Genomic DNA, 54610 nt, shown 5'->3' with positions numbered 1-54610 from the left:
CGCGTACAGCATCGCGGGGGTGCCTCGTAGTGGGATGGAAGAAAGTGCGGTTGCTTGGGAAACCGGCGCGCAGTGTAGCTGCACCGGCCTGTATCGGGTGTGGCGGCGGATCAGCCCGGTGAACCGGTACGGATCACCACGTACTGCTTGCGGAATTCCAGCCCGGCCTGCGGCCAGCTGGCCGCGTAGGCGCGCAGCAGGGGAAGGGCGCCGGCGAAGTCGTGGCCGTTGACCCGGCAATCGGCCTCGCACAGGCCATCGGCATCGCGCGAGGCGAACAGGCGGATGGCAAGGAACTGGCGCGCCTTCAGCAGGTCGTCGAAGGCGTCCATGCTCTTGGTGAACAGACAGCAGGGGCAGGAACCGTGGTCGTCCTCGCTGCAGGTGGAGGCATCCACCTCCTGCGCGCGGTAGTGCGCCAACGGCCCCAGCACCACGGTGCGTTCGTGTTCCTCGCCGTCGTCGCTGGCCGGATAGGTCAGGCCCAGCATCGGCAGGCCCTGTGCATCTTCGGCGCCGATCGCGGTCTGCAGGGTCGCCAGGTCCACCCGCACCCAGGTCTGGAAGCCGGACAGCAGCGACGCCTGCTCATCGGCACCGTTGGCGTGCTGGTACTCGAACAGGCCATCGGCGAACAGCACGGGGTGCTCGATCTCGATGACCGTGGAGGTCTGCCAGCCGCCGTTGTCGCGCGCGTGTGCCGCCATCGCATGCGGTGTCAGGCGCAGGCCGCTGTCCAGCAGCAGCGCGCCGCCGTCGACGCGACTGGCGATGCCGGCGTCCTGCAGGACCTGCTGCAGCAGCGGGAGGAGGGCGGCGGAGGTCGTGGTCATGTCAGGCCTGTGGGTGGATGGGGTGAAACATCCAGGCAGGGCCTGGGGATCTAGCGGTCGAGCGCGTCGAGTTCGGCGCGATATCGCAGCGCGTCGGGCTGCTGTTGCGGATCGTTGCCGTGGTCGCGCAGCCAGGTTTCCAGCTCGCGGCGATAGTCCGCGCGGAAACCGGCATTGCCCGGGCTGAAGTGCAGCTTGCGTGCCGCCACCTCCACGCGCTCGCGCGCAGTGGCACGGGCCTGGGCGATGCCGTGCGGGGATTCGTTGGTGAGGATGACGAAGTTGCGCGGGAAACCCGGCGTGTACTTCACCACGAATGGCTGGTCGGGCGCCGGGATGCGGATCGCGTTCTCCAGCGGCCACAGCGAGGCGGTGTTGGTGTGGAACACCACTTCCACATCGCGGCCTTCGGCAGTGCGCAGTACCGCTTCGTAGCGCCAGATGTACTGCTCGTTCATCGTCGAGCTGGTCCGCTCGGACTTCACGATCACCGCTTCACCGCGCTCGCCCACCACGTTGAGGAAGGCGGCGTTGAGAAAGTGGCCGAGGAAGATGTTGAGCATCGCCAGCGGGAACACCACGATGGCGTAGCCCGGAAAGCGCCGCCACCACGAGACCAGCCCGGCCAGCACCATCGCCGAAAAGAACGTCAGCAGCGGATGCTGCGAGATGAACCAGAGCAGGGCGGAAAGGGCGGTGATCATCGTAGGGTTCGTGCGGGCGCCTTCCCGGCGCCCGCGCAGGTCCTCAGGCCGACCAGGTGTCGCGCAGGGTCACGCTGCGGTTGAACACCGGCTTGGCCTCGGTGTGGTCGCGGCGGTCGGCCACGAAGTAGCCGGTACGCTCGAACTGGAACGACTGCTCCGGCGCGGCGCTGGCCGCGGCCGGCTCGACATAGCCGGTGACGGTGCGGCGCGATTCCGGGTTGAGGTAGTCGCGGTAGGTCTTGCCTTCCGATTCGTCGTCCGGATTGGCCACCGAGAACAGGCGGTCATACAGGCGGATCTCGGCCGGTACGCCGTGCACGGCGCTGACCCAGTGGATGGTGCCCTTGACCTTGCGGTTGGCGCCTTCCATGCCCGGACGCGATTCGGGATCCAGCCAGCCGCGCAGCTCGGTGATGGCGCCGTCGGCATCCTTGATCACTTCATCGCAGCGGATGATGCCGGCGCCGCGCAGGCGCACTTCGCCACCCGGGACCAGGCGCTTCCAGCCCTTCGGCGGTACTTCGGCGAAGTCCTCGCGGTCGATCCACACTTCGCGTGCGAACGGTACTTCGCGGCTGCCGAAGCTCTCGTCCTTCGGGTGGTTGCTGAAGGTCAGCTGTTCTTCGTGGCCTTCCGGCAGGTTGGTCAGCACCAGCTTGACCGGATCGATCACCGCCATGCGGCGCGGCGCGGCACTGTCCAGGTCTTCGCGCAGCGCGCCTTCCAGCACGCTGAAGTCGATCAGCGAGTTCTGCTTGCTGATGCCCACGCGTTCGGCGAACAGGCGCATCGCCGCAGGGGTATAGCCACGGCGACGCAGGCCCTGCAGGGTCGGCATGCGCGGGTCTTCCCAGCCGTCCACCAGCTGTTCGGTGACCAGCGCCATCAGCTTGCGCTTGCTCATCACCGTGTAGTTGATGTTCAGGCGCGAGAACTCGATCTGGCGCGGCTTGGCCGCTTCGCGCGGCAGGCCGGCGTCGACCAGCGGCTGGGTCAGCGCATCGTCATGGGCGAAATCGACGTTGTCCACGCACCAGTCGTACAGCGGGCGGTGGTCTTCGAATTCCAGCGTGCACAACGAGTGGGTGATGCCCTCGATCGAATCACCCAGCGCATGGGCGAAGTCGTACATCGGGTAGATCGGCCACGCGTTGCCGGTGTTCTGGTGCTCGACGTGCTTGATGCGGTACAGCGCCGGATCGCGCAGGTTGATGTTGCCGCTGGCCATGTCGATCTTGGCGCGCAGGGTACGCGCGCCATCCGGGAATTCACCGGCCCGCATGCGGCGGAACAGGTCGAGGTTTTCCTCGACGCTGCGGTCGCGCCACGGCGACGGGCGGCCCGGCTCGGTCAGGGTGCCGCGGTAGGCGCGCACTTCCTCGGCCGACAGGTCGCAGACATAGGCCTTGCCCTGTTCGATCAGCTTCTCGGCGGCCAGGTAATAAGTCTGGAAGTAGTCCGAGGCGTGGCGCAGCTCGTTCCAGCTGAAGCCCAGCCAGCGCACGTCGTCCTGGATCGCGGCCACGTATTCCGGATCTTCCTTGGCCGGGTTGGTGTCGTCGAAACGCAGGTTGCAGACGCCGCTGAATTCACCGGCGATGCCGAAGTTCAGGCAGATCGACTTGGCGTGGCCGATGTGCAGGTAGCCGTTCGGCTCCGGCGGGAAGCGGGTCTTGATCGCCTGGTGCTTTCCGCTGGCCAGGTCCTCGCGCACGATCTGGCGGATGAAATCGCGCTTTTCGTGGCTGTCGGCGGGGGTCTCGGGGCTGGCGGGGGTGTGCTCGGACATGAGTCGGCGAAAAGAAAGGCAGAAAGACCAACAGTCTAGCGCGTACGGGGCAGGGCTGCCCGGTAGGGCTGGCCGGCGGAATGGTCACGCGCCGTCACCACCACCATTCAGCCCCCGGGCGTATGCTGGACCCATGTCCCATGGAGCCGCCGCATGCACATCGTGTACAAGGCCGACAACCTGTTCGACGCCCACCTGGTCAAGCACGCGCTGGAAGATGCCGGCATCCCGGCCTTCGTGTTCGGCGAGTCGCTGCTGGGTGGCATGGGCGAGCTGCCGCTGTTCGGCGTGCTGCGGGTGGGCATCCCCGACGCGGCGCGGCCGCAGGCCGAGGACATCGTGGCGGCGCTGGACTTGGGCCACGCGCCGGACGCCCCCATCTCAGATGCAGACGACATAGCCGGACTTCCGGCGTAGGAGCGCATCATGTTGGGAATTGGCCAGGGCATCCTCGGCATCGGCGCCTTCAAGCAGCGCCTGCCGCGCCCGGAAGAAGCACTACCGGGGCGTGACCAACCGCTGCCGCTGCACAGCAACCAGCACTTCGTGAACAGCCATCCGCTGAAGGACCGTTTCGCCGGCCTGCAGCAGATCCGTTTCGCGCTGGGCTGCTTCTGGGGCGCTGAGCGCAAGTTCTGGACCGAACCGGGCGTGTACAGCACCTCGGTCGGCTATGCCGGCGGCATTACCCCGAACCCGACCTATGAAGAGGTCTGCTCGGGCCTGACCGGCCACACCGAAGTGGTGCAGGTGGTGTTCGACCCGGCGGTGGTGAGCCTGGAGCGGCTGCTTCAGCTGTTCTGGGAGAGCCACGACCCGACCCAGGGCATGCGCCAGGGCAACGACACCGGCACCCAGTACCGCTCGGCGATCCACGCCACCGACGAGGCGCAGTACAAGGCAGCGCTGGCCAGCCGCGAGGCCTACCAGGCGCAGCTGGACGCCGCCGGTTATGGCCCGATCACCACCGAGATCGTGTATCCGGCGCCTGAGTATTACTACGCCGAGGATTACCACCAGCAGTACCTGGCGAAGAACCCGAACGGTTACTGCGGTATCGGCGGCACCGGCGTGAGCTGCCCGATCGGGTTGGATGTGGAGGTGCCGCGCTGACGCGCGGTGGTCCGCCTGCGGCGGGCAACGTCAACGGCTGAAAGCCAAAGCCAAAGCCAAAGCGGCTCTGGGTTGCTGCTTGTTGGGTGGGGCGGTGTGGGTTGGCAGGACACGCCGTAAACCCGTCCTTGGGGGCTCGATGGCGCCATCCATGGCGCCAACGGTCCTGCCAACCCACACCGCCCCACCCCCGACAGTTTCCCGGTGACGGTGGGAAAGAGCATTGGGTTACTGACGAACTGATGGAAAGCAAAAAGGACGCGGCGTTCGCCGCGTCCTTTTTGTTTGGTTCTGCATTGCCCTTGTAGAGCCGAGCCATGCTCGGCTCCGAGCAAGCGAAGCGCGCGACCCGCTGTTGCTCTTCTTTCCTTCTTCCGTGGCGGGCGGCCGCAGGAAACTGTCGAAGGCAGGGCGGGTGGGTCGTGCAGGGGCGTGAGCCGCATGGATGCGGCGACCGAGCTTACATGGACGTACTTGCAGCGTCCCCTGCATGGCCCACCCGCCCTGCCAATCCCACGATCTGCCTTGCGCGACCCGCCACGAGGGGCTCAGCCGTTGGCCGGAACCCTCACAGTGCCTCGCGGATCCGCTGACGCAGTGCTTCCAGATCCTTGGCAAACGCCTCGATACCGGTTGCCAGCTTCTCGGTCGCCATCGGATCGGCCGCCAGATCCGCCGCGAACTTCGCCGCATCGATCGGGGTCACCGCCACGCCGTCGGCGGCACCGGCCACCAGCTTGCGCGGCAGCTCGCCGTGGTCGGCGTCCAGCTTCTCCAGCAGGTCCGGCGAAATCGTCAGGCGGTCGCAGCCGGCCAGTGCTTCGATCTGCGCGGTCGAACGGAACGAGGCACCCATCACCACCGTCGACGAACCGCGACGCTTGAATTCGGCATACACGCCACGCACGAACTTCACGCCCGGGTCTTCGTCGATGCTGGCCGGGGTCTGGCCGTTGGCCACGTACCAATCGAGGATGCGGCCGACGAACGGCGAGATCAGGAACGCGCCGGCTTCGCTGCAGGCCAGCGCCTGGGTCGGGTTGAAGATCAGGGTCAGGTTGCAGTCGATACCCTCGGCCTGCAGGATGCGCGCGGCTTCCACGCCTTCCCAGGTCGCGGCGATCTTGATCAGGATCTTCTCGCGCGGCACGCCTGCATCAGCGTACATCTGGATGAACTGGCGGGCCTTGGCCACGGTGGCGGCGGTGTCGTAAGCCTGGTCGGCATCCACTTCGGTGGACACGCGGCCCGGTACCAGCGTGCTCAGCAGCGCGCCGACGCCGATGGTCAGGCGGTCGGCCACGGCATGCACCACGGCTTCGCGGTCGCCACTCTGCTGGCGGCCCCAGGCCAGTTCGCGTTCGATCAGCTCGGCGTAGACCGGCAGGTCCAGCGCCTTCTTCACCAGGGTCGGGTTGGTGGTGCAGTCCACCGGCTGCAGGCGCTTGATGGCGTCGTAGTCACCGGTATCGGCAACGACCACGGACAGTTCGCGCAGCTGGGACAGTTTGGACGGGGTACTCATTACGGCTCCTGGTGCAGGGGGATCGAATCGCGCGCGGTGCGCAGCGGTAATCAGGGGCGGACGTTGTGAACCGCGGTCACGCGCAGGCGCAGCTTGCGGCCGCCGGGCGCGTTCCAGTCGATGCTCTGGCCGATCGAAAGGCCGAGCAGGGCACTGCCGACCGGGGCCAGCACGGAAACCTTGCCTTCATCGACGTTGGCTTCGCGGGGGAAGACCAGGGTCAGGACGTGCTTCTCGCCCGAGACTTCATCTTCGCACTCCACGCGCGAATGCATCATGACGATGCCTTCGGGAATCTGGTCCGGTGCCAGCACGGTGGCACGGTTGAGTTCTTCAGCAAGCGCGAGCGCGGCAGGCGTCTGGCTCAGCGCAGGGGATTCGAGCATGGCGTCCAGGCGGTCCATGTCGAAGGTGGAAACGGTGATCGACGGCGGCAGGCCGCTGGCGGTACTCATGGTGAAGCTCCTTGGTTGAAAGCCATGCAAAAGGCGGCACCTGCTGGCGCCGCCTGTCTGTATTGTGGGGACAAATGCGGCCGGAATCGACTCCTGCCGATTCCAGGCCGGTACTGCGGGGGCTCAGCCGTTCAGCGCGGGGCCGGGCAGGGCGGCAGTGTCGCCGGCGGTGTTGACCGCCTCCAGGGTGAACAGCGCCTGCGGCAGGCGCTTGAACTGGTCGGCCAGCTCCATCAGGAAGTCGTTCATGGCCGAGCTGCGGCGCCAGATCATGGCGATGCGGCGGCTGGGACGGCCTTCGCCGGTGAAATCGAGCAGGCGGATGTTGTTCGAGCGCGGGACCGGCGGTTGCACCGACAGGCTCGGCAGCAGGGTGATGCCGACGTCGGCGGCAACCATCTGCCGCAGCGTCTCCAGGCTGGTGGCGCGGAACTCGGACTTCTCGTTGGCGCCGAACAGGCGGCAGACTTCCAGCGCCTGGTCGCGCAGGCAATGCCCGTCTTCCAGCAGCAGCAGCTTCTGCGTGGCCAGTTCCTGCACGTCCAGGTGCTCGCGGCGGGCCAGCGGGTGGCGCCCGGAAACAGCCAGCAGGAACGGTTCTTCGAACAGGAACTCGGCGTGCAGCTGGTCGTCGATCACCGGCAGGGCAAGCAGCGCAGCATCGAGTTTGCCTTCGCGCAGGCGGTCGAGCAGCACATCGCTCTTTTCCTCGACCAGCAGCAGTTCCAGCTCCGGGAAGCGATCGCGGATGCGCGGGATCACATGCGGCAGCAGGTACGGGCCCAGGGTCGGGAAGATCCCCAGGCGCACCGTACCGGCTTCCGGGTCGCGGCTGCGTCGCGCCGCTTCCTTCAGCTGTTCCACTTCGGACACGATCACCCGCGCCCGCGCGGCAGCCTCCTGGCCGGCCGGGGTCAGCATCACCTTGCGCGGTGCGCGTTCCACCAGCGGCAGGCCCAGCTCTTCTTCCAGCTTGCGGATCTGCGTGGACAGCGTGGGCTGGCTGACGAAGCAGGAGGCGGCAGCCCGGCCGAAATGCTTGTGGTCGGCCAGGGCTACCAGGTACTTCAGATCACGTAGGTTCATCCTTACACCCCAGGGGTAACGGACCGGCTGACGGCGTGGTTACCCGACAGGCAGACAATGTTCCCGGTGATCTGGGAACGGTGGATCAGGCAGCTTCAGCAACGGCACCGCTGCTGCTGCTCACCGACGAGCGGATCAGGTGGTCGAACGCGCTCAGTGCGGCGGTCGAACCGGCGCCCATGGCGATGATGATCTGCTTGTAGGGTACCGTCGTGCAATCGCCAGCAGCGAACACACCCGGCAGGTTGGTCTGGCCGCGGTCGTCGATGACGACCTCGCCACGCGGCGACAGCGCCACGGTGTCCTTCAGCCACTCGGTGTTGGGCAGCAGGCCGATCTGCACGAAGATGCCTTCCAGCTCGACGCGGTGGGCGTCGCCGCCGACGCGGTCCTTGTAGACCAGGCCGGTGACACGGCTGCCGTCGCCCAGCACCTCGGTGGTCTGCGCGCTGGTCAGCACGGTGACGTTGGCCAGGCTGCGCAGCTTCTTCTGCAGTACTTCATCGGCGCGCAGGCTGGAATCGAATTCCAGCAGGGTCACATGCGACACGATGCCGGCCAGGTCGATGGCCGCTTCCACGCCGGAGTTGCCGCCGCCGATCACCGCCACGCGCTTGCCCTTGAACAGCGGACCATCGCAGTGCGGGCAGTAGGCCACGCCCTTGTTGCGGTACTGGTCCTCGCCCGGCACGTTCATCTGCCGCCAGCGTGCGCCGGTGGACAGGATCACCGAGCGCGACTTCAGCACCGCGCCGTTCTCCAGCTGCACCTGCACCAGGCCGTCATCACCGGCCGGCACCAGCGCGCTGGCGCGCTGCAGGTTCATGATGTCCACCTCGTACTCGCGCACGTGCTGTTCCAGCGCCGTGGCCAGCTTCGGGCCTTCGGTCTCCTTCACCGAAATGAAGTTCTCGATCGCCATGGTGTCCAGCACCTGGCCACCGAAACGCTCGGCGGCGATGCCGGTGCGGATGCCCTTGCGTGCGGCGTAGATCGCTGCTGCCGCACCAGCCGGGCCACCGCCCACCACCAGCACGTCGAAGGCGTCCTTGGCGGCGATCTTCTCGGCATCGCGCTTGCTGGCGTTGGTGTCCAGCTTGGCCACGATCTGCTCGAGGGTCATGCGGCCCTGGTCGAACACTTCACCGTTGAGGTAAACGGTCGGCACCGACATGATCTCGCGCTTCTCGACTTCGTCCTGGAACAGGGCACCGTCGATGGCCACGTGCTGGATGCGCGGGTTGAGCACCGCCGCCAGGTTCAGCGCCTGCACCACGTCCGGGCAGTTCTGGCAGGACAGCGAGAAGTAGGTTTCGAACCGGTACTCGCCTTCCAGGTTCTGCACCTGCTCGATCAGCTCGGCGGTGGCCTTGGACGGGTGGCCGCCCACCTGCAGCAGGGCCAGCACCAGCGAGGTGAACTCGTGGCCCATCGGCAGGCCGGCGAAGGTCAGGTGGATATCCTGGCCCGGCGTGCCCAGGTCGAACGAGGGCACTCGGCCCTGGCCGTCACGCAGCACCTGCAGCGAGATCTTGTCCGACAGGCTTTCCAGGGTCTGCAGCAGTTCCAGCATTTCCTGCGACTTGGCGCCGTCGTCGGCGTGCGCGGTGATCTGGATCGGGCGGGTCACGCGCTCCAGATAGGTCTTCAGCTGCGACTGCAGGTTGGCGTCCAACATCGGGTCATCTCCTGGCTTCAGGCAAACAGGGGGCGTGGCACCGCTGTAGAAGGTAGCGGACCAGCAGGGGGTAGGGGTGAACCCAAGACAGCGACCGTGGAAGGGGCTGGCTGGCCAAGGCTGGCGCGCGTTGGCTGTCTTGGGTTCACCCCCACGCCGGCGGGGGGACCGGCACGGGGATGAAAGGCGCGCCGTGGCGTGGGGCCACGGCAGGCCGGTACTGCGTTAGATCTTGCCGACCAGGTCCAGCGACGGGGTCAGGGTCTTCTCGCCTTCCTTCCACTTGGCCGGGCAGACCTGGTTCGGGTTGGCGGCGGTGAACTGGGCAGCCTTCAGCTTGCGCAGGGTCTCGGAGACGTCACGGGCGATCTCGTTGGAGTGGATCTCCAGGGTCTTGATCACGCCTTCCGGGTTGATGATGAAGGTGCCGCGCAGGGCCAGGCCTTCTTCCGGAATGTGCACGCCGAAGGCATTGGTGAGCTGGTGGGTCGGGTCGCCGACCAGCGGGAACTGGGCCTTGCCGACGGCCGGCGAGGTTTCGTGCCACACCTTGTGCGAGAAGTGGGTATCGGTGGTGACGATGTAGACCTCGGCGCCGGCCTTCTTGAACTCGGCGTAATGGTCAGCCGCGTCCTCGATCTCGGTCGGGCAGTTGAAGGTGAAGGCGGCCGGCATGAAGATCAGGACGGACCACTGGCCCTTCAGGCTGGCGTCGGAAACCTTGATGAACTCGCCATTGTGGTAAGCGTTGGCTTCGAACGGCTGGATCTGGGTGTTGATCAGGGACATCGTTTTTCCTCTGGTGAAGGGGAGTGGGTGAATCGACAGGAGCTAGGTTACCGATTCGCTCGCGATAAGAACAATCCATTGATTGCATCTATTTGATAGATGGAGTCTATCAAAGTGCCATGAGCCAGCACTGAACCATGCCGCTCCCATCCTGCAACTGCTTGTGTGACAAGGAAAATCGCCCGGGATGTGTGGAGAGGGCTGATAGCCCCTCCTTATGTCCTCTGGCGAAACCTGAACGGATTCCAGCTTTTTGTAGCGTCGAGCCATGCTCGACGGTGGACCTGTAGAGCCGAGCCTACGCTCGGCTGTTCCAGAAGTAGCCGAGCATGGGCTCGGCTCTACAATTGAGGCATGTCTTCCCAAACCGAACCCACCCTGCGCCAGATCGTGGCCGAGGCCAGCGCCCGCCTGGGCGGCATCGACGCCCGCCACGAGGCCGAACTGCTGCTGCTGCACGTACTGGAGCGCCCGCGTAGCTGGCTGTTCGCCCATGCCACCGATCCGCTGGCCGCTGCCGAACAGGCCACCTTCGAAGCACTGCTGGCCCGCCGCGTGGCCGGTGAGCCGGTGGCCTACCTGACCGGCCGCCGCGGTTTCTGGACGCTGGACCTGGAGGTCGACCCGGCCACGCTGATTCCGCGCCCGGAAACCGAGCTGCTGGTGGAACTGGCGCTCGAGCGCCTGCCGGCCAATCGCGACCTGCAGGTGGCCGACCTCGGCACCGGCAGCGGTGCGATCGCCTTGGCGCTGGCCAGCGAGCGGCCGCAGGCGCAGGTGCTGGCCACCGATGCCAGCCCGGGCGCGCTGGCCGTGGCCAAGCGCAACGCCGCGCGCCATGAACTGCGCAACGTGCGCTTCGCCGAGGGCGGGCACGACTGGTATGCGCCGCTGCAGGGCGCGCGTTTCGACCTGATTGCCAGCAACCCACCGTACATCGCCAGCGACGACCCGCACCTGGAACAGGGTGACCTGCGCTTCGAACCGGCCACCGCGCTGGCCTCGGGTCCGGATGGCCTGGATGACATCCGCCGCATCGTCGACGGTGGCCAGGCCCACCTGCTGCCTGATGGTTGGCTGCTGATCGAGCACGGTTGGGACCAGGGCGAGGCGATCCGCGCGCTGTTCGACGCGGCGGGTTTTACCGAGGTGCAGACCGTGCAGGACCTGGAGCAGCGCGACCGCATCACCCTGGGCCGGCGTCCGGCCTAGAATGGAGGTTCTCCTGCCCCGGCAGGGCATCACCCTGGAGCTGCAAGCATGCGTACGCTGTACCCCGCCATCACCCCCTACGACGTCGGCACCCTGAAGGTCGACGATCGCCACACCCTGTACTTCGAACAGTGCGGCAACCCGGATGGCAAGCCGGTGGTGATGCTGCACGGTGGCCCGGGCGGCGGCTGCAGCGACAAGATGCGCCAGTTCCACGACCCGTCCAAGTACCGCATCATCCTGTTCGACCAGCGCGGTGCCGGCCGTTCCACCCCGCACGCGGACCTGGTGGACAACACCACCTGGGACCTCGTTGCCGATATCGAGAAGCTGCGCGAACACCTCAAGGTCGATCGCTGGCAGGTGTTCGGTGGCAGCTGGGGTTCGACCCTGGCCCTGGCCTATGCCGAGACCCATCCGCAGCGCGTGACCGAACTGGTCCTGCGCGGCATCTTCATGCTGCGTCGCTGGGAACTGGAGTGGTTCTACCAGGAAGGCGCCAACCGCCTGTTCCCGGATGCGTGGGAGCATTACCTCAAGCCGATTCCGCCGGTGGAACGTCATGACCTGATCTCGGCCTTCCACCGCCGCCTGACCAGCGAAAACGAAACCACCCGCCTGGAAGCGGCCAAGGCGTGGGCGGTGTGGGAAGGCGCGACCAGTTTCCTGCACGTCGATGACGACTTCATCAACAGCCATGAAGACCCGCATTTCGCGCTGGCGTTTGCCCGCATCGAGAACCACTACTTCGTCAACGGCGGCTTCTTCGAGGTGGAAGACCAGCTGCTGCGCGACGCACACCGCATTGCCGATATTCCGGGCGTGATCGTGCACGGCCGCTACGACGTGGTCTGCCCGCTGGCCAACGCCTGGGACCTGACCAAGGTATGGCCGAAGGCGAAGCTGGACATCACCCCGGCCTCGGGTCATTCGGCGTTCGAAGCCGAGAACGTGGATGCGCTGGTACGCGCCACCGATAGCTTTGCCTGATCGGTAGTGCCGGCCGCTGGCCGGCAACCGGGAAAGGGTTGGATCGCGCAGACGCCGGCCAGCGGCCGGCGCTACCAGTCCCCGGCCAGCAACGCGTCGGCCAGCACCTGCAGCTTCGGCGAATGCTGGCGCGACGGCGGGTAGATCAACGACAGTTCGCGGCTGCGGCCCTCGAAGGGCTGCAGCACGCGCTGCAGGCGGCCGTCGGCCAACGCATCGGCCACCGCGAAATCCATCACCTGCACGATGCCGATACCGGCGATGGCCGCTTCCACCAGCGGATCGCCGCTGTCGAACACCATCCGCGTCGGTGGTGTGACCTCACGCAGTTGCCCGTCCTGCAGAAACTGCCAGTCCACCAGCCGGCCACTGCGCAGGTTGCGCACCGCCAGGCAGGCGTGATCCTGCAGCGAGGCTACATCGCCCGGTGCGCCACAGCGGGCCAGATAGGCGGGGCTGGCCACTGTCACCCAGCGCAGCGGCCGCAAGGGCCGCGCGACGATGCGCTGGTCGGCGATGACGCCGGTGCGCAGCGCGGCATCGAAACCTTCTTCAACCAGATCGACCAGGCGGTCGCTGAGCACGGCTTCCACCTGCAGCTGCGGATGCTGTTGCAGCAACGGCGCCAGCATCGGCACCAGCACCTTGCGCCCGAACATCGACGGCGCACTGATCTTCAACGTGCCCGAGGGCGTGCACGGGCGGTCGGCCAGTTGCCGCTCGGCATCGTCCAGGCCGGCCAGCAGGGGGGCCACCTGTTCCACGAACTGGCGGCCATCCGGGGTCAGCGCCACGTTGCGGGTATTCCGCTGCAGCAGCTTCACCCCCAGCGTGGCCTCCAGCCGGCCGATCGCGCGGGACAGGCCGGACTGGCTCAGGCCGAGCTGGCCGGCGGCCACCGTGAAGCTGCGTGCTTCGGCGACCTGCACCAGCATGCGCACCGCATTGAGGTCCATCGAGGCTGCATTCATGCTGAAAATCATGACAGATATGGGCGGCAGGGGGTTTATTGAGTTGTCCGCATCAATGAGACTGCGCTCCCCCCACCGCTCCAACCCGCCGATGCCTCCCCTCAAATACCCGCGCTGGGCGCTGACCCTGCTGGCCACCGCGCAGCTGATCATCGCCCTGGACGCCACCATCATCTTCGTCGCCCTGCACGACATGGGCCGCGCGCTGCAGATCAATGCGCAGCAGCTGCAATGGGTGGTCAGTGCCTACACCGTCGCCTTCGGCGGCAGCCTGCTGCTGGGGGGCCGTGCCGCCGACCTGGTCGGCCGCCGCCGTTTCTACCGGCTGGGCATGCTGCTGTTCGCACTGGCCTCGCTGCTTGGTGCGCTGGCGCCGAATGCGACCCTGCTGATCATCGCGCGTGCCGCACAGGGCGTCGGTGCGGCGCTGCTGTTCCCGGCTACGCTGGCATTGATCAACACGCTGTACGCCGAAGGTCCGGTGCGCAACCGCGCGCTGGCGATCTGGAGCATGGCCAGCGCTGTCGGCCTGGCGCTGGGCACGCTGCTCGGCGGCGTGCTGACCCAGGCGTTCGGCTGGCCGGCGGTGCTGGCGGTGATCGTGCCGTTGGCTACCGCATGTGCGGTCGCTGCCGGCGCGTGGTTGCCGGCCGATGGCCCACGGGTGCAGGGGCGCTCCTTCGACCTGGCCGGCTGCCTCACCGTCACCGCTGGCGGCAGCCTGCTGGTCACCACCCTGGTGCAAGGGCCGGAGTGGGGCTGGACGGCGCCGGCCACGCTCATCTGCCTGCTGCTTTCAGCCGTACTGTTGACGGTGTTCGTACAGATCGAAAAGCGCAGCCGTGACCCGCTGATGCAGTTTTCGCTGCTGCGCCTGCCCGGCCTGCGCGCAGCACTCGGCCTGACCTTTGCCTTCATGAGCAGCTATGGCGTGCAGTACTACTTCCTGGCGCTGTACTTCCAGGATGGCTATGGCTGGAGCCCGCTGCAGGCTGGCATGGCGTTCCTGCTGCCGACGCTGGTGTGCACCTTCGGCATCCGTATTGCCGAACGCATGCTGCGGCGCCGTTCGCCACGGCAGGTGCTGGCCTGGGGCTTCGCCGCCGGTGCCATCGGCATCGCCGCGGTGGCGCTGGCAATGCCGCATGGCGCCGGCTACTGGCCGCTGCTGCCGGGCATCGTGGTGCTCAGCATCGGCCAGGGCATGAGCTGGACGGCGATGTGGATCGTGGCCGGGCAGGGCGTGCCGGGACCGCAGCAAGGTGTTGCGTCCGGCATGGCGGCCACCGCCCAGCAGATCGGCGGCGCCTTGGGATTGGCGGTACTGGTGATGATCGCCAACGCCGCGCGCGGCACGCAGGCGGCAACCAGCCCCGATGCCCTGCAGGGCATGGTCAATGCACAGTACGGCGCCGCGCTGTTCGCCGCGCTCGGCGTGGTGATCGCGCTGGGCCTGCGCCCGGCGCCGGTAGACTCGGCAGCGACCGCCTGCCTGAGCACCGACGCATGATCGAACTGCTGGACCTGCAACAGACCCTGCATGCCTTCGCCGCCTGCAACGATGATGATGAGGTGTACGGTTCCTTCGGTTGGGTGCACGCCACCGAGGGCGATCTGCTGCAGGCGCGCTTCTGGTTGCCACCCGATGAGGATGCCGCCTTCGATGAGGACAGCGAGGTCCCGGCTGAAGCGCGCGCGCTGGGCCTGGGCACGTTTCTGGAACCTGCGACGTTTGCGGATGTGCTCGACGTGCAGAAGCGGCAACGCCCGCTGTCGTCGCTGCGGGACTACGCGCAGGCGCTGGCGTACTACGCCGAGTACGACGCGTTCCAGCAGGTCGAGGGTATCGACGAGGCCCTGGCCGAAGCGGAAGCTGCGGAACAGGTGGCTGCGCGCGCGGCGGGTGTGGGCACAGGCATCTTCGCGTCCTTCGATATGGCATTGAACGCGTGCCCGGAGGCACAGATCAAAGCGGCGGCGCAGCGCGTGGCGCGCCTTCTGGAGATTCCGGTGGGCGATGCATTGGCGCGTTGCCGCGCGTTGCCGCTACTGCTGGGTGAAGCGCTGGATCGGCGTCGTGCGCAGGCGATCAAGGATGACTTCGCCGACATCGGCGCGACGCTGCAGGTGCGTGGCTACAAGCCGTTCCCGTGGATGGACGCGCCTACGCTGCGGTAGCGCCGGGCCATGCCCGGCGGCATTCCGTTGCGCCGCCGCGATGCGGCTCGCCGGGCGTGGCCCGGCGCTACCGAGCTTCGGTCGGGTGGATGACGTTCAATCGAACGCCAGCAACTGCGGCTGCAACGCGTTGAAGATCCGCGCCAGCCGCTCCGCCCACGCCTGCTGCCCGGCCACATCGGCAATCAGGTCCTGGCGGATTTCCAGTTCCACGTGTACCAGCCCACGGCCTTCGCCATGCACCGGCACCGCGTAGTCGCTGGTACTGCTGACCGAATACGGTTCGTTGTCACCCACCACCAGGTCGCCTTCGTCGCGTAGTGCCTGCAGCAGGGCATGGGCAAAGCGCGTGTCCTGGTGGTACAGCACGCCAGCATGCCACGGCCGCTGCGCGCCGTTCATCGCCGGGGTGAAGCTGTGCATCATCACCAGCAGCGTGGGGCGGCCGGCATCACGGCGTGCATCAAGCTCGGCGTCGATGCGCGCATGGTAGGGCGCATGGATCGCATCGATGCGTTGTTGCCGCTGCGCCGCCGACAACCCGGCATTGCCCGGCACCACGGTGTGGTCGCTCACTTCCGGAATCAGCGTCGGCGAGGCCAGCGGACGGTTGCAGTCGATCAGCAGGCGCGAATAGGTCTGTTCGATCGCCCAGGCGTCCAGCCGTTCGGCCAGTGCGCGGGTGGTGCCGGCAATGCCGATGTCCCAGCCGATATGGCGGTCCAGCTCGGCCTGCGCCAGGCCAAGGCCTTCCAATGCTCGCGGCACCCGCTGGCCGGCGTGGTCGGCCAGCAGCAGGAACGGGGAGGCGCCCTGCGGCCGGTGGATCGTGTGGATCGCCGGGTCGTCTGCGCCGAGCAGGGCCGGCAGTGCGTGCAGGTCGGCGTCAGCCACGCGGGCGTCCGTCCAGATGGTGCTCGATCATCCACAGCCCGGCCCAGAGCTTGGCATCCAGCTCGTAGCCTTCGCCCATTTTCTCTACCAGCCAGGCAGCCGCTCGAGCACGCGGAATCTCGTGCACGGTGATGTCTTCGCTGTCGTCACCACCGCCCTCGCCGACACGGCGCAGGCCGGTGGCGCGCACGAAGGCGATCTTCTCGCTGCTGGCGCCGGAAGAAGTCGGGCCGATCATCAGCACTTCGGCGTGATCGGCGGTCCAGCCGGTTTCTTCTTCCAGCTCGCGAACGGCCGAGACTTCGATCGATTCGCCGGCGTGGATGTCGCCGACCAGGCCGGCTGGCATCTCGATGGTGGGGGCCTGCAGCGGTACGCGGAACTGCTCGACGAACAGCACCTTGTCCTCCGGCGTGACGGCGATGATGATCGCGGCCAGGCCACCGGCGTGGGTGCGTTCGCTGTACTCCCAGGTGCCGCGCACCAGCATGCGCTGGTACTTGCCTTCATAGACGACACGCGGGGCTTCGGTGTTGCGCTGGCTCATGCGGGCTCGCTGTGGGTGGGAAGAATGTCGGGTACGCCGGCGGCATCGAACAGCCGACGGCGGGTCATCGGGCCGAAGCGCAGGGCCTGGCACAGGCCACCGAGCAGCTCCGGGTCGGCCGCCTGGCGCAGCAGGCCGGGCTGGCTGCCTTCCAGAGGTGCGTCCAGCGCGATGGTGGTCAGCTGGCGCCAGAGCAGGGCGTGCTCGCGCTGTTCGCGCAGGCGCACGGCCATCTGCGCGGCACCGCGCAGGCGCAGGAACGGCACTTCGTCCAGGCGTTCGTACAGCGCATCCATGCTGCCGAAATGGGCCAGCAGCACGGCGGCGGACTTGCTGCCGACACCACTGACGCCGGGAATGTTGTCCACCGCATCGCCGCACAGTGCCAGGTAGTCGGCAATCTGGTGGGCGTGCACGCCGTGCCGCGCCTTAACTCCGGCCACGTCCCAGCGCTGGTTGCGGGCGTAGTCCCACTGCTCGTCGTGATCCAGCAGCAGCTGCGAGAGGTCCTTGTCGGCGGAAATGATCACCCCGCGGTGGCTGCCACGGTGGACGTGCAGCGCGCTGCCGATCAGGTCATCGGCCTCGTATTCGTGGTGGGCCAGCACTGCAAGGCCCAACGCCGCGCACAGCGCCTTGCAGTGCACGAACTGGCGCTTGAGCGCCTCCGGCGCCGGGTCGCGGTTGGCCTTGTAGGCCGGATACAGGCGGTGGCGGAAGCCACTGTCCAGTGCTTCGTCGAAGGCGATGGCGATGTGCCGCGGGCGCTCGCGCTCGAGCAGGTCCAGCAGGAAGCGGGCGAAGCCGTGCACCGCGTTGGTCGGCCAGCCCTGCGCGTCCTGGAACTGGTCCGGCAGCGAGTGCCAGGCGCGGAACACGTAGATGCTGGCGTCGACCAGGTACAGCGAGGGCGGCGCTGCCGGCAGGCTCATGCCGGCGGCGTCCAGTCACGCAGCAGGGCCGCCGGATCGGGGCGCTCGCGTTCGGGGACGGCGGCCTTCGGCGTGCCGATATGGATGAAACCGGCGATGCCTTCGCCCTCGGACAGCCCCAGATAGGCCTGCACGGCCGGGTCGAAGGCCATCCATGCGGTCAGCCACTGCGCACCGAAGCCCAGCGCCTGCGCGGCCTGCAGCAGGGCGAAGCAGACGCAGCCGGCGGTCATCAGCTGTTCCTGTTCGGGCACTTTCGGGTCCGGACGCGGACTGGCCACCACCACGATCACCAGCGGCGCATGGCTGAAACGCTGGCGGTCCTTTTCGAATACCGCCTCACCGGCATGCGGGTCGCGCTGGCGGCTGCGCTCGGCCAGGAAGTCGCCCAGAGTGTGACGTGCATCGCCGGCGATTTTCAGGAAGCGGAACGGTACGCGCTTGCCGTGGTCGGGCACGCGCACGGCCGAGGCCAGCATGCGCTGCAGGGTGGCCGGATCCGGTCCGGGCTCGCCCAGTTGCCGCGAGGGCACCGAGCGGCGGGCATCCAGGGCAAGCAGGGCAGCGGGGTCGGGCATGGAATCTGAACCGGTCATCACGGGTGTTTGATTATAGTCGGGGTGGTCAATGACGCCGTCTGTGTCGCGTCTCGCCCCTGAATATCAAACTGTGATGAACATCATGCCACTGGCGGGAAAGGGACGACCGCTTCCTCTCGCCTCGTGGGCCTCGCACGGCTTACGATATCTATCTTGCCGGGCCGCCGGTCATGAGGTTTGAAGTGAGGACTGTTTCACTGTCCGTGACGGGCTGGCCGGCCTACCATCGACGTACCGGTACATGGGGTGTGCCGGTCGTCGCGATGTCCATGCTGTCTGTCGTATCAGAGAAGGTGGGGAGCCTTCCCGAATGATGAGCGCGCCCACACCGATGGGGTCGCCGGGCCGTGACCCGGTCCAGCTTCAGCGTGCCCGGGACATGGTCCTGCCGGCGCTGTGCCAGGCTTTCGGGGCCGCACTGGCGCGTTTCGACGATGCACTGTTCGACCGGGCCGGCAATGCAGGCTCGTCGCAGCTGCTGTTCCTGGATGCGATGCGCGAGCTGCGCCGCCGCCGTGAGGACATCGCCGCCGCCTTTGCCGGCCACCTGCAGCGGGCCTGGGATGCACTGGCCAGTGGCGAGCCGCTGTCGGCCGAAGCCACCCTGTCCGGACCGGCCGAGGATGGCCTGAGCCTGCTGGCTGAACATGTACTGGAGTCGCGGCTGGCGGTGCGCAATTTCGCCACCGTGCTGCTGCGCGACTTCAAGCCGGTGCTGGCGCGGCTGGACCGGCGCCTGGGCCGCTTGATCGGCGGCGCCGAGCTGGATGCCGACCACAATCCGGTCAGCCCCGAGCACCTGGGTGTGGCCATCCATGAGGCCTTTGCCGGCTGCGAGCTGGCGCCGGAAGTGCACCTGGTGCTGATCAAGCTGTGCGAACGCGACCTGCGCGCGCCGGTGGGCCGCATCTACGAGAAGCTGGACGAGCAGCTGGCCGCCGCTGGCGTGATGTCGCAGATGGGGGCGCCGCGGCGTCCGCTGTCGGCCGCGCCCGACCCGCGCATGGCGCCGGGGGCGGACGATCTGGTCGAGCCGCGCCACGCGGCGGGCTTCGAATCCGAATTCAGCGATGATGAACAGGCCGCGCCAGCCTGGGCGCAGCGGTTCGCCGCGCGCTGGTCCGAGCGCCGTGGCCACATGCAGCAGCACCTCGGGGGCGAGGATGCCGGCAGCGGCGAGGCGTATGCCGGCCAGCAGGGGATGTTGCTGGAGGCCCTGCATGAGCTGCTGCAGCAGACCCGCCACGTTCGCGAGGACGCCACCTCGGCCGCGCAGGTCGCGGTTGGCCAGCACCGCCCGTTGAGCCAGCGCGAGATGATGTCGGTGCTGTCGCTGCTGCAGGCCACGCCCAGTGCGACGCTGCGTGCGGCCATCGGCGAGGACGGCGAATCGTTGGCGCAGCGATTGAAGAGTGAAGTGCTGTCCAGCGCCACCCGTCTTGGCGTCGATCCCGGCCAGACCCGGCTGGACCCGCAGGACGAGGATGCGATTGATCTGGTCGGCATGCTGTTCGACGTGATGCTGGACGAACGCGAGCTGGAAGGCCGCTCACGCGAGTTGATCGGCCGCCTGGTGGTGCCCTTCGTCAAGGTGGCGATGCTCGACCGCCGCATGTTCGTGCAGAAGACCCACCCGGCACGCAAGCTGCTCAACTCGCTGGCCGAAGCCTGCGAAGGCAATACCGGCGAAAGCCAGGCCGAGCGCATGCTGATGGCCAAGGTCGAGGAGATCATCGAACGGCTGGTGGCCGAGTTCAACGAGAACCTGGCGATCTTCCTGACCCTGGAAGAAGAATTCCGCGAGTTCCTCGTGCAGCATCGCCGCCGCGTGGAAATCGCCGAGCGTCGCGCCGCCGAAACGCAGCGCGGCCAGGAAAAGCTGGAAATGGCCCGCAGCCGTGCCGGTGCCGAACTGGACCGCCGCATCGGCGATGCCACCCTGCCGCCGGCCATCGCCGAGTTCCTGCGCCAGCCGTGGCAGCACCACCTGACCCTGGCGCTGCTGCGCGAGGGCGAGGAGGGCGCGTCGGTGGCCGAGGCACTGAGCCTGGCTGACGGCCTGCTGGAGGAAGTGGCCGAGGCCCGCCGCCAGATCGTCGGCAAGCCGTGGCTGCAGGCCTGGCAGCCGGTGCTGGCCAAGGTATTTGCCAGTGTCGGCGTGCACGGCGATGCCGCCACCGGTGCCATCGACGCCTTGCATGACACCCTGCAGGGCATTGCTGAATCGCGCCCGGAACTGCAGCGCGCGCTGCCGGAACTGCCGCAGGTTGCCTTGCCGGCGCCGCCGGTGGCTGAATCGCCCGCGGTCGAGCTGGGCGGGCAGATCGACGCCGACGATTTCGACAACGCCGACGCCGACCGCTTCCGCCGCATGGAAATCGGCAACTGGCTGGACTTCGTCGACAAGGACGGCAAGGTGCAGGCCGGCAAGCTGTCCTGGGTCAGCCCGATCTCCTCGCGCCTGCTGTTCGTCAACCGCCGCGGCGTGCGCTTCTGCGTGGCCTCGCCGGAGGAACTGGCGGTGATGGTGCGGCTGGGCCGGCTGCGCGCCCACGTCGACGATGGCGCCTTCGACAGCGCGATGCAGGGCGTGATCGATCGGCTGGACCCAGGCAGCGCCACCCTGCACTGAGCGGTGGCTGCCTGCTAGGATCGGGAAAACTCACCGATCAGCGGGGACCTGCATGGCCGTGGCGTTGCTGGGGATCAAGGAGACCGCGCCGGGCGAACGGCGCGTGGCGTTGACGCCGGAAACCGCGCGCAAGCTCGGTGCCCTCGGCATTACCGTCTGGTACGAGGCCGGCGCCGGCTTGGCCGCAGGCTTCACCGATGCGGCCTATGACGATGCCGGCGCACGTGTGTTCGACGCGGGCCGTTGGGGCGAGATCGATATCCTGCTGTGCGTGCAGGCGCCGCCGGCGTTGGTCCTGGAGCAGCTCAAGCCCGCTGCCAGCGTGGTTGGCCTGCTGGCCCCGGCCAGTGATCCGGCGCTTGCGGCATTGGCCGCTGGCGACCGCCTGCAGCTGTTCCCGCTGCAGCAGCTGCCGCGCACCACCCGCGCGCAGGCGATGGACGTGCTCAGTTCGCAGGCCGGCATGGCCGGCTACAAGGCGGCGCTGATCGCGGCCGAACGCGCGCCCCGTTTCTTCCCGATGCTGACCACTGCTGCCGGCACCGTGCGACCGGCCAAGGTGCTGGTGATCGGTGCGGGCGTGGCGGGCCTGCAGGCCATTGCCACTGCCCGGCGTCTTGGTGCGCAGGTGGAAGGCTTCGACGTGCGCCCGGAAACCCGCGAGCAGATCCAGTCGCTGGGCGCGCGCTTTCTCGACCTCGGGGTGAGCGCGGCGGGCGAGGGCGGTTACGCGCGCGCGTTGACCGATGAAGAGCGTGCCGAGCAGCAGCGCCGCCTGGCCGACCACCTGCGTGGTGTGGATGTGGTGATCTGCACCGCTGCGGTACCGGGGCGACCGGCGCCGACGATCGTGACTGCCGCAATGGTGGAAGGCATGGCCACCGGCAGCGTGATCGTGGATCTGGCGGTGGAGAGCGGCGGCAACTGCGCACTGACCCAGCCGGGACAGTGCATCGAGCATCAGGGCGTGACCATCGATGGCCCGCTGGGTCTGGCCAGCCGCGGTGCAACGCAGGCCAGCGAGATGTATGCGCGCAACCTGCTCAACTTCGTCGCGCTGTTCGTGCGCGAAGGCCAGCTCGGTTTCGACTGGGACGACGAGCTGCTGGCCAAGACACGCTGGCTGGCGTGAGTCGGTAGCGCCGGGCCATGCCCGGCGAGCGCAGCGGTATGCGGAAATCCGCCGGGCATGGCCCGGCGCTACCGAAGCGGAGGCGTTACCGCGGCTTCGCCGGCGGCGGGTTCTCGCGCACCCAGTCCTTGCGTTGTTCCGGCGTCATCTGCGACCAGCGCTCGCGCAGTGCGTCGCGCTGCGCGGGCGGCAGATCCCGCATCTGGCCGAACAGGGCCCGGGCCTGCTCACGCTGTTCCGGGTTCATGTGCTCGAAGCGGCGCAGGCCACGCCGGGCCTTGTCGCGTTCCTCAGGGCTCATCGACTGCCAGCGCTGGCCATGCGAGAGCATGCGCTGGCGCTGGCCGGCATCGGCGCTGTTCCAACGGTCGCGCAGCGGTGCCAGCAGGGATTCCCGCTGCGCTTCACTCAGCTGTTCCCAAGCCGGCAGCGGTGGGGCCGGCGCGGGGCGTGCGGCAGGGGCGGGCGCGGCGCTCTGCGCCAGTGCCGGGAGGGCCGGCAGCAGCGACAGGGTCAGCAGCAGCGGCAGGAGATTGAATCGGGGCATGGTTCACTCCATCGCCAGGTCGGTATCGCCCAGCCACAGGTACAGATCGGGATTTTCGTCGTAGAGCGCGCTGTTGTCTTCCACCGAGGCAAGCACAGGTGCCGGCGCAGGGCCCGTCAGCGTGCCATGGCCGCTGAACTGCAGGCCGATACCCAGTGCCACCACCAGCGAACAGGCACTGGCCAGCCACCAGCGCCAGCGCCCGCGATGGGTGGCCGTGGCGCCGTGGCGAGCCTGGCGCAGCCGGGCCAGCGTTGCCGGCGACAGCGCGTGCAGCGACTGTGCGTGCAGGCTGCGCAGGGTGTCATCGGAAGGCAGGGAGCGGTTCACGGGTGGATCTCCAGGTAATCCTGCAGCGCCTGGCGGGCGCGTGCCAGATGGGTTTTTACCGCGCCTTCGCTGCAGCCCATGGCGCGGGCGGTGGTGGCCCCGTCCAGGTCCTGCAGCACGCGCAGGGTGAAGGCTTCGCGCTGGCGGGCGGGCAGGCGGCGCAACGCGTCCACCAGCTGCTGGTACTGCTGGCGCTGTTCATGCGCCTGTGCCGGGTCCGGGCCGGGATCGGCCCAATCGATCTCGCTGCCTTCCGCGTCCTGGTTGTCGCGCCAGAATGGCAGGCGGAAGCGGCGCCGGCGCTGCACGTCGATCACGCGCCGGCGCAGGATGCTCCAGAACAGCGGCGCCCATTCGGCCGCCGGCTTGTCGGCGTAGTCCAGCATGCGCAGCAGCGCGTCCTGCACCGCGTCCATGGCGTCTTCGCGCTGGCGCAGGCCAGCCTCGGCGAAGCGGAACGCACGCGGGCCAACGCTGGCCAGGAACGCTTCCAGCGACGCCGGCAGGGCATCGGTCTCGGCGCTCGGGGGAACGGGGCTGCTCACCAGCACAGGGTACGGTTCCTCACTCGGGGTCACCATCGACAACGCGTGAGCGCGGCTTCGGTTGACGCCGGGCGCGCACCGGGTTCAGCCCGTGGTTATGATGGGACGACGAAGACAGAGCAGGAGCGTTGCCAGTGAGTGACGGGTTCGTAGCGCTGTACATCTTCATGCTGGCAGCCATCGCCGGCCACGTGATCATTTCGCGGGTGCCGGTGATCCTGCATACCCCGCTGATGTCGGGCTCCAACTTCATCCACGGCATCGTGCTGATCGGTGCGATGGTGGTGCTGGGGCACGCGCAGACACCGCTGGAGAAAGCCCTGGGCTTCCTCGCCGTGGTGCTCGGTGCCGGCAACGCGGCCGGTGGCTACGTGGTCACCGCACGCATGCTGGAAATGTTCAAGCCGAGCGCGCCCAAGGGCGGCAAGGACGAGCCGAAGGAGCCGCAGGCTTGAACATCAGCACCGTCGAACTGCTCGATTGGCTGGTCAAGGCCAGCTACCTCGTCGCCGCCACGCTGTTCCTGCTGGGCCTGCAGCGCATGGCCTCGCCGCTGACTGCGCGCAGCGGCATCCGCTGGGCCGGGCTGGGCATGCTGCTGGCCACGGTGGCGACGTTCTTCCTGCCCGAACTGCACAACGTGCCGCTGATCCTGGTGGCGCTGCTGCTCGGCGCGGGCCTGGCCTGGTGGTCGGCCGGCAAGGTCGCCATCACCGACATGCCGCAGATGGTGGCGCTGTACAACGGCATGGGGGGTGGCTCGGCGGCGGCCATCGGTGCGGTGGAACTGCTGCGCTATGCCTTCCTGGCCAACCGCGATACCCGCCACTGGAGCGCGCAGGCGCTGGCCGACCTGGCCGCGCGGCAGCCGTCCGGCACGGTCCTGCTGCTGGCCGTGGTCGGCGCGGCGATCGGTGCGGTGTCGCTGTCCGGCTCGGTGATCGCCTGGGCCAAACTCGATGGCCGCCTGGACAAGCGCGTGACCTGGCCCGGCCAGCAGGTGATGAACCTGCTGGTGGCACTGGCGGTGGTGGTGCTGGCGATCATCGCCGCGAGCACGCTCCACACCTGGGCGATCGTCGCCTTCTTCGTACTGGCGCTGGCGCTGGGCGTGCTGATGACGCTGCCGATCGGCGGTGCCGACATGCCGGTGGTGATCTCGCTCTACAACGCCTTCACCGGCCTGGCGGTGTCGTTCGAAGGTTACGTGCTGGGCAACGAGGCATTGATCATCGCCGGCATGATGGTCGGCGCGGCGGGCATCCTGCTGACCCGGCTGATGGCCAAGGCGATGAACCGGCCGATCCGCAACGTGTTGTTCTCCAACTTCGGCGGTGGTGCCGGTGGCGAAGCGCAGGCGATCAGCGGTTCGCAGAAGCCGATCGAGGCGGCCGACGTCGCTGCGATGATGGCCTTCGCCGAGCGCGTGGTGATCGTGCCCGGCTACGGCATGGCCGTGGCGCAGGCGCAGCACAAGATCTGGGAACTGGCGCAGCGGCTGGGCCAGCGCGGGGTGAAGGTGAAGTTCGCGATCCATCCGGTGGCGGGGCGCATGCCCGGGCACATGAACGTGCTGCTGGCCGAGGCGGGCGTGCCCTACGACCTGATCGCCGACATGGACGACATCAACCCGGAGTTCGCCAACACCGACGTGGTGCTGGTGATCGGTGCCAACGACGTGGTCAATCCGGTGGCGCGCACCGACCCGGCCAGCCCGATCTACGGCATGCCCGTGCTGGACGTGGTCAACGCGCGCAACGTGGTGGTGATCAAGCGTGGCAAGGGCACCGGCTTTGCCGGCATCGAGAATGCGCTGTTCTACGCCGACAACACCCGCATGCTGTACGGCGACGGTGCGGAAGCGGCAGCCTCGCTGGTGAGCGAACTGAAGGCGCTCGACGGCGGGCATTGAGGCCGTACCGGTAGCGCCGGGCCATGCCCGGCGGCGTTTCGTGCGGACCGCTGCGCTCGCCGGGCATGGCCCGGCGCTACCCTCATCCACGCGTGACGTGGATCTGCGCGGTCAGCGCGCCAGCCAGGCGCCCACGGCCACGCCCAGGGCCAGCCACAGCCATTCCATTGCGCCATTGGCGAGGGTGATCAGGGTCCAGGCCAGGTGCGGGCCCATCCGCATCGTGGCGTCCCACAGATCCAGCCCGATCGAGCCGCCCATCCAGGCGCTGGCGATGGCCCAGTTGGCCACGGCGGCCACCAGCAGGGTGCCCAGCACGACCAGCGCGATGCGCAACCGGCCCGGGCCCAGCGTACCCATGCGCAGCATGAACACCAGTTCCAGGGCGGTCAGTACCGCCATCCAGCCGACCTGCCGGCCGGTCATCAGTGCCAGCACCATCCAGGCAAGGGGAGCAACAACCAGGCCCAGCAACAGCATGATGGGCCAGAGCCAGGTTACGGTCCTGGCACGCGCGGCATTGGAGGACATCGAAGCTCCCTGAAGATCACCCACAGGATACTGTGGTTTGCGGCGGTGCACCGGCGGCGGCTGGGCGGCTGGGCTAGAATGCCGTCTTGCGTGGCCCCGGCCACGGCCCCATATCGGTCCCCATGTATTCCCGTAGCAGCGAACCTGTCCACTTCGAACGCGATTGCGAGGCCGTGATGGTCCCGCAGGGCGATACCGTGACCCTGCCCGCCGGCAGCTATGGGTACATCACCCAGGCGCTGGGCGGCAGTTATTCGGTGTTCGTCGAGGGCAACCTGTTCCGCATCGCCGGCAAGGACGGCGACGCCATCGGCAAGGAGGCACCGGCACCGCTGGAACTGCCTGCCGATGCCACCGATGAACAGGTGGAACAGCTAGTGTGGCAGCAGTTGCGTACCTGCTTCGACCCGGAAATTCCGGTGAACATCGTCGAACTGGGCCTGGTCTACGAGGTCGAAATCAAGCACCTGGACGAAGGCAAGCGGGAGATCGACGTGAAGATGACCCTGACCGCACCGGGCTGCGGCATGGGCGAGATCCTGGTCGACGACGTGCGCAGCAAGCTCGAAATGATCCCGACGGTGGCCGAGGCCGACGTCGACCTGGTGTTCGACCCGCCGTGGAACCAGCACATGATGTCCGAGGCGGCCCGGCTCGAGACCGGCATGCTTTGACCCACGGCCCGCAGTGACGCGGGCCCGGCATTACCCGCAACCAGAACAGGAAATCTCCGGTGTCCCAGTCCATTCCCAGCTTCGCCGTCACCCGTTCGGACCACCCGCGCAGCGCTGAAGAGCGCGCCCAGATCCTGGAGAAGCCGGGCTTCGGCCTGCACTTCACCGACCACATGGTGGAAGTGCGCTGGGACAAGGACACCGGCTGGCACAACGCCAACGTGCGCGCCTACGGCCCGCTGCAGCTGGACCCGGCTGCAGCCGTGCTGCATTACGGCCAGGAAATCTTCGAAGGCATCAAGGCCTACCGCCATGCCGACGGTTCGATCTGGACCTTCCGCCCGGATGCCAACGGCCGTCGCCTGCAGCGTTCGGCGCAGCGCCTGGCGCTGCCGGAACTGCCGGTGGAAATCTTCGTCGAATCGCTGAAGCAGCTGATCGCCGTCGACAGCGCCTGGGTGCCGTCGGCCGATGAGTCGAGCCTGTACTTCCGTCCGTTCATGATCGGCGACGAAGCCTTCCTCGGCGTGCGTGGCGCGCACAAGGCCGGTTACTACGTCATCGCCAGCCCGGCCGGCCCGTACTTCGCCAAGGGCGTCGCACCGGTGTCGATCTGGCTGTCGACCGAGTACGCACGTGCGGCCAAGGGCGGCACCGGCGCCGCCAAGTGCGGTGGCAACTACGCCGCCTCGCTGCTGCCGCAGCAGAAGGCGCAGGCACAGGGCTGCTCGCAGGTGCTGTTCCTCGACCCGGTGGAAGGCAAGTACCTGGAAGAACTGGGCGGCATGAACGTGTTCCTGGTCTACAAGGACGGCACGCTGGTCACCCCGCAGCTCTCGGGCAGCATCCTTGAGGGCATTACCCGCGAGAGCATCCTGCAGCTGGCCCGCGACCGCGGCATGAAGGTCGAAGAGCGCAAGGTCAGCATCGACGAGTGGAAGGACGGCGTTGCCTCCGGCGAGATCGCCGAAGTGTTCGCCTGCGGCACCGCGGCGGTGGTCACCCCGATCGGCCAGCTGAAGGGCGAGGGCTTCTCGGTGGGGGACATCAACGCCCCGGCCGGCGAAGTGACCATGTCGCTGCGCAAGGAACTGACCGACATCCAGTACGGCCGCCTGCCGGACCGCCACAACTGGCTGGTCAAGCTGGGCTGATCGCCCACGCCGAACCGTAGCGTCGAGCCATGCTCGACTGCGCCTCTGGAAAGCCCGTCCCAGTGACGGGCTTTCTGCGTTGTGGGCCCGCCCGCCAGACCGCAGCAGGTGATTACTTGACGCAAATAGGTTTGCAATGCAAACTAAACTCAAGCGACCCCGATGGAGCGTGTCATGCAGCAGCCATCCATCATTGATCCTTCCTCGCGCCTGCAGGCGCTGACCCGTGAATACTCGCGGTATTCGCGAAGTGCCGGGGGCCTGTCGGCGATGGCAGGCGGCATCGCCTGCCTGGCCTCGTTTCTTGCCGGCGCTCTGTTGCCGACCACCCTGGCGCTGCGCATCGTGCTGATTGCCGTGCCGGTGCTGTGGATCGTCGGCAAGCAATGGATGGCACGCCGCTACTACCAGCGGCTGGGCCAGGTCGAAGAGCAGGTCACGCCGGTCGAACGCAATTTCCAGCGCTTCTTCATCGCCTTCACCGCGCTGGTAAGCGTGCTGGTGATCGGCAGCGTGCTGACCCGGCTGGTACCGATGGGCGAACGCGCCTGGGACCTGCGCGCCATTGGCTACCTGGCCGTGGTGGCACTGTTGCCCTGGGTGGTGTGGCGCTGGCTGCGGACACCGCTGGAGTTCATCGTGGGCGTGTTCCTGCTGTGCCAGGCCGCGCTGGCCTTCACCGGGCAGGCGTACGGCTTCGGCCCGAGCACCGCGGTGTTCCCCTTGGCATCCATCGCACTGATCGTGGTCGGCTGGCGTGACCACCAGCGCTTCCAGCGGCTGCAGGTGGAGATGCGCGCGTTCATGGCGGCGCGGACGAACGTCGAATGACCCAGCTGCCTGATTCCAGAGCGCTGCTCCAGCTCGACCGCTTGATCCACGAGCCGGCGCGCCTGCTGATCCTGTCGATCCTGGCAGGTGCCGAATCCGCCGAGTTCGGATTTGTCGAGCATCTCAGCGGGTTGAGCAAGGGCAACCTCTCCAGCCATCTGAGCAAGCTTGAAGCGGCAGGTCTGGTCGCCATCGACAAGTCGTTCCGCGGCAAGCGCCCACTGACCACTTTGCAGTTGACGCCGAGGGGCCGCACTGCCCTGGCCGAGTACCGCACGCAGCTGGCGGCCATCGTTGCCGGCCTTCCCGATCCGGATCGAAAGGACCCCTGACATGACATTGCTTCCGCGCCTGTTTGCAGTTCTGGTTGTTTCCTTCTCTGCTCTCACCAGTGCGGCTGCGGCCACAGATGCGCGCCAACAAGGCGCCACGCTGACCACGCAGTTCTACGAAGGGCACGTCGACGCACTGTGGGAACGGATGACGCCGCAGATGCAGGCGGGGCTGCAGTCCCCGCAGAGCCTGGTGGCGCTGCGCGAGCAGGTGCTGGCGGGCTGGGGCGCAGAAACCGAGCTGGTCAGTGAGAAGGTCGAGAAGGTTGATGGATTCGACACCTATCTGCGGCAGGCGCGCTTCGCCAGAAGCCCGGCCATCATCCAGGTGCTGTGGGCCATCGATGCCGAAGGGCGGATCGGCGGCTTCTACATCCGCCCGCTACAGACCGCACCGCCGCAGGCAGCGGCGAGCGGGTTCCTCGACTACCAGACCCGCACACGGCTGCAACTGCCGTTCGACGATGAGTACTTCGTGTTCTGGGGCGGGCGTACTGTCGAACAGAACTACCATGCGGCCCATGCCGGCCAGCGCTTCGCGCTGGATCTGCTGGTGCTCCGCGATGGCCGCTCGCACCGTGGCGATGGGCTGCGCAACGATGACTACTACTGCTTCGGTCGCCCGATCCTCGCGCCAGCCGATGGCACGGTGCTGGAAGTGATCGAGGGTGTGGCCGACAACGTGCCGGGCCAGATGAATGCCGCCCAGCTCACCGGCAACCGCGTCATCCTCGACCACGGCAATGAGGAGTACTCGGTGCTGGCGCACCTGCGCCAGGGCAGTGTGCGCGTTGCGCAGGGACAGGTTGTCCGCAGCGGCGCGCACCTCGGTGACTGTGGCAACAGCGGCAACTCCTCCGAGCCGCACCTGCACTACCAGCTGCAGGCCGGGCCCGTGTTCGGTGTCGGCGAAGCGTTGCCGGCACAGTTCTCCGGCTACGTGGCCGATGGCCAGCCGGTTGCACGCGGCGAGCCGGTCAAAGGGCAGCACATCCGGCCGGCGCGCGTTCCGCAGGCAAAGTAGTCAGCGCGTCCGACGCGGCGGGCAGGCGCTCCGCGGTCGTTGGTGCCAGCAGTGGACGCCGATGTCGGCAAAGTCATCGCAGGACATGTGATGACCCAGTCAGGTGCGTGCAGGGCACGAGAAAGTTCCTTCACCTTCACAAACCCTCGACCCGGGAAGTCTCAGAACGAACATTTCATCTTGCTGAAAAGACGCTGAAAATCTTGTGGTGTCCGGTTTTGGTCATTAGCGTCATCTGCACGGCGGATCGGAAGGGGGATCCGCTGGCTCGCCGGACTTCGAACCTCGCCAATGCAAGCCAGCCCAGGGTTCGGGCCGGTGCTTCTGCCGATTCCGGCATTCACACCACAAGAAAGGGAAATACGATGTCCCAGGTAACGCAACCGCGTGTGCGTCGAGTGTGGGTGGTCCTTGGTGCGTCCGTTCTGTCATCGCTGCTGCTGGCCACGCCTGCGCTGGCCGGTGATGTCCAGCTCAGCGGCCTGCAGTCCGCGCCGACCCACCAGCGCTTCATCGTGAAGTACCGCGACGGCAGCGCGCCGGTGGCCAACACCACCGCACTGGCCTCTTCACTGAAAAGTGCCGCCGCCGGCCTGGCCAGCAGCCAGGGCCGCGCGCTGGGCCTGCAGCAGGTCCGCAAGCTGGCCGTCGGCCCGACCCTGGTCAAGACCGATCGTCCGCTCGACCAGGCCGAATCCGAGCAGCTGATGCGCAAGCTGGCCGCCGACCCGAACGTGGAATACGTTGAAGTCGACCAGATCATGCGTGCCACGCTGACCCCGAACGACACCCGCTTCAGCGAGCAATGGGGCTTTGGCACCTCCAATGCCGGCATCAACATCCGGCCGGCCTGGGACAAGGCCACCGGCACCGGTGTGGTCGTGGCGGTGATCGACACCGGCATCACCAACCATGCCGACCTCAATGCCAACATCCTGCCGGGCTACGACTTCATCAGCGATGCGGCGATGGCGCGCGACGGCAACGGCCGCGACAACAACCCGAACGATGAGGGCGACTGGTACGGCGACAACGAGTGCCAGGCGGGCTACCCGGGTTCGAACTCCAGCTGGCACGGTACCCACGTCGCCGGTACGGTGGCGGCGGTGACCAACAACAGCACCGGCGTGGCAGGTACCGCATTCAACGCCAAGGTCGTGCCGGTGCGCGTACTCGGCAAGTGCGGCGGTTACACCTCTGACATCGCCGACGCGATTGTGTGGGCCTCCGGCGGCAGCGTCAGTGGCGTGCCGGCCAATGCCAATCCGGCCGAGGTCATCAACCTCTCGCTGGGCGGCGGCGGCAGCTGCTCGACCACCTACCAGAACGCGATCAATGGCGCTGTCGGCCGTGGCACCACCGTGGTGGTCGCCGCCGGCAACAGCAACACCAACGTGTCCTCGTCGGTGCCGGCCAACTGCCCGAACGTGATCGCAGTGGCGGCCACCACCTCGGCCGGTGCGCGTGCCAGCTTCTCCAACTATGGCAACGGCATCGATATCTCGGCACCGGGCCAGGGCATCCTGTCCACCCTCAACAGCGGCACCACCACCCCGGGCAGTGCCAGCTACGCTTCGTACAACGGCACCTCGATGGCGGCACCGCACGTGGCCGGCGTGGTCGCGCTGATGCAATCCGTAGCCCCGAGCCCGCTGAGCCCGGCGCAGGTGGAGAGCATCATCAAGAGCACCGCACGCCCGCTGCCGGGCGCCTGCTCGGGTGGCTGCGGCGCCGGCATCATCGACGCCAATGCCGCGGTGGCTGCCGCGATCAACGGCGGTGGCACCAACCCGGGTGGCAACGTGCTGCAGAACAACGTGCCGGTGACCGGCCTGGGCGCCGCCACCGGTGCCGAGCTGAACTACACCGTTGCGGTTCCGGCCGGCAGCAGCCAGCTGCGCGTGGCGATCAGTGGCGGCAGCGGTGATGCCGACCTGTACGTGCGCCAGGGCAGTGCCCCGACCGATACCACCTACACCTGCCGTCCGTACCTGAGCGGCAACAGCGAGACCTGCACCATCAACAGCCCGGCCGCCGGCACCTGGTATGTGCGGGTGAAGGCGTACAGCACCTTCTCGGGCCTGACCCTCAGCGCCCAGTACTGAGCCCAAGTCCCTCTCCATGGGCACGCCCCGGCTTAGGCCGGGGCGTTTTTTCATGCGGCCGCGCGGTGGTGCGTGCCGCCGCGTCGTGGTGGGTGCCGACCTTGGTCGGCACGCCGTTCCTCAAACCGATTCGAAGCGGTTCGCCGCTACGTTCTTGCGCACGTGCTGCGGATCGAAGATCCGCCCGTTCATGGCGATGTACACGCCGGTCGGCAGCGACTGCACCGCACCGATCGCACAGCCGATGTTGAACTCCGCATCCGAACCGCGGAAACGCGCCGGGCTCAGCGCGCCGGTCATCACGATGGTCTTGTCCGGGATCGTCGCCAGCACCTTGCCGGTCTGCACCATCGAATCGGTGCCATGGGTCACCAGCACGTGCCGGGTCGGCTGCGCGGCGATGGTGGCGCGGATCAGTTCGCGGTCTTCATCGTTGATGTGCAGCGAATCCTTGCGCAGGATCGGAATCACGTTGAAGCGGAACGTCACGCCCAGCTCGCGCAGGATCATGCCGATCTGGGGGTCGCCGATCTGGTAGTCCGACTTGTCGTCGAAGTAGATCTTGTCGATCGTGCCACCGGTGGTGACGACCAGGAGCTCTTCCATCATGTGCATGCGCGAAACCAGGACAGGTACAGCGGCGCGGGGCCAGGAACACAGATGATACGGCCCGGCGGGCGCAGCGTCAGCGTCGCTTGCCGAAGCGGGCGCGCAGCCCTGGCAGGCTGGCGCTGAAGATCACCAGCAGGGCCAGCGCGATCTCGATCAGCGCCAGCCAGCGCGTCTCCGGATGGCTCCAGGCGCTCATCACGCCATGGCTGAACCAGCCCAGCGCCAGCACCGAGGCCCAGAAACCCGCCTTGCGCCAGCCCAGGCGCAGTGCGATGGCCAGTGCCAGTGGCGGCGCGGTAAACACCAGCTGGGTGGCCAGCCAGTGCTTGTCATTGATGAACCAGCCGGCGAACAGCGCGGCCAGCCCCATCAGGGCCAGCAGCAGGACCGTGCGCGGCGCGGCGCTCATCGGGCCAGCCGCTGCGCGATGTCGGCCACCCGGTGGCCCAGCGCGCGCGCCAACACCGCCTCGTCGTCGGTCGGCTGCGGGTCGTCGGCGGCACCGGCGACGTGGCTGGCGCCATAGGGCGTGCCGCCACTGGTGGTGTGGCTCAGCGCCGGCTCGGTGAACGGGATGCCGACGATCACGCAGCCGTGATGCAGCAGCGGCACCTGCATCGACAGCAGGGTCGATTCCTGCCCGCCGTGCATCGAGGCGGTGGAGGTGAACACGCCGGCTGGCTTGCCGGAGAGGGTGCCGTTGACCCATTCGGCGCCCAGCCCGTCGAGGAAGTGCTTCACCGGGGCTGCCATGTTGCCGAAGCGGGTGGGACTGCCGAGCAGCAGGCCCTGGCACTCGACCAGGTCCTGCACGCTCACGTAGGGGGCGCCATCGTCGGGTACCGGCGGCTGCGCGGTCTGGGTCACCGCAGCCACCGGCGGCACCGTGCGCAGGCGCGCGGTCATGCCCGGCACTTCGCCGATGCCCCGCGCGATCTGGCGCGCCAGCCGTGCCACCGAACCGCCCCGGCTGTAGTACAGCACCAGAATCTCGCCCATCGTGCCCGCTTCTCCTCGTCGTGTAGCCATCAGTATGGCTATCCTGCCAGCATTCCGCATCGGGTACCCTTCCACCGATGGAACCTTTGGATACGCTCAACCTGTGGATGGAGCGCGCGCGGGATCGCGCACGGGCCATCAGTTTCGGCCGCTTCCTGTGGCATCGCTTCCTCGACGACCGCCTGTTTCAGGCAGCGGCGGCGCTGGCGTACACCACGGTGTTCGCGCTGGTGCCGCTGGCCATCGTGGTGTTCGGCGTGCTCTCGGCCTTCCCTGTCTTCGACCGCTGGAGCGACCAGCTCAGCGATTACGTCTTCTCCAACTTCGTGCCCAACGCCGCGCGTGCGGCGGAGGGCTACCTGCGGCAGTTCTCGGCCAGTGCCGGCCAGCTCACCGCCGCCGGCTTCATCGCGCTGGTGGTATCGCTGCTGATCACCCTCAACAGCGTTGAAGAGACCTTCAACCAGATCTGGCGGGTCGGTTCGACCCGGCCCAAGCTGACCCGCTTCCTGGTCTACTGGACCGTGCTGACGTTGGGCGCGATGCTCGCTGCCGCTTCGCTGGCGGTGTCGGCGCGTGTGTTCGCGATGCCATTGTTCGGGACCCAGGAAGGTCGTTGGCTGGCCGAGTTCGCGCTGCGGCTGGCGCCGATCCTGATCGAGTTCGTCTGCATCACGCTGATGTTCCGGGTGGTGCCGCACCACACCGTGAAATGGCGGCACGCGGTACCCGGCGCGATTCTCGCGGCGGTCATCCTGGAACTGGTGAAGTGGGGCATTGGCGCCTATCTGGGTAGTTTCCAGTCCTACCAGAAGCTCTATGGCACCGTCGCCTTCGTGCCGATCCTGCTGCTGTGGATCTACCTGTGCTGGGTGGCGGTGCTGCTGGGCGCGTCGCTGTCCTCGTCGATGGCCGCCTTCCGCTACCAGCCGGTGGAACTGCGCCTGCCGCAGGGCTACGAGTTCTATGGCTTGCTGCGCCTGCTCGGCCGCTTCCACCATGCCCGAGCCAAGGGCAAGGGCCTGGCCGACGATGAAATCCTGCGTCTGGAGCCGATGCTGACCGATTCGCTGCTGCAGGACCTGGCCTGCAACCTGCAGGAAATCGGCCTGTTGCGCCGCGATGAACGCGGCGAATGGCTGCTCTCGCGCGACCTGGACCAGGTGAGCCTGGCCGATCTGTACGAATGCACCCAGCTGCGCATCCCGGTAGCCGAGCAGCATCTGCCCTACCGCGACGACACACTGGGCCGTGCTGCGCTGGCGGCACTGGACGATCTGCGGCTGCCCCTGCGCGAACGCCTCAAGCGCAAGGTCAGCGATATCTACACCGATTCCGGAGACATGCCATGACCCGCAAGACCCCGTTGCTGCTCCCGCTGGCCCTGCTGCTGGCGCTGTCGGCCTGCAAGCCGGCCCAGGAGCCGACCCCCGCCAGCAGCCAGCCACCGGCACAGACACCGACGCCGACCGCACCGGCGCCGGTCGAAGAGACCCCGGCCGAACGCACCACCGCCGAGTTCCCGACGCTGAAGATGAAGGCAGTGGATGGCAGCGACTACGACCTGGCTGCGCATCGCGGCAAGTGGGTGGTGGTGAATTTCTGGGCGACCTGGTGTGCACCGTGCCGCAAGGAGATGCCGGAGCTGTCGGCGCTGCACGCGATGCGCAGCAACATCGAGGTGGTCGGCCTGGCCTATGAAGACATCGAGGTGCCGGAGATGCAGTCGTTCCTGACCAAGCATCCGGTGACCTATCCGATCGTGATCGTGGACCCGTTCGACCCGCCGGCGGATTTCGCCACGCCGCGTGGTTTGCCGTTGACGCACCTGCTGGACCCGCAGGGCAAGCTGGCGCACAGCTTCCTCGGCCCGGTGACGGCCGCCGACATCGAAAAGCAGATCGCTGCTGCCAAGTAGGTTGGGTATCGGCAGGGCTGCGCCCTGCACCCGCCGAAACTTTCAAGCAACGGCAACAGCAACAGCAACTGCCAAAGTGCGATTTCCGTCTTGTGGCGGGGCGGTGTCGGAGTGCGGGGACGCCGCAAGTACGTCCATGTAGGCTTGGCAGCCGCATCCATGCGGCTGACACCCCGCACTCCGACACCGCCCCGCCTCTGACAGATTTCTGCGGCTGTTGGTGGGTGTCGACCTTGGTCGACACGTTAGATCCACGCCGTGCGTGGATGAATCTCCATTGAAATCGAATATTTCGACAATCGAATGAAGAGCATCCACGCATGTCGTCGATCTGCTGCAGGTCGCGAGAATCTGTCGAAGGCGGGGTGGGTCCGGTTGCGGGGGCGTGAGCCGCATGGATGCGGCGACCGAGCTTACATGGACGTACTTGCAGCGTCCCCCGCAACCGGACCCACCCCGCCTACCCACAGGTAACCCGCTTCTGCTTCGGCTGTTGCTTTTGCCTTGGTTCGTAGCAGGTGCAGGGCCGCAGGCCCTGCCGACCCACCCTATTCCTCGACCGGGAAATCCTCGATCGGCTTCAGCACATCGTAGTGCTCGCGATGCAGCTTGCCCTTCAGCTTCGGCAGCTCCGGCAACGGCGCATCCACCCGCGTATCCGGCAGCCGGTCCAGCAGGTTGCGCACCAGGGTCAGCCGGCCCAGCCGCTGGTCGTTGAAATCCACCAGCGTCCACGGCGCCGCCTCACGATGCGTCGCGCGCAGCATTGCCTCGCGGGCCTCGGTGTAAGCGCTGTACTTGCTGCGCGATTTCAGGTCGACCGGGGAGAGCTTCCAGCCCTTCAGCGGATCGAGGTGGCGCTCGGCGAAGCGCTTTTCCTGCTGCTCCTGGTCCACGCACAGCCAGTACTTGAACAGCAGGATGCCGTCGTCCACCAGCAGCTGTTCGAACACCGGCGCCTGATGCAGGAACTGCTGGTACTCGGTTTCGCTGCAATAGCCCATCACCCGCTCGACGCCTGCGCGGTTGTACCAGCTGCGGTCCATCAGCACGATCTCGCCGGCGGCCGGCAGGTGCGAGGCGTAGCGCTGGAAGTACCACTGCGTGGCTTCGCGGTCGGTGGGCTTGGGCAGCGCCACCACCCGGCATTGGCGCGGGTTGAGGTGCTGGCTGATGGCCTGGATCGCGCCGCCTTTGCCTGCGGTATCACGTCCCTCGAACAGCACCAGCAGGCGTTGCCCGCTGTGCTGCACCCAGCGCGCCATGGCGGTCAGTTCCAGCTGCAAAGGCAGCAGCAGTTCGTCGTAGTCCTTGCGCTTGAGCTTGGCCATCGTCACGCCACGCGGGGAGGAATCCCGAGCGTAGCGCAGGGATCGCTCAGGCGATGTCGAGGCCCTGCCAGCCCTGTTCGCCCGCCAGATGCTGCAGCAGCGCCGAAAGGTCGTGGGCAAATCCGGCCATGTCGAACAGGCCGCTGTCTTCGCGTGCCTGTGCCAGTTCAGCGCGCAACGCCGCCAGTGCTGCCGGATTGTTGCCCAGCGCGCTGGCGGTGGCGATGAACCCGGCATCGTCGGCGACATTCATCCGTGCCAACCCCAGATGGTGGTTGAGGCTGCCGGCCACGCGCGCGGCGAAGGTGTCGCCGGGGCAGGTCAGCACCGGGCAGCCGGCCCACAGCGCATCGGAGGCGGTGGTGTGGGCGTTGTAAGGATGCGTGTCCAGGAACAGGTCGGCCAGCGGATACCGGGCCAGGTACTGCGGATGCGGCAGCTTGGCCATGAACACCAGGCGCGCCGGGTCCAGGCCTGCGGTCTGTGCGGCGGCACGCAGGCGCGCATCGGCCTGGCCGGGGCCGGACATCAGCCACAGCACGCTGCCGGGCACTGCCTGCAGAATGGCGAAGGCGCGGCCCATGCTGCGCGGGTTGAGCTTGTAGCTGTTGTTGAAGCAGCAGAACACCACGCCCTGTTCGGGCAGGCCGCAGTCGGCACGGCTCGGCGCAGGCTTCAGCACGCGCGTGTTGTCCGACGGCTGGAAGGCGCGCGGCAGGCGCAGCACGCGTTCGCTGTAGTGCGGCTCCAGTGCGGGTGGCAGGGCGAAGGCATCGCCGATCACCGCATCCATCCACGGCGCGCCCGAGGTGCCCGGATAAGCCAGCCAGTTCAACTGCAGCGGGGCAGGGCGCATCGCCAGCACTTCCGGCGTGCCGCCGCCGCCCCAGCCGCGCAGGTCGAACAACAGGTCGATGCCCTGTGCGCGGATGCGTGCGGCAGTGTCTGCATGGCGCAGGCCAGCCACATCATGCAGCTGTGTGGCCGTCTGCAGGCGCTGGCGGATGCGGCTGCCGTCGTCGCGGTTCAACGCGAACAGATGCAGCTGCAACGCCGGGTCATGACGCAGCTGCTCGAACAGGGCCACGGTCAGCAGCCCGGTGGGATGGGCGCCAAAACCATTGGAAAGGAAACCGACGCGCAGGGGGCCGTGCGCGCGCACCTTCACGGCAGGAAGGGGGCGTACCCCCGAAGCAACCACTGCGGCGCGTGCACGCGCGCAGGCCAGCTGTTCGGCCGCGCTGGCGTCTTCGCTGAGGAACGCGAACGGTTCGACCACGCCTTGCCCGGTGGCCAGGGCGCCACGCACCTGTGTGGCCAGCGCATCCACGTCCTGCCAGTCGCACAGGCGACGCTGCCAGGCCAGGCGCTGCGCGGCGATATAGGGTTCGTCCGGCATCAGCGCATGTGCACGGCGATAGGCCGCCGCCGCGCCTTCTGCATCATCGGCATCTTCCAGCGCATGGCCCAGCCACAACGCGATGCCGGGGTGCTGCGGGGCCAGCGCCGAGGCCTGGCCGAGCAGCTTCGCCGCGTCGGCATGCGCGCCGGCCATCCAGGCCACGCGACCCAACCGTGCCAGTGCTTCAGGGTGATTCGGGCGCAGCTGCAGGGCACGTCGCGCGGCCTGTTCGCCGGCAGCGATGTCGCCGGCTTCCAGTTCCACATCGGCCAGCATGACCCAGGCGACGAAGTCGCCGGGCTGGCGTGCAATCGCCTGTTGCAGGTGCTGTCGCTGCTGCCAGGCCGTCATCGTGCTCAGCCCGCCGACAGCTGGGCCAGGGCGTCGACCTGGTGCTCGTGGCTGAGCCGCTGCAGCAGCGGATCGAGGTCGCCGGCCAGTACGTTGGGCAGGTCGTACAGCGTCAGGCCTTCCACACGGTGGTCGGTGATCCGGCCCTGCGGGAAGTTGTAGGTGCGGATGCGCTGGCTGCGGTCGCCGCTGCCGACCTGCAGGCGCCGCGATTCGGCCTGCGCCGCGTCCTGGCGCTGGCGCTCGGCGTCCAGTAGTTGTGCTTTCAGGCGTTTCATCGCCTTGTCGCGGTTGGCGTGCTGGCTGCGCTCGGTCTGGCATTCCACCACCACGCCGGTCGGCACGTGGGTAATGCGGATGGCCGATTCGGTCTTGTTCACGTGCTGGCCGCCGGCACCGGACGAGCGGAACGTATCCACCTTCAGGTCGGCCGGGTTGATGACGATGTCATCGACCTCATCGGCCTCGGGAATGATCGCTACGGTGGCCGCCGAGGTGTGGATGCGGCCCTGAGATTCGGTGGCCGGCACGCGCTGCACGCGATGCGTACCCGATTCGAACTTCAGGCGCGAGAACGCGCCACGGCCGACCACGCGCGCCACCACTTCCTTGTAGCCACCGTGCTCGCCCGGACTGTCCGATTCGATCTCGACCTTCCAGCCCTGGCGCTCGGCATAGCGGGCATACATGCGGAACAGGTCGCCGGCGAAGATCGCTGCCTCGTCGCCGCCGGTACCCGCGCGCACTTCCAGGAACAGGTTGCCTTCGTCACGCGGGTCGCGCGGCACCAGCAGCAGCGCCAGCTCCTGCTCCAGTTCCTGCAGGCGCGCCTGCGCAGCAGCGATTTCCTCATCGGCCAGCTCGCGCAGGTCGGGGTCGGCGCGCATGCCTTCGGCGGCTGCCAGATCGGCCTTGGCACGGGCTTCATCAGCCAGGGCGATGGCGATCGGTTCAAGTTGGGCGAATTCGCGCGAAAGGTCGCGGAAACGAGTGTTGTCGGCGACCACATCGGGTTCGGCGAGCAGGCGTTCCAGTTCTTCGCGGCGCTCGGCCAGCGCTTCCAGCTTACGGCGCAGGGTCGGCGTCATCGGGTCTCACGGGTGGGTGGCGGTAACCCGGCGTGGCCGGGAACAGGCGCTCGGCGGCGCGGGTCAGGTCGGCATCGCCACTCAGCGCGGCCGCACGCAGGGCGGCGGTCGGCGGATGCAGCAGGCGGTTGGTCAGGCCGTGGGCAAGCAGTTCCAGCACTTCATCGGCCGGCTTGCCGTTGGCCAGTTGCTGGCGTGCGCGTTCCAGCAGCTCGGCACGGGTGGCTTCGCCGAACGCGCGCAGCTGCCGCAGCGGCGCCTGGTGGGCGCTGGCCTGCTGGGTCTCGACGAAGCGCGACACCTGCAGGTCGATGATCGCCTCGGCTTCGGCGGCGGCCTCGCGGCGGCCACGGCGGTTGTCTTCCACCGCGCGCTCGAGATCGTCCACGGTGTAGAGGAAGGCGTCGTTGAGCGTGCCGACCTCTGCCTCGATGTCGCGCGGTACGGCCAGGTCGAACAGCAGCATCGGCTTGTGCCGGCGTGCGCGCAGGGCCTTGGCCACCATCTCGCGATGGATCACCGGTTCGCGCGCAGCGGTGGCCGAGAACACCACGTCGGCCTCACCCAGGTGGCGGTCCAGTTCGGTCAGCGGCAGGGCCACGCCGCCATGGCGGCTGGCCAGTTCCTGCGCGTGGGCCAGGGTGCGGTTGGCGATCAGCAGCCGGCGTACCTTGCCTTCGCTCAGGTGCCGTGCAGCCAGTTCGATGGTCTCGCCGGCACCGACCAGCAGCACGGTGGAATCGTCCAGCCTGGCGAACGCGTTCTGCGCCAGGCGCACCGCAGCCGACGCCACCGATACCGGGTTGGCGCCGACCTGGGTATCGGTGCGCGCACGCTTGGCCACCGAGAAGGTCTGCTGGAACAGGCGGTCCAGGCGCTGGCCGAGCAGGCCGTGGTCGCGCGCGGTCGACCAGGCATCCTTCACCTGGCCGAGGATCTGCGGCTCACCCAGCACCATCGAGTCCAGGCCGGTGGCGACCCGGAACAGGTGGCGCACGGCCTCGGCATCGGCGTGCTGGTACAGGTAGCCCTGCAGGTCGCCGGCCTGGGTGTGCAGCCACTGGTCCAGCGCCTGTGCCGAATCGGCCACGGCATACAGCTCGGTGCGGTTGCAGGTGGACAGCAGCACCGCCTCGGCGATCTGCGGAGTATCGCGCAGCGAACCGAGCGCGCGCGGCAACGCCTCACCGGCGAAGGCCGCGCGCTCGCGCAGCTCCACCGGTGCGGTCTGGTGATTCAGTCCGAGCACCCACAGGGTCATTGTTCAGTTGCTTGCGATAAGCTGCTGGCCATTGGACGACATTTTAAGGCCCCGATGCCGACGATGCCCGCATTGATTCGCATCCCCAGTGTTCTGCTGCTGTCCCTGGCCTGCAGCCAGGCCCTGGCGGCGGTGCCGGCCAAGGCCCCTGCAAGGGCCCCGGCCACTGAGGAACTGGCGCTGGAACCGGTGATGGCCGGTGAGTTCGCCCTGCAGGCCGGCAAGCTGGCCGAGGCCGCGCGCTGGTACCTGCAGGCGGCCCAGCAGACCGACGGCGACGCCGGCCTGGCCGAGCGTGCGACCCGCATTTCCATGCTCGCCAACGATGATGCCAGCGCGGCCAAGGGCCTGGCCCTGTGGCAACAGCGGGCCCCGCGCTCATTGACCATGCGCAGTGCGGCCGGTGCGCTGGCCATGCGCCAGGGCGATGTGAAGGCTGCCCGCACCGAACTGCAGGGCCTGCTGGCCGACTCCGACGAGCGCGGTTGGAAGTTTGCCCTGGCCGCCCTGATCGGTGGGGGGCGCGATCCGGCGGTGCCCGCGCAGGTGCTGGGTGAGCTGGTCGACGCCAACGCCATTCCACCGAAGATCGAAGCCTGGCAGGAGTTCGGCCGCCTCGCCCTGCGCATGGACAAGCCCGAACTGGCGCGGCGCATGATCGATGAAGTGGTCAAGCGCTTCCCTGAAGAACCGCGTGTGGCGTTGCTGCGTGCCAGCCAGCTGCAGCAGGCCGGGGAGACCGGCAAGGCGCTGTCGCTGCTGCACGATGTGGAGCCTAAGACCCGCCAGGACCCGGAACTGCGCAATGCGGTGGCCATTGCCTACGACAGCCTCGGCCAGCCGTCCGCGGCCGAGCGCGTGCTGGCCTTCGGCCCGCAGGACGTGCAGACCTGGGGCATGCGCGCTTCGCTGCTGGCCAAGCAGGGCGACAAGGCGGCGCTGTCCAACCTCTACAACGAACTGTCGCGGCAGGCGGCCAAGCCGGACCCGGCGCAGCGCCTGCTGCTGGGCAAGATCGCCGAGTACCTGAAGCGTTATCCCGAGGCGGTGCAGTGGTATCACAGCGTGCCCGGCGGCGATGAGCTGAGCGAAGCGCGCCTGCGTGCGGCCAACGCCCAGGCCCTGGCCGGGCGCCTGCCGCTGGCGCTGGATGAAGTGCACGCGATCCAGTCCGATGCGGTGGTCGACGACGATGTCCGCCGCGACGCCTACCTGCTGGAAGCGGAACTGCGCCAGCGCGCCGACGACAGTGCCGGTGAACTGGATGCGCTGGCCCGCGGCCTGGCCGCTTATCCGGATGACAACGGCCTGCTGTACGCCCGTGCGCTCACCTGGGAACGCCGCGACGACATCCCGCGCGCCGAGGCCGATCTGCGCAAGATCCTGGTGACCGATCCGGAGAACGTGCCGGCTTTGAACGCGCTGGGTTACACCCTGGCCGATCGCACCGGCCGCCTGCAGGAAGCACTGGAGCTGATCGACCGCGCCCGCGTGGCTGAGCCGGACAACGCCGCCATCGTCGACAGCTATGGCTGGGTGCTGTATCGCCTGGGCCGCAAGGAAGAGGCGCTGGTGCAGCTGCGTCGTGCCTGGACCCTGGCCAAGGACCCGGAGATCGCCGCCCATGTCGGCGAAGTGCTGTGGGTGCTGGGCAAGCATGACGAGGCCCGCCACTTCTTTGAAGAAGCGGCCAAGCTCGATCCTGAAAACCGCGCGCTGCTGCGCGCCCGCGAGAAATTCAATCCATGAGTGTTTCCCTGATCCGGCCGCTGCTGTTGGCGGCCGTGACCCTGGCGGTGACCGCCTGTACCAGCGTGGGCACGCAGAAGACCCCGGCGCCGGCGGTGGTCGAGGTTGTTTCGGCCGAAGCGGCGCAGGCGGAGGCGGCGCGCGTGGCCGCGCTGCAGGCACAGTCGGACTGGGCCTTCCAGGGCCGGGTCGCGGTCAGCAAGGGCAAGGATGGCGGCAGCGGTCGCATCGACTGGAAGCAGGAAGGGCGCCGCTATGTGGTCGAGCTGAGCGCGCCGGTGACCCGGCAGAGCTGGAAGCTGACCGGCGATACCCATTCCGAAGCCGGTCGCCTTGAGGGACTGGCCGGCGGGCCGCGTGACGGCGAGGACGCCCAGCAGCTGCTGCTGGAGGCGACCGGCTGGGACATCCCGGTCAACCAGCTGCCGCAGTGGATCCGTGGCCTGGTGGCCGGCGATGCTGCCGGTCCGGAGAAGGTCGAGCGCGACGGTGAAGGCCGGCCGCGTCGCATGCAGCAGATGGGCTGGCAGGTGCAGTACCTGGACTGGTACCCGGCCGAGGCCGGGCGTCCGGCGCTGCCGCGCCGGATCGAGGCCAGCAATGGCGACGCCAAGGTGCGCCTGCTGGTGGACCAGTGGGGGCAGGGCGCCCCATGAGTGCCGGGCACGATGACGCGGGCTGGTCCTGGTGGCCGGCCCCGGCCAAGCTGAACCTGTTCCTGCACATCACCGGCCGCCGCGCCGACGGCTACCACGAGCTGCAGACCGTGTTCCGCCTGCTGGACTGGGGCGACCGCATTGGCCTGCGCCTGCGTGAAGATGGCCAGGTGCGCCGGCAGGGCGACGGCCTGGCCGGCGTGGCCGAGGCGGATGACCTGGCGGTACGCGCCGCGCGGCTTCTGAAAGACGCGGTCAATAGCGCGCAAGGCGCCGACATCATCGTCGAAAAGCACGTTTCTGCCGGCGGTGGCTTTGGCGGCGGTTCCTCCGATGCCGCCACCGTGCTGGTGGTGCTGAACCGGCTCTGGCGGGCAGGTCTGGACGAGGATGCGCTGGCCGCGCTGGGCCTGCGCCTGGGCGCGGACGTGCCGGTGTTCGTGCGCGGCCGCAATGCCTGGGCCGAAGGCGTGGGCGAGCGCCTGCAGCCGATCACCCTGGCCCCGGCCTGGTACGTGGTGGTCGAACCGGGCGTTCATGTTCCCACCCCGGCCCTGTTCGCAGACCCGGATTTGACGCGCGACAGCCCAGTGGCGAAAATAGAGGACTTCGCTTCCGGGACCCTGGTCGGGAACGTGTTCGAACCGGTGCTGCGCCGCCGTGAGCCTGCCGTCGAGGCAGCGTTCGCCGCGTTGAGCGACATCGGCACGGCGCGGCTGACCGGTTCGGGAAGTGGTTGTTTCGTCGAGTTCGCATCGCAGTCTGCCGCAGAGCAGGGACGGTCGAAGTTGCCGAAGGAGTTGCGGGCAAGGGTGGCAGCGGGCGTTGCGCGTTCGCCACTGCTGGATGCACTCGAGCAACACTGATTTATCACTGCAGGGGCGTCGCCAAGAGGCCCAAGGCACCAGGTTTTGATCCTGGCATTCGTAGGTTCGAATCCTACCGCCCCTGCCAATAGCGGCTGTGTCCGCGCCTTCCAGCGCATCGCCCGCGCGGGACGTGGAAACAACCGCGGTGTTGTCAGCAGCAAGGGTCCATCAGGGTCCTTGCCGACTCCGGATCCCCGCCACTCGTCCCCGCCCGAGACAATCATGATGCAAGAGTCCCCGAACCTGCTGGTCTTTTCCGGCAACGCCAACAAACGTCTGGCGCAGAATATCTGCAAGGAACTGGGGGTTCGCCCGGGCAAGGCGCTGGTCTCGCACTTCTCTGATGGCGAAGTGCAGGTGGAGATCGAGGAGAACGTCCGCAAGCAGGACGTGTTCGTGATCCAGCCGACCTGCGCGCCGAGCGCGGAAAACCTGATGGAACTGCTGGTGCTGATCGACGCGCTCAAGCGCGCATCGGTGGCCAGCGTGACCGCCGTGGTGCCGTACTTCGGCTACTCGCGCCAGGATCGCCGCATGCGTTCCTCGCGCGTGCCGATCACCGCCAAGCTGGCGGCGAAGATGTTCAGCACCGCTGGCGCTGATCGCGTGCTGACCGTCGACCTGCACGCCGACCAGATCCAGGGCTTCTTCGATATTCCGGTGGACAACGTGTATGCGTCCCCGCTGCTGCTGGCCGACATCTGGCGCGCCTACGGCACCGAGAACCTGATCGTTGTGTCGCCGGACGTGGGCGGCGTGGTCCGCGCCCGTGCGGTGGCCAAGCGCCTGGATGACGCCGACCTGGCGATCATCGACAAGCGCCGCCCGCGCGCCAACGTCTCCACCGTGATGAACATCATCGGTGACGTCGAAGGCAAGACCTGCGTGATGGTCGATGACATCGTCGATACCGCCGGCACCCTGTGCGCCGCTGCCGCTGCCCTGAAGGCGCGCGGTGCGCTCAAGGTCGCTGCCTACTGCACCCACGCGGTGCTGTCGGGCCCGGCAGTGGACAACATCACCAATTCCCAGCTCGACGAGCTGGTGGTGACCGACACCATCCCGCTGAAGGACGCCGCGCGGGTGTGCAGCAAGATCCGCCAGCTGAGCGTGGCGGAAATGCTGGCCGAAACGATGCGCCGCATCGCCTTCGGTGAGTCGGTCAGCTCGCTGTACGTCGACTGAGTTTTTCGTCCCTGCCGGCAACGGCAGGGACATACCCCGGGTGCTTCTGGTCGCGGAAGCATCTTCAACCGCCACGCCGCAGGGCGCGGCAACAACCTGAGTAGTCGAAAATGTCGAAGACCCATGAAATCAAGGTCACCAAGCGTGAACTGCAGCGTAAGGGTGCGAGCCGCCGCCTGCGTCACGCCGGTGTGATCCCGGCCATCGTGTACGGCGGCAACGCCGAGCCGGTCGCCATCAGCCTGGACCACAACGAAATCTGGCTGGCCCAGCAGAACGAGTGGTTCTATGCCTCGATCCTGGACCTGAACCTGGACGGCCAGGTGCAGAAGGTCCTGCTGCGTGACATGCAGCGCCACCCGTACAAGCAGCTGATCATGCACCTGGACTTCCAGCGCGTGAACGAGAACGAAGCCCTGACCGCTTCGGTCCCGCTGCACTTCGTCAACGAAGACACCTCGCCGGCCGGCAAGGCTGCCGACGTCGTGGTCACCCACGAACTGAAGGAAGTGACCATCACCTGCCTGCCGAAGGACCTGCCGGAGTCGATCGAAGTCGACCTGGGCGAGCTGAAGGCCGGTGACGTGGTGTACCTGTCCAACATCAAGCTGCCGAAGGGCGTGGAAATCCCGGCCCTGGCGCTGGGCAAGGACCACGACGACGCCATCGTCACCGCCAAGGCCGGCAAGGCCGACGAGGCTGACGAAGAAGCGGCTGCCGCCGAGTAATACCGTTACGGTGCCTGCCTCCGGGCAGGCACCGTACTGGAAGGAACCATGGCAGGACTGCGACTGATCGTCGGTCTGGGCAACCCCGGATCGGAACACGCCCGGACCCGGCACAATGCCGGGTTTCATTTCGTTGAGGCCCTGGCGGAAAAAGCCGGTGCGCGATGGAATGTGGACAGCAAGCTGTTCGGCGAGACCGCCAAGGTCGAGATCGCCGGGCAGACGGTGTGGCTGCTCAAGCCCGCCACCTTCATGAACCTCAGTGGCAAGTCGGTCACCGCCGCGCAGCGGTTCTGGAAGATCGAGCCGGAAGAGACCCTGCTGGCCCATGACGAACTGGACTTGGCGCCCGGTGTGGCGCGGCTGAAGTTCGACGGTGGCCACGGTGGCCAGAACGGCCTGCGTGACACCATCCGCCTGCTCGGTCACGGCAAGTTCCATCGCCTGCGCGTGGGCATCGGCCATCCCGGCCACAAGGACCGCGTGGTGGGTTGGGTGCTCGGCCGCCCGTCCAAGGACGACGACGTGCTGATCGCGCGCGCCATCGACGATGCGATCGACGTCATGCCGCTGGCGGTACAGGGCGATTTCAGCGAAGCGATGAAGCGCCTGCACACTCCGAAGTAACCCGCTTTGGGTAGGTGCCAACCTTCCCGATTCCGGTGCGTGCCAACCTTGGTTGGCACACAATGATCGACACCGAGATGGATTGGCCAAGCAGCGCGCGCGCTGTTTCACCAATCACTTTCACCCCAGAGAGCTGTCACCCATGGGTATCAAATGCGGCATCGTCGGCCTGCCCAACGTCGGCAAGTCGACCCTGTTCAATGCGCTGACCAAGGCGGGTATCGCCGCGGCGAACTTCCCGTTCTGCACCATCGAGCCGAACGTCGGCATCGTGCCGGTGCCGGATCCGCGCCTGAACGAGCTGGCAGCGATCATCAACCCGCAGAAGGTCATCCCGACCGCGGTCGAGTTCGTCGACATCGCCGGCCTGGTGGCCGGTGCCGCCAGCGGTGAGGGCCTGGGCAACAAGTTCCTGGCGCACATCCGCGAAGTCGATGCGATCACCCACGTGGTGCGCTGCTTCGAGCACGGCGACATCGTGCACGTGGCCGGCAAGGTCGATCCGATCTCGGACATCGAAACCATCGACACCGAGCTGGCGCTGGCCGACCTGGACAGTGTCGAGAAGGCGCTGAACCGTGCCGAGCGTGCGGCCAAGGGCGGCGACAAGGACGCAGCGGCGCGCAAGCCGGTGCTGGCCAAGCTGCAGGCGGCGCTGTCGGATGGCAAGGCTGGCCGTTCGGTGGGCCTGGACGACGAAGAGAAGGCGCTGGTCCGTGACCTGTTCCTGCTGACCCTGAAGCCGGTGATGTACATCGCCAACGTGCTGGAAGACGGTTTCGAGAACAACCCGCACCTGGAAGCCGTGCGCGCGCATGCCGCCGCCGAAGGCGCGCAGGTGGTGCCGGTGTCGGCCGCGATCGAAGAAGAGCTGTCCCAGCTCGACGACGAAGACCGCGATACCTTCCTGGCGGACCTGGGCCTGAGCGAGCCGGGCCTGAACCGCGTGATCAACGCGGCCTACAGCCTGCTGGGCCTGCAGACCTACTTCACCGCAGGCGTGAAGGAAGTCCGCGCGTGGACCGTGCGCAAGGGCGCCACCGCTCCGCAGGCTGCCGCGGTCATCCACACCGACTTCGAGAAGGGCTTCATCCGCGCCGAAACCATCGCGTATGACGACTTCATCAAGTACAAGGGCGAAGCCGGTGCCAAGGAAGCCGGTCGCCTGCGCCTGGAAGGCAAGGAGTACCGCGTGCAGGAGGGCGACATCCTGCACTTCCGCTTCAACGTCTGATCCCATCGCACGTTGATGCTACGCAAACGCCCCGCCCCGAGCGGGGCGTCTGCGTTTCCGGGGTGGATAAAAAAACGCCACGCTGCGAAACGCTTGCGGCGTGACGTTCGCCGGCACTTGTCCACAGCAAACTCCCATCGCTTTCCACGCCTGGTGTGGAAAACCATGCGACGTCCTGTAGATCCGAGCCCTTGCTCGGCTGATGCCAGCCGGAGCCGAGCATGGGCTCGGCTCTACAGGTGCTTGCCCGCGCGACGTGGATAAAGTTTCACCATGCCTCGAAACCCCTGCGCTGCAAAGCTCGTGCCCACTTGTCCACACCTAGTTCCCACTGCTTTCCACGTCCGGTGTGGAAAACAATCGGGGACGTGGACAAAAAAACACCATGCGTGGAAACACCTGCGGTGCAATGTTCCCACCCACTTGTCCACACCTAGTTCCCATCGCTTTCCACGTGGGGTGTGGAAAACCCGAGCCAGCGCCGCAAACAACAAGGCCCGCCAATGGCGGGCCCCGTCGTCCACGTCCTGCGTAACCGCGCTTACAATGCGCTGCCACCGAACTTGTGGGTGTACTGCAGGTTGATGGTGCGGCCGACGCTGTCGAACCAGGACACGTCGTAATACGGATACGCGGTGTAGGTGGCGTCCTTCGGCGGCATCTTGTTGAAGACGTTCACCACCGACAGCGACAGGCGCGCGTGGTCGTCGAAGCGGTACTGCAGCGACGCGTTGTAGCGGTAGGTCGCCTTGATGTACGGGCTGTCACCGCTGTCCCACTTGAATACCTGGTCGTAGCTGTCCGAGGTCGGCAGCTTGCCCAGGCGCGAACCATAGACCGTGGCCGACCACGCCTCCTTCTCCCAGGTCACGCTCACGCTGGTCTTGGTACGCGGGATGTCGAAGTTGCTGTTGACCGCGAACTGGTCCTGGATCGGATCACCGGGGTAGCGCTGGAAATCGTGCTTCTTCACCCAGGTGTGGGTGCCGTTGAGGATGAAATCACCAATGCCGGTCTGCAGGCGGTAGCGCAGTCCGACGTCGATGCCGGAGGTCGACTCGCGGGCGACGTTGATCGGGGCGACGCGCACGCCGTACAGGCGGCCATCACTGGTGCGGGTGATGCGGTCGAGCGCGTCCACGCAGGTCGGCGAGTTGATGTCGGCAGTACCCAGGCGGCAGTTCGCTTCACTGGCCAGTATCGTGCGCACGTCCATGTCCTGCACCTGCTTGCGCATGTCGATGTCGAACCAGTCCACCGACAGGTCCAGGCCGATCGCCGGCGACCAGACGAAGCCGGCGCTCCACGAGGTGCTGGTTTCCGGGTCGAGCTGACGGTTGCCGGTGCGGCTGCGGATCAGGTTGTGCTCGTAGTCGGAACAGTCGGCGGCATCGTCGGCGCGGCAGCTGTACAGGTCCACGGCGCTGGTCTCGTCGTTGCCCGGGCCGGCGAACACGTAGTGCAGATCCGGCGCGCGGAACGCGGTGCCATACGAACCACGTACCAGCAGGGTGTCGATCGGGCGCCATTCCAGGCCGCCGCTCCAGGTCGCCTTGCCGATGGTGTGGCCGGAATAGCGGTACTGGTCGTAGCGGCCGGCCACGCTCAGGTTGACCGTCTCGTGCAGCGGCATGCGCAGCTCGGCCGCCGTGGCCCAGCGGTTGCGCGAACCGTTGCCGTCCGAATCCTTCCAGCTGTAGTAGTAGTACTGGGTCGCCAGCGGATCGGGATTCAGCGAGTACGCCTGCTGGCCCACTTCCACGGTCGCGGCGAAGCCGGCGTCACCGCCCGGCAGGCCGAACAGCGCGGAATTGGTCAGCGTGAACGCGGCCGTCTCGGTCCGCGACTTCGGGGTGTAAGTGGTACGCGCCGCGATCGAGTCGTACTCGGCGCGGGTCAGTGGCCGGTACAGGCGTGACGGATCGGCGTTGTAGATCGGGAAACCGTCGTCGTCCACGCCCAGCTGCGGGCCCAGGAACAGGTCATTGGCCTTGGCGGCGATGATCTGTGCCCAGCTGATCCGCGACTGGTACTGCGAATGGCTCAATGCTGCCTCGTAGTCCCAGTTGCCGGCCAGATTGCCCTTGAAGCCGGTAGTCACGCTGAAGGTCTTCTGCGTGCTGCGCACCATCGCATTGCGCAGGCCACCCATTTCCTCGGGGGAGAACTGGCGCTGCCAGAACTCGATCTCGCCGGTGGCCTGGTTGTTGAAATAGCCCGACTCATCGCCATTGGCGTCCATGCGGCCCCACTTGGTGACGTCGCGCATCAGCGACATCGTGTGGTAGCCCAGCTGCACATCGGCAAACCACTGCTGGCCGTTGTCGAAGTCGTAGCTCAGCGAGGCGTAGCCATTGGCGCCGCGGCGCTTGCTGAGGATGGTGCCGTAGCCGATTGAGCTGTCGCTGCCGCAGTAGTAGCCGTAGCGCGGGCGGTACGCGTGGTAGGTACTGCCCTGGTTCTGCCCGGCCAGCGCTTCGCAGGTGGCCGCACCCGGGTCCAGGTAGTCATCGTTGTAGTCGGTGCGCAGATAGGCACGGCGCGCGATGCGCGAGCCCTCGGTGGGGCCGTCCTGGGTCGAATCCTGGATGTCGCGCTCGTACGCCCACAGCGGGCTCTGCGACTGCAGCTCAACGCTGTACACCGCGTTGAAATTGCCGCGGCTGAAACCGCTGGCCAGGCTCATGTCGAACGAGTCGCCACCGCCTTCGCTGGTGGTGCCCATGCGCATGTCGATCGTGGTGCCGTCGGCCTTCTTCTTCAGGATGAAGTTGACCACGCCGGCGATCGCGTCCGAGCCGTAGATGGCCGAGGCGCTGCCGGTCAGCACTTCGATGCGCTCGATCATCCCCAACGGGATGTTGGAGACATCGGTGAAGTTGCTGCGGCCCTTGAACGGCATCGGGAAGTCGGCGATGCGGCGGCCATTGACCAGCACCAGCGTGTGGTTCGGGCCCAGGCCGCGCAGGTCCACCTGCTGGGCGCCCGGCGAGAAGTCGGCGCCGCTGGAAGACTGCTGGCTCTGCGTCTCACCGCCGTTCTGGGTCATCGCGCGCAGCACGTCCGGCACGGTCGTAAAGCCGCTGAAGCGGATCTGCTCGGCGCTGATCACCGTGATCGGGGCGGGGCCTTCCACCTGGGCGCGCGGAATGCGCGAACCGGTGACCTGCACCGCATCCAGTTGTTGAACCGAAGAGGAGGCCGGAGCCTGGGCCGCCGCGGAAGCAGCCACGCCCATCAACGCCAGCTGGATCGACCACGCCATCGCCTTTCTACGCATGAGGAATTCTCGGAAATGAAGCCGGCCCGCAGAGGAGGGGCCCTGTCCCCCATTCAGATTTCCGGAATGGGCGCGCGCATTTAACGCCTTTTTCATGCCCTTGACTACTGGGTCCCTATCTGGCAAAGAGTGAAAACGCTTGCAAGTCGATTTTGTTCAGGGAGATCAAGATGCGACGCCTCCATCGGACCCTGCGTGCCCCCTTCGCCTGGCTGGCGCTGCTGGTGTTGGCCGTGCCGTTGGCCGCCCTTGCGCAGGACCTGCAGGGCCCGGGTTTCGCCTACTACGAAGCCGGGGATCTCGACGCACCCCGGCCCGGTCCGCGCGCGCCGGCCATGATGCTGATGGGCGGTGGCGAATGGGTGCCGGAAGCCTTCCATTGGTGGCTGAAGCAGGCTGGCAATGGCCGCGTGCTGATCCTGCGCGCTTCTGGCAGTGACGAACTGCAGGACCGCCTGTATCGCGAGATCGGCGGGGCCACCGCAGTGCAGACGCTGGTGTTCGACAATCGCCGTGGTGCCGATGATCCCGCGGTGCTGCGCGTGGTGGCTGCAGCCGATGCCATCTTCATCGCCGGCGGCGACCAGTCCCGCTACATCCGCTTCTGGAAGGGCACCGCGCTCAACCGCGCGCTCAACGCCCATGTGCGCGCCGGCAAGCCGATTGCCGGTACCAGCGCTGGGCTCGCCATCCTCGGTGGCTATGCCTACGGCGCGATGGACGGCGGCAGCATCACCTCCGCCGGTGCGCTGGCCGACCCGATGGGCAGTGCGGTGACCATGGACAGTGGCTTCCTGCAGATGCCCTACCTGCAGCGCGTGGTCACCGACACCCACTTCGACAAGCGCGATCGGCTCGGCCGCCTGATCGTGTTCGTGGCGCGCGCTGCCCAGGACAGTGGCAACCCCGACATCGTCGGCATCGGCGTCGACGAAGACACTGCCCTGTGCGTGGAGCCCGATGGCCAGGCACAGGTCTACAGTGCTGACGGCGAGGGCAAGGTCTGGGTGGTCAGCCCCGGCCGCGATGCCGACCGCCTGGTCGAAGGTGAGCCGCTGCGCTTCCACGCGGTGCCGGTAACGGTGGTCGCCAGCGGCGGCCGCATGCGCCTGGATGACTTCCAGGCCGAGGCCGACTACCAGGCCGTGGCCGACGTCAGCGACGGCGAGATCGAAGTCATCCGCCAGTGACCCGGCGATCCTGTGGCCACGCATGGGATGCTGTAGAGCCGAGCCCGCGCTCGGCTGCCTTTCAACCGAGGCATCAGCCGAGCATGGGCTCGGCTCTACGATGATGCCTCCCTTGCCCACCTGCTGGAGACGTACCCGATGAAACTGCGCCTGGCGCTGTCCGCGCTGCTGTCCCTGCCGTTGCTCGCCCAGGCCGCACCGGCCGCTTCACCGCTGCTGGTCATCCACGGCGGCGCCGGCGTCGAGCGCAAGGACCTGTCGCCGGCCGAGGAGAAGGCCGCACGTGACGCGCTGCGGGCGGCCCTGTTGAAGGGGCATGCGGAGCTGGCAGCGGGTCGCCCCGCGCTGGCCGCTGTCACCGCCGCGATCACCGTGCTGGAGGACGATCCCACCTTCAACGCCGGCAAGGGCGCGGTGTTCACCCACGACGGCCACAACGAGCTGGATGCGGCCGTCATGGACGGCGCGAGCCAGGCGGCGGGCGCGGTGGCGGGCGTGCAGCGGGTGCGCAACCCGATCCTGCTGGCGCAGACCGTGATACAGAAGTCCAGGCATGTGATGATGGTCGGGCAGGGCGCCGAAGCCTTCGCGGTCGAGCAGGGCATTTCTCTGGTCGATCCCTCCTATTTCCGTACGGAAAAGCGCTGGCAGCAGCTGCAGCGTGCACTGAAGGAAGAGGCCGGCGGCCAGGCGCATGCCGATCTGGAGACCGCAAAGCACTTCGGGACCGTCGGTGCAGTCGCATTGGATGCACAGGGGCACCTGGCCGCTGGTACTTCCACTGGCGGCATGACCAACAAGCGCTATGGGCGCGTGGGTGATTCGCCGATCATCGGCGCCGGTACCTGGGCTGACGCGCGATGTGCGGTGTCTGGCACCGGCTGGGGCGAGTACTACATCCGTACTGCCGCCGCGCACGAGATCTGCGCGCGCATGCGCTACCAGGGGCAGAGCCCGGAGCAGGCCGGCAAGGGCGTGATCAACGAGACGATTCCGCAGATGGGCGGCGATGGCGGTGCGATCGTGCTCGGCGCAGATGGAAAAATGGCCACGCCGTTCAACACCCAGGGCATGTATCGGGGCTGGATTGGCGGCGACGGTGTCCCTCATGTCGCAATTTTCGCCAGCGAGACCCTGCCGGTCCCCGGGCAATAACCTTGCGTATCAATGGGTTTGCGACAGCGTGTGAAAAAAGTGGAAAAAAGCGTTGACAGCCCCCCGTCCCATCAGCAGAATAAGCGGCTCACCACCACACACCGCAACGCTTCGGCGGCAACGGAATGGGGTGGTAAGGAGGGATACCCAAGCGGCCAACGGGGGCAGACTGTAAATCTGCTGGCTTACGCCTTCGGTGGTTCGAATCCACCTCCCTCCACCAGTTTCACGTTGTGACATTCCCGGCGCGGGAGTAGTTCAATGGTAGAACCTCAGCCTTCCAAGCTGATGGTGCGGGTTCGATTCCCGTCTCCCGCTCCATTGAATGAACTTTGAATATTATCGAGTTCATGTCATAATGCAAAACTCGGCTCACGTAGCTCAGTCGGTAGAGCACTTCCTTGGTAAGGAAGAGGTCGAAGGTTCGATTCCTTTCGTGAGCACCATCTTAAGCATCACCTCTCAGACGAATTCGAGATAAGCAGCCATGGCCAAGGGTAAGTTCGAGCGCACCAAGCCGCACGTCAATGTCGGCACCATCGGTCACGTCGACCACGGCAAGACCACGCTGACCGCCGCACTGACCAAGATCGGTGCCGAGCGCTTCGGTGGCGAGTTCAAGGACTACTCCTCGATCGACGCCGCGCCGGAAGAAAAGGCTCGTGGTATCACGATCTCGACCGCGCACGTCGAATACGAATCCCCGATCCGTCACTATGCCCACGTTGACTGCCCGGGCCACGCTGACTACGTCAAGAACATGATCACCGGTGCCGCCCAGATGGATGGCGCGATCCTGGTGTGCTCGGCCGCTGACGGCCCGATGCCGCAGACCCGCGAGCACATCCTGCTGTCGCGTCAGGTCGGCGTGCCGTACATCGTCGTGTTCCTGAACAAGGCCGACATGGTTGACGACGCCGAGCTGCTC

The 54610-nt window shown here is 67.2% G+C and carries 54 protein-coding genes and 4 tRNA genes (1 of these 58 cut by a window edge); 32 read left to right on the top strand and 26 right to left on the bottom strand.

The features are described 5' to 3' along the window. The 4 genes from AC5QAH_RS20835 to AC5QAH_RS20820 all read right to left on the bottom strand — a co-directional run. Positions 1-12, bottom strand: the 5' end (the start) of a protein-coding gene (locus AC5QAH_RS20835) for a nucleoside deaminase (RefSeq protein ID WP_004154307.1). The gene continues 549 nt to the left of window position 1, outside the view; only the first 12 of its 561 coding nucleotides appear in the window; its start codon is at positions 10-12; its stop codon lies off the left edge, out of view. Between the two features lie 98 nt (positions 13-110). Next, positions 111-833 carry a DUF6348 family protein gene (locus tag AC5QAH_RS20830; RefSeq protein WP_010481815.1) on the bottom strand — a complete coding sequence of 241 codons (723 nt, stop codon included), beginning with the start codon at positions 831-833 and terminating at the stop codon, positions 111-113. A gap of 50 nt (positions 834-883) precedes the next feature. Then, positions 884-1537 (bottom strand): membrane protein, encoded by a 654-nt coding sequence (locus AC5QAH_RS20825; RefSeq protein ID WP_010481813.1) that lies wholly within the window; start codon positions 1535-1537, stop codon positions 884-886. Between the two features lie 43 nt (positions 1538-1580). Beyond that, positions 1581-3329, bottom strand: a complete 1749-nt coding sequence (locus AC5QAH_RS20820; RefSeq protein ID WP_191863298.1) for a glutamine--tRNA ligase/YqeY domain fusion protein — start codon at positions 3327-3329, stop codon at positions 1581-1583. Between the two features lie 153 nt (positions 3330-3482). Here AC5QAH_RS20820 and AC5QAH_RS20815 point away from each other — a divergent pair, with 153 nt between their 5' ends. Further along, positions 3483-3746, top strand: coding sequence for a putative signal transducing protein (locus AC5QAH_RS20815; protein ID WP_010481810.1), 264 nt, complete (start codon positions 3483-3485; stop codon positions 3744-3746). Between the two features lie 30 nt (positions 3747-3776). Further along, a complete protein-coding gene (gene msrA, locus AC5QAH_RS20810) occupies positions 3777-4442 on the top strand; it encodes a peptide-methionine (S)-S-oxide reductase MsrA (RefSeq protein WP_043398134.1) in 666 nt (221 codons plus the stop codon). Between the two features lie 568 nt (positions 4443-5010). Here the strand turns inward: msrA and AC5QAH_RS20805 are convergent. The 5 genes from AC5QAH_RS20805 to ahpC all read right to left on the bottom strand — a co-directional run bounded on the left by AC5QAH_RS20805 (position 5011) and on the right by ahpC (position 9975). Further along, complete coding sequence (locus AC5QAH_RS20805; RefSeq protein WP_125438309.1) at positions 5011-5967, bottom strand: transaldolase; 957 nt, start codon at positions 5965-5967, stop codon at positions 5011-5013. Positions 5968-6017: 50 nt separating this feature from the next. Continuing rightward, positions 6018-6422 (bottom strand): nucleoside diphosphate kinase regulator, encoded by a 405-nt coding sequence (rnk, locus tag AC5QAH_RS20800; protein ID WP_049453811.1) that lies wholly within the window; start codon positions 6420-6422, stop codon positions 6018-6020. Positions 6423-6545: 123 nt separating this feature from the next. Next, positions 6546-7508 (bottom strand): LysR substrate-binding domain-containing protein, encoded by a 963-nt coding sequence (locus AC5QAH_RS20795; RefSeq protein ID WP_010481807.1) that lies wholly within the window; start codon positions 7506-7508, stop codon positions 6546-6548. Positions 7509-7593: 85 nt separating this feature from the next. Continuing rightward, positions 7594-9186, bottom strand: a complete 1593-nt coding sequence (gene ahpF, locus AC5QAH_RS20790; protein WP_057503661.1) for an alkyl hydroperoxide reductase subunit F — start codon at positions 9184-9186, stop codon at positions 7594-7596. A gap of 225 nt (positions 9187-9411) precedes the next feature. Beyond that, on the bottom strand, positions 9412-9975 hold the full coding sequence (ahpC, locus tag AC5QAH_RS20785; RefSeq protein ID WP_005408159.1) for an alkyl hydroperoxide reductase subunit C: 564 nt from the start codon (positions 9973-9975) through the stop codon (positions 9412-9414). 354 nt (positions 9976-10329) lie between these two features. Between ahpC and prmC the strand changes: the two genes are divergently transcribed. Together prmC and pip are read left to right on the top strand one after the other, a co-directional pair. Then, positions 10330-11187 (top strand): peptide chain release factor N(5)-glutamine methyltransferase, encoded by an 858-nt coding sequence (prmC, locus tag AC5QAH_RS20780; RefSeq protein ID WP_049453815.1) that lies wholly within the window; start codon positions 10330-10332, stop codon positions 11185-11187. A gap of 48 nt (positions 11188-11235) precedes the next feature. Beyond that, entirely contained in the window at positions 11236-12177 is a 942-nt protein-coding gene (gene pip / locus AC5QAH_RS20775; RefSeq protein ID WP_257472218.1) for a prolyl aminopeptidase, read from the top strand. A gap of 71 nt (positions 12178-12248) precedes the next feature. Here the strand turns inward: pip and AC5QAH_RS20770 are convergent, their stop codons facing one another. Next, a complete protein-coding gene (locus AC5QAH_RS20770; RefSeq protein ID WP_019337039.1) occupies positions 12249-13133 on the bottom strand; it encodes a LysR family transcriptional regulator in 885 nt (294 codons plus the stop codon). A gap of 106 nt (positions 13134-13239) precedes the next feature. Between AC5QAH_RS20770 and AC5QAH_RS20765 the strand changes: the two genes are divergently transcribed. Together AC5QAH_RS20765 and AC5QAH_RS20760 are read left to right on the top strand one after the other, a co-directional pair. Beyond that, positions 13240-14658 carry an MFS transporter gene (locus tag AC5QAH_RS20765; protein ID WP_099560585.1) on the top strand — a complete coding sequence of 473 codons (1419 nt, stop codon included), beginning with the start codon at positions 13240-13242 and terminating at the stop codon, positions 14656-14658. Further along, positions 14655-15326: a DUF7716 domain-containing protein gene (locus tag AC5QAH_RS20760; RefSeq protein WP_049453820.1), complete on the top strand. Its 672-nt coding sequence runs from the start codon at positions 14655-14657 to the stop codon at positions 15324-15326. Before AC5QAH_RS20765 ends, AC5QAH_RS20760 begins: the two co-directional genes overlap by 4 nt. A 96-nt stretch (positions 15327-15422) precedes the next feature. Here the strand turns inward: AC5QAH_RS20760 and AC5QAH_RS20755 are convergent, their stop codons facing one another. From AC5QAH_RS20755 to AC5QAH_RS20740, 4 genes are read right to left on the bottom strand one after another with little or no spacing between them, the layout of a single operon-like run. Continuing rightward, positions 15423-16220, bottom strand: a complete 798-nt coding sequence (locus AC5QAH_RS20755) for an N-formylglutamate amidohydrolase (protein WP_049453823.1) — start codon at positions 16218-16220, stop codon at positions 15423-15425. Then, positions 16213-16767, bottom strand: coding sequence for an NUDIX hydrolase (locus AC5QAH_RS20750; protein ID WP_049428757.1), 555 nt, complete (start codon positions 16765-16767; stop codon positions 16213-16215). Before AC5QAH_RS20750 ends, AC5QAH_RS20755 begins: the two co-directional genes overlap by 8 nt. Next, entirely contained in the window at positions 16764-17699 is a 936-nt protein-coding gene (locus tag AC5QAH_RS20745; RefSeq protein ID WP_019338109.1) for a 5'-3' exonuclease, read from the bottom strand. Before AC5QAH_RS20745 ends, AC5QAH_RS20750 begins: the two co-directional genes overlap by 4 nt. Continuing rightward, a complete protein-coding gene (locus AC5QAH_RS20740) occupies positions 17696-18277 on the bottom strand; it encodes a nitroreductase family protein (protein ID WP_010481787.1) in 582 nt (193 codons plus the stop codon). The genes AC5QAH_RS20745 and AC5QAH_RS20740 overlap by 4 nt, the downstream gene beginning before the upstream one ends. Before the next feature lie 331 nt (positions 18278-18608). Here AC5QAH_RS20740 and pacR point away from each other — a divergent pair, with 331 nt between their 5' ends. Both pacR and AC5QAH_RS20730 read left to right on the top strand, forming a co-directional pair. Next, complete coding sequence (gene pacR / locus AC5QAH_RS20735) at positions 18609-20930, top strand: PacR family protein (RefSeq protein WP_049453825.1); 2322 nt, start codon at positions 18609-18611, stop codon at positions 20928-20930. A 52-nt stretch (positions 20931-20982) separates the two neighbouring features. Next, entirely contained in the window at positions 20983-22062 is a 1080-nt protein-coding gene (locus AC5QAH_RS20730) for an NAD(P) transhydrogenase subunit alpha (RefSeq protein ID WP_049453827.1), read from the top strand. A gap of 85 nt (positions 22063-22147) precedes the next feature. Here AC5QAH_RS20730 and AC5QAH_RS20725 read toward each other — a convergent pair whose 3' ends face one another. The 3 genes from AC5QAH_RS20725 to AC5QAH_RS20715 are packed head-to-tail and all read right to left on the bottom strand — an operon-like array spanning position 22148 to position 23520. Next, the gene (locus tag AC5QAH_RS20725) at positions 22148-22609 is read right to left on the bottom strand and encodes a DUF3106 domain-containing protein (RefSeq protein ID WP_049453829.1); all 462 of its coding nucleotides are present in this window, start codon (positions 22607-22609) and stop codon (positions 22148-22150) included. A gap of 3 nt (positions 22610-22612) precedes the next feature. Next, entirely contained in the window at positions 22613-22939 is a 327-nt protein-coding gene (locus tag AC5QAH_RS20720) for a membrane protein (protein ID WP_049436456.1), read from the bottom strand. Then, positions 22936-23520, bottom strand: coding sequence for an RNA polymerase sigma factor (locus AC5QAH_RS20715; RefSeq protein WP_029379779.1), 585 nt, complete (start codon positions 23518-23520; stop codon positions 22936-22938). The genes AC5QAH_RS20720 and AC5QAH_RS20715 overlap by 4 nt, the downstream gene beginning before the upstream one ends. 98 nt (positions 23521-23618) lie before the next feature. On the opposite strand from AC5QAH_RS20715, the gene AC5QAH_RS20710 reads away from it, so the two are divergent. Both AC5QAH_RS20710 and AC5QAH_RS20705 read left to right on the top strand, forming a co-directional pair. Continuing rightward, a complete protein-coding gene (locus AC5QAH_RS20710; protein ID WP_005408173.1) occupies positions 23619-23939 on the top strand; it encodes an NAD(P) transhydrogenase subunit alpha part 2 in 321 nt (106 codons plus the stop codon). Next, positions 23936-25396 (top strand): NAD(P)(+) transhydrogenase (Re/Si-specific) subunit beta, encoded by a 1461-nt coding sequence (locus AC5QAH_RS20705; RefSeq protein ID WP_049453831.1) that lies wholly within the window; start codon positions 23936-23938, stop codon positions 25394-25396. Before AC5QAH_RS20710 ends, AC5QAH_RS20705 begins: the two co-directional genes overlap by 4 nt. A 111-nt stretch (positions 25397-25507) precedes the next feature. On the opposite strand, the gene AC5QAH_RS20700 is transcribed toward AC5QAH_RS20705, so the two are convergent. Continuing rightward, entirely contained in the window at positions 25508-25927 is a 420-nt protein-coding gene (locus AC5QAH_RS20700; RefSeq protein ID WP_010481778.1) for a hypothetical protein, read from the bottom strand. A gap of 122 nt (positions 25928-26049) precedes the next feature. Here AC5QAH_RS20700 and sufT point away from each other — a divergent pair, with 122 nt between their 5' ends. The 6 genes from sufT (at position 26050) to AC5QAH_RS20670 (ending at position 32047) form a co-directional block, all read left to right on the top strand. Continuing rightward, positions 26050-26601: a putative Fe-S cluster assembly protein SufT gene (sufT, locus tag AC5QAH_RS20695; protein WP_005415385.1), complete on the top strand. Its 552-nt coding sequence runs from the start codon at positions 26050-26052 to the stop codon at positions 26599-26601. Positions 26602-26660: 59 nt separating this feature from the next. After that, positions 26661-27755, top strand: coding sequence for a branched-chain amino acid aminotransferase (locus AC5QAH_RS20690; protein WP_010481775.1), 1095 nt, complete (start codon positions 26661-26663; stop codon positions 27753-27755). Between the two features lie 174 nt (positions 27756-27929). Beyond that, positions 27930-28586, top strand: coding sequence for a hypothetical protein (locus tag AC5QAH_RS20685; RefSeq protein ID WP_197577206.1), 657 nt, complete (start codon positions 27930-27932; stop codon positions 28584-28586). Continuing rightward, complete coding sequence (locus AC5QAH_RS20680; RefSeq protein WP_010481771.1) at positions 28583-28918, top strand: transcriptional regulator; 336 nt, start codon at positions 28583-28585, stop codon at positions 28916-28918. Before AC5QAH_RS20685 ends, AC5QAH_RS20680 begins: the two co-directional genes overlap by 4 nt. Before the next feature lies 1 nt (position 28919). Then, positions 28920-29942 (top strand): M23 family metallopeptidase, encoded by a 1023-nt coding sequence (locus tag AC5QAH_RS20675; protein ID WP_495232547.1) that lies wholly within the window; start codon positions 28920-28922, stop codon positions 29940-29942. Positions 29943-30307: 365 nt separating this feature from the next. After that, positions 30308-32047, top strand: a complete 1740-nt coding sequence (locus AC5QAH_RS20670; RefSeq protein WP_049480234.1) for a S8 family peptidase — start codon at positions 30308-30310, stop codon at positions 32045-32047. A gap of 120 nt (positions 32048-32167) precedes the next feature. Here the strand turns inward: AC5QAH_RS20670 and AC5QAH_RS20665 are convergent, their stop codons facing one another. From AC5QAH_RS20665 to wrbA, 3 genes are all read right to left on the bottom strand, one after another. Beyond that, entirely contained in the window at positions 32168-32653 is a 486-nt protein-coding gene (locus tag AC5QAH_RS20665) for an asparaginase domain-containing protein (RefSeq protein WP_040009892.1), read from the bottom strand. A 79-nt stretch (positions 32654-32732) separates the two neighbouring features. Continuing rightward, positions 32733-33068, bottom strand: coding sequence for a DUF2069 domain-containing protein (locus tag AC5QAH_RS20660; protein WP_049408967.1), 336 nt, complete (start codon positions 33066-33068; stop codon positions 32733-32735). Beyond that, on the bottom strand, positions 33065-33658 hold the full coding sequence (gene wrbA, locus AC5QAH_RS20655; RefSeq protein ID WP_010481764.1) for an NAD(P)H:quinone oxidoreductase: 594 nt from the start codon (positions 33656-33658) through the stop codon (positions 33065-33067). The genes AC5QAH_RS20660 and wrbA overlap by 4 nt, the downstream gene beginning before the upstream one ends. 77 nt (positions 33659-33735) lie before the next feature. Between wrbA and AC5QAH_RS20650 the strand changes: the two genes are divergently transcribed. Continuing rightward, complete coding sequence (locus tag AC5QAH_RS20650; RefSeq protein WP_032130426.1) at positions 33736-35010, top strand: YihY family inner membrane protein; 1275 nt, start codon at positions 33736-33738, stop codon at positions 35008-35010. After that, positions 35007-35576 (top strand): TlpA family protein disulfide reductase, encoded by a 570-nt coding sequence (locus AC5QAH_RS20645; protein WP_010481760.1) that lies wholly within the window; start codon positions 35007-35009, stop codon positions 35574-35576. The genes AC5QAH_RS20650 and AC5QAH_RS20645 overlap by 4 nt, the downstream gene beginning before the upstream one ends. Positions 35577-36124: 548 nt before the next feature. Here the strand turns inward: AC5QAH_RS20645 and ppk2 are convergent. The 4 genes from ppk2 to hemA are packed head-to-tail and all read right to left on the bottom strand — an operon-like array spanning position 36125 to position 41009. Further along, positions 36125-36907 (bottom strand): polyphosphate kinase 2, encoded by a 783-nt coding sequence (gene ppk2, locus AC5QAH_RS20640; RefSeq protein ID WP_019338137.1) that lies wholly within the window; start codon positions 36905-36907, stop codon positions 36125-36127. Between the two features lie 46 nt (positions 36908-36953). Continuing rightward, positions 36954-38660, bottom strand: coding sequence for an O-linked N-acetylglucosamine transferase, SPINDLY family protein (locus AC5QAH_RS20635; protein ID WP_317613973.1), 1707 nt, complete (start codon positions 38658-38660; stop codon positions 36954-36956). Between the two features lie 5 nt (positions 38661-38665). Then, entirely contained in the window at positions 38666-39748 is a 1083-nt protein-coding gene (prfA, locus tag AC5QAH_RS20630; protein WP_010481754.1) for a peptide chain release factor 1, read from the bottom strand. Beyond that, positions 39726-41009 (bottom strand): glutamyl-tRNA reductase, encoded by a 1284-nt coding sequence (gene hemA, locus AC5QAH_RS20625; RefSeq protein ID WP_010481752.1) that lies wholly within the window; start codon positions 41007-41009, stop codon positions 39726-39728. Before hemA ends, prfA begins: the two co-directional genes overlap by 23 nt. A gap of 63 nt (positions 41010-41072) precedes the next feature. On the opposite strand from hemA, the gene AC5QAH_RS20620 reads away from it, so the two are divergent. The 8 genes from AC5QAH_RS20620 (at position 41073) to ychF (ending at position 48057) form a co-directional block, all read left to right on the top strand. Further along, the gene (locus tag AC5QAH_RS20620) at positions 41073-42758 is read left to right on the top strand and encodes a tetratricopeptide repeat protein (protein WP_495232546.1); all 1686 of its coding nucleotides are present in this window, start codon (positions 41073-41075) and stop codon (positions 42756-42758) included. Then, complete coding sequence (lolB, locus tag AC5QAH_RS20615; RefSeq protein ID WP_043403178.1) at positions 42755-43414, top strand: lipoprotein insertase outer membrane protein LolB; 660 nt, start codon at positions 42755-42757, stop codon at positions 43412-43414. The genes AC5QAH_RS20620 and lolB overlap by 4 nt, the downstream gene beginning before the upstream one ends. After that, on the top strand, positions 43411-44280 hold the full coding sequence (ispE, locus tag AC5QAH_RS20610) for a 4-(cytidine 5'-diphospho)-2-C-methyl-D-erythritol kinase (protein ID WP_043403181.1): 870 nt from the start codon (positions 43411-43413) through the stop codon (positions 44278-44280). Before lolB ends, ispE begins: the two co-directional genes overlap by 4 nt. Before the next feature lie 11 nt (positions 44281-44291). Further along, a tRNA-Gln gene (locus tag AC5QAH_RS20605) sits at positions 44292-44368 on the top strand. A 140-nt stretch (positions 44369-44508) separates the two neighbouring features. After that, positions 44509-45468: a ribose-phosphate diphosphokinase gene (locus tag AC5QAH_RS20600; RefSeq protein ID WP_005415400.1), complete on the top strand. Its 960-nt coding sequence runs from the start codon at positions 44509-44511 to the stop codon at positions 45466-45468. A 110-nt stretch (positions 45469-45578) separates the two neighbouring features. Then, entirely contained in the window at positions 45579-46196 is a 618-nt protein-coding gene (locus AC5QAH_RS20595) for a 50S ribosomal protein L25/general stress protein Ctc (protein ID WP_010481743.1), read from the top strand. A 48-nt stretch (positions 46197-46244) separates the two neighbouring features. Continuing rightward, on the top strand, positions 46245-46823 hold the full coding sequence (pth, locus tag AC5QAH_RS20590) for an aminoacyl-tRNA hydrolase (protein ID WP_008268208.1): 579 nt from the start codon (positions 46245-46247) through the stop codon (positions 46821-46823). Between the two features lie 142 nt (positions 46824-46965). Beyond that, positions 46966-48057, top strand: coding sequence for a redox-regulated ATPase YchF (gene ychF, locus AC5QAH_RS20585; protein WP_043403185.1), 1092 nt, complete (start codon positions 46966-46968; stop codon positions 48055-48057). Between the two features lie 541 nt (positions 48058-48598). Here ychF and AC5QAH_RS20580 read toward each other — a convergent pair. Further along, complete coding sequence (locus tag AC5QAH_RS20580; RefSeq protein ID WP_495232545.1) at positions 48599-51337, bottom strand: TonB-dependent receptor plug domain-containing protein; 2739 nt, start codon at positions 51335-51337, stop codon at positions 48599-48601. Positions 51338-51507: 170 nt separating this feature from the next. Here AC5QAH_RS20580 and AC5QAH_RS20575 point away from each other — a divergent pair, with 170 nt between their 5' ends. The 6 genes from AC5QAH_RS20575 to AC5QAH_RS20550 form a co-directional block, all read left to right on the top strand. Next, a complete protein-coding gene (locus AC5QAH_RS20575; RefSeq protein ID WP_049453757.1) occupies positions 51508-52527 on the top strand; it encodes a Type 1 glutamine amidotransferase-like domain-containing protein in 1020 nt (339 codons plus the stop codon). Positions 52528-52665: 138 nt separating this feature from the next. Next, complete coding sequence (locus AC5QAH_RS20570) at positions 52666-53682, top strand: isoaspartyl peptidase/L-asparaginase (protein WP_241885799.1); 1017 nt, start codon at positions 52666-52668, stop codon at positions 53680-53682. A gap of 137 nt (positions 53683-53819) precedes the next feature. Beyond that, positions 53820-53905, top strand: a tRNA-Tyr gene (locus tag AC5QAH_RS20565). Positions 53906-53929: 24 nt separating this feature from the next. Beyond that, positions 53930-54003 (top strand) — tRNA-Gly (locus AC5QAH_RS20560). Between the two features lie 49 nt (positions 54004-54052). After that, positions 54053-54128 (top strand) — tRNA-Thr (locus AC5QAH_RS20555). A 41-nt stretch (positions 54129-54169) separates the two neighbouring features. Further along, positions 54170-54610: GTP-binding protein (locus tag AC5QAH_RS20550; RefSeq protein ID WP_495232544.1), on the top strand; the 441-nt coding region annotated here is incomplete at its 3' end.

It is taken from the genome of Stenotrophomonas sp. YJH_SMC_43 (assembly GCF_059372535.1).
Note: the sequence above shows the minus strand (reverse complement) of the source record. Positions and strands in the feature narration are given on the sequence as shown.

What these genes read in the sequence shown, in the direction of transcription:
- AC5QAH_RS20830 (WP_010481815.1), bottom strand. Translation starts at nt 833, where the DNA reads ATGACCACGACCTCCGCCGCCCTCCTCCCGCTGCTGCAGCAGGTCCTG.
- AC5QAH_RS20825 (WP_010481813.1), bottom strand. Translation starts at nt 1,537, where the DNA reads ATGATCACCGCCCTTTCCGCCCTGCTCTGGTTCATCTCGCAGCATCCG.
- AC5QAH_RS20820 (WP_191863298.1), bottom strand. Translation starts at nt 3,329, where the DNA reads ATGTCCGAGCACACCCCCGCCAGCCCCGAGACCCCCGCCGACAGCCAC.
- AC5QAH_RS20815 (WP_010481810.1), top strand. Translation starts at nt 3,483, where the DNA reads ATGCACATCGTGTACAAGGCCGACAACCTGTTCGACGCCCACCTGGTC.
- AC5QAH_RS20805 (WP_125438309.1), bottom strand. Translation starts at nt 5,967, where the DNA reads ATGAGTACCCCGTCCAAACTGTCCCAGCTGCGCGAACTGTCCGTGGTC.
- rnk (WP_049453811.1), bottom strand. Translation starts at nt 6,422, where the DNA reads ATGAGTACCGCCAGCGGCCTGCCGCCGTCGATCACCGTTTCCACCTTC.
- AC5QAH_RS20795 (WP_010481807.1), bottom strand. Translation starts at nt 7,508, where the DNA reads ATGAACCTACGTGATCTGAAGTACCTGGTAGCCCTGGCCGACCACAAG.
- ahpF (WP_057503661.1), bottom strand. Translation starts at nt 9,186, where the DNA reads ATGTTGGACGCCAACCTGCAGTCGCAGCTGAAGACCTATCTGGAGCGC.
- ahpC (WP_005408159.1), bottom strand. Translation starts at nt 9,975, where the DNA reads ATGTCCCTGATCAACACCCAGATCCAGCCGTTCGAAGCCAACGCTTAC.
- prmC (WP_049453815.1), top strand. Translation starts at nt 10,330, where the DNA reads ATGTCTTCCCAAACCGAACCCACCCTGCGCCAGATCGTGGCCGAGGCC.
- pip (WP_257472218.1), top strand. Translation starts at nt 11,236, where the DNA reads ATGCGTACGCTGTACCCCGCCATCACCCCCTACGACGTCGGCACCCTG.
- AC5QAH_RS20770 (WP_019337039.1), bottom strand. Translation starts at nt 13,133, where the DNA reads ATGGACCTCAATGCGGTGCGCATGCTGGTGCAGGTCGCCGAAGCACGC.
- AC5QAH_RS20765 (WP_099560585.1), top strand. Translation starts at nt 13,240, where the DNA reads ATGCCTCCCCTCAAATACCCGCGCTGGGCGCTGACCCTGCTGGCCACC.
- AC5QAH_RS20760 (WP_049453820.1), top strand. Translation starts at nt 14,655, where the DNA reads ATGATCGAACTGCTGGACCTGCAACAGACCCTGCATGCCTTCGCCGCC.
- AC5QAH_RS20750 (WP_049428757.1), bottom strand. Translation starts at nt 16,767, where the DNA reads ATGAGCCAGCGCAACACCGAAGCCCCGCGTGTCGTCTATGAAGGCAAG.
- AC5QAH_RS20745 (WP_019338109.1), bottom strand. Translation starts at nt 17,699, where the DNA reads ATGAGCCTGCCGGCAGCGCCGCCCTCGCTGTACCTGGTCGACGCCAGC.
- AC5QAH_RS20740 (WP_010481787.1), bottom strand. Translation starts at nt 18,277, where the DNA reads ATGCCCGACCCCGCTGCCCTGCTTGCCCTGGATGCCCGCCGCTCGGTG.
- pacR (WP_049453825.1), top strand. Translation starts at nt 18,609, where the DNA reads ATGATGAGCGCGCCCACACCGATGGGGTCGCCGGGCCGTGACCCGGTC.
- AC5QAH_RS20730 (WP_049453827.1), top strand. Translation starts at nt 20,983, where the DNA reads ATGGCCGTGGCGTTGCTGGGGATCAAGGAGACCGCGCCGGGCGAACGG.
- AC5QAH_RS20725 (WP_049453829.1), bottom strand. Translation starts at nt 22,609, where the DNA reads ATGCCCCGATTCAATCTCCTGCCGCTGCTGCTGACCCTGTCGCTGCTG.
- AC5QAH_RS20715 (WP_029379779.1), bottom strand. Translation starts at nt 23,520, where the DNA reads ATGGTGACCCCGAGTGAGGAACCGTACCCTGTGCTGGTGAGCAGCCCC.
- AC5QAH_RS20700 (WP_010481778.1), bottom strand. Translation starts at nt 25,927, where the DNA reads ATGTCCTCCAATGCCGCGCGTGCCAGGACCGTAACCTGGCTCTGGCCC.
- sufT (WP_005415385.1), top strand. Translation starts at nt 26,050, where the DNA reads ATGTATTCCCGTAGCAGCGAACCTGTCCACTTCGAACGCGATTGCGAG.
- AC5QAH_RS20685 (WP_197577206.1), top strand. Translation starts at nt 27,930, where the DNA reads ATGCAGCAGCCATCCATCATTGATCCTTCCTCGCGCCTGCAGGCGCTG.
- AC5QAH_RS20680 (WP_010481771.1), top strand. Translation starts at nt 28,583, where the DNA reads ATGACCCAGCTGCCTGATTCCAGAGCGCTGCTCCAGCTCGACCGCTTG.
- AC5QAH_RS20675 (WP_495232547.1), top strand. Translation starts at nt 28,920, where the DNA reads ATGACATTGCTTCCGCGCCTGTTTGCAGTTCTGGTTGTTTCCTTCTCT.
- AC5QAH_RS20670 (WP_049480234.1), top strand. Translation starts at nt 30,308, where the DNA reads ATGTCCCAGGTAACGCAACCGCGTGTGCGTCGAGTGTGGGTGGTCCTT.
- AC5QAH_RS20665 (WP_040009892.1), bottom strand. Translation starts at nt 32,653, where the DNA reads ATGGAAGAGCTCCTGGTCGTCACCACCGGTGGCACGATCGACAAGATC.
- AC5QAH_RS20660 (WP_049408967.1), bottom strand. Translation starts at nt 33,068, where the DNA reads ATGAGCGCCGCGCCGCGCACGGTCCTGCTGCTGGCCCTGATGGGGCTG.
- wrbA (WP_010481764.1), bottom strand. Translation starts at nt 33,658, where the DNA reads ATGGGCGAGATTCTGGTGCTGTACTACAGCCGGGGCGGTTCGGTGGCA.
- AC5QAH_RS20650 (WP_032130426.1), top strand. Translation starts at nt 33,736, where the DNA reads ATGGAACCTTTGGATACGCTCAACCTGTGGATGGAGCGCGCGCGGGAT.
- AC5QAH_RS20645 (WP_010481760.1), top strand. Translation starts at nt 35,007, where the DNA reads ATGACCCGCAAGACCCCGTTGCTGCTCCCGCTGGCCCTGCTGCTGGCG.
- ppk2 (WP_019338137.1), bottom strand. Translation starts at nt 36,907, where the DNA reads ATGGCCAAGCTCAAGCGCAAGGACTACGACGAACTGCTGCTGCCTTTG.
- AC5QAH_RS20635 (WP_317613973.1), bottom strand. Translation starts at nt 38,660, where the DNA reads ATGACGGCCTGGCAGCAGCGACAGCACCTGCAACAGGCGATTGCACGC.
- prfA (WP_010481754.1), bottom strand. Translation starts at nt 39,748, where the DNA reads ATGACGCCGACCCTGCGCCGTAAGCTGGAAGCGCTGGCCGAGCGCCGC.
- hemA (WP_010481752.1), bottom strand. Translation starts at nt 41,009, where the DNA reads ATGACCCTGTGGGTGCTCGGACTGAATCACCAGACCGCACCGGTGGAG.
- AC5QAH_RS20620 (WP_495232546.1), top strand. Translation starts at nt 41,073, where the DNA reads ATGCCCGCATTGATTCGCATCCCCAGTGTTCTGCTGCTGTCCCTGGCC.
- lolB (WP_043403178.1), top strand. Translation starts at nt 42,755, where the DNA reads ATGAGTGTTTCCCTGATCCGGCCGCTGCTGTTGGCGGCCGTGACCCTG.
- ispE (WP_043403181.1), top strand. Translation starts at nt 43,411, where the DNA reads ATGAGTGCCGGGCACGATGACGCGGGCTGGTCCTGGTGGCCGGCCCCG.
- AC5QAH_RS20600 (WP_005415400.1), top strand. Translation starts at nt 44,509, where the DNA reads ATGCAAGAGTCCCCGAACCTGCTGGTCTTTTCCGGCAACGCCAACAAA.
- AC5QAH_RS20595 (WP_010481743.1), top strand. Translation starts at nt 45,579, where the DNA reads ATGTCGAAGACCCATGAAATCAAGGTCACCAAGCGTGAACTGCAGCGT.
- pth (WP_008268208.1), top strand. Translation starts at nt 46,245, where the DNA reads ATGGCAGGACTGCGACTGATCGTCGGTCTGGGCAACCCCGGATCGGAA.
- ychF (WP_043403185.1), top strand. Translation starts at nt 46,966, where the DNA reads ATGGGTATCAAATGCGGCATCGTCGGCCTGCCCAACGTCGGCAAGTCG.
- AC5QAH_RS20580 (WP_495232545.1), bottom strand. Translation starts at nt 51,337, where the DNA reads ATGCGTAGAAAGGCGATGGCGTGGTCGATCCAGCTGGCGTTGATGGGC.
- AC5QAH_RS20575 (WP_049453757.1), top strand. Translation starts at nt 51,508, where the DNA reads ATGCGACGCCTCCATCGGACCCTGCGTGCCCCCTTCGCCTGGCTGGCG.
- AC5QAH_RS20570 (WP_241885799.1), top strand. Translation starts at nt 52,666, where the DNA reads ATGAAACTGCGCCTGGCGCTGTCCGCGCTGCTGTCCCTGCCGTTGCTC.